The sequence below is a fragment of the Streptomyces sp. NPDC050448 genome, from assembly GCF_040655295.1.
In the GTDB taxonomy this organism is placed as follows: Bacteria; Actinomycetota; Actinomycetes; order Streptomycetales; family Streptomycetaceae; genus Streptomyces.
The window spans coordinates 170,552-218,150 of record NZ_JBFAJR010000011.1; the positions used below are offsets into that span (position 1 = coordinate 170,552).

Genomic DNA, 47,599 nt, shown 5'->3' on the forward strand with positions numbered 1-47,599 from the left:
GACGCCGAGGAGGCCGCCGCCCTCGGGCTCGCGGCCAAGGTCTGGCAGCAGGCCCGCCTCGCCGGAGCCGCCAGCGGGGCCCTGCAGAAGCTGCGCGCGGGCGGGATGCCGGAGGCGGGGGACCCGTACGAGGGCCAGCACAGCGCCATCGAGCCGCGCATCCCGGTCCACGAGGCGGCGTTCGAACCGCTGATGCTGGCCTGCCGCGACCGTCGGCCCGTGGTCTTCGACTACCGCAAGTCCACCGCCGCGCACCCCGAGACCCGCCAGGTCGAGCCGTGGGCGCTGGAGTGCTGGCGCGGCCACTGGTACCTGGCCGGCTACGACCGCGACCGCGGGGCGGAGCGGGTGTTCCGGCTCTCCCGGATCACCGGCAAGGTCCGCTCCCGGGCGGCCAAGTACACCGCCGAGGTCCCGGACGTGGTCACCGTACGGGAGACCGTGGCGAGCTGGGCCGGGGAGGGCGCGGACCGCTCCGCGCTGATCCGGCTGCGGGCCGGAGCCGGGTACCCGCTGCGGGCCAAGGCCACCGCCGTGCGCGAGGGCGGTGACGGCTGGGACGAGCTGGAGATCCCGTACGGGCACGGGCTGGACGCCTGGCTGGTCGAGTTCGGGCCGGACGTGGTGGTCGTGGAGCCCGCCGACCTGCGGGCGGACGTCGTGGACCGGCTGCGCGCCGTGGCCAAGGGCTGAGGCCGACCAGGCGGGCCGGGCCCGCCGCGGCCGCCGCGGCCGCCGCACGATCCGCACCGACCGCACAACCGCACCGTTCGCAAGACGTGCCCTGAGGGGGAGACGTACCAGCATGGCTGCCAACGCCATCGACCAGACCCGCCGGATGCTGTCCCTGGTGACGTACCTGCGCGAGCGCCCCGGGGCGCACGTCGCGGACGTCGCCCGCGCCTTCGGGATCACCGAGGACGAGCTGATCTCGGACCTCGACGTGCTGCCCATGTGCGGGACCAGCTTCCGCGGCGGGGACCTGCTCGACATCGACACCGACGGGGAGCGCATCTGGTGGCGCAACCCCGACGCGTCGGGGGAGTCCACCGCCGAGCCGCTGCGCCTGGCCGCCGACGAGGCGACCGCGCTGCTGGTCGCCGCCCGCGCCGTGGCCACGCTGCCGGGGCTGCGCGAGAGCGACCGCGACGCGCTGCTGCGGGCCACCGCGAAACTGGAGGCGGCCGCGGGCGAGGCGGCCGGGGCGAGCTCCCGGCTGTCGGTGACCTTCGAGGCGGAGGGCGGGGTCTTCGCGGACGTCGACCGGGCCATCGCGGAGCGCCGGCGGCTGTGGCTGCGCTACTACTCGCCGGCGCGGGACGAGCTGACCGAGCGCAAGGTCGACCCGATCCGGCTCTTCGCGGTGGGCCACACGTACATGGAGGGCTGGTGCCACCTCTCCGAGGCCCGGCGCACCTTCCGCCTCGACCGGGTCGCCGAGATCCGGCTGCTGGACGAGCGGGCCGAGCCGCCCGCCATCGAGCCGCGCGACCTGTCCGAGGGGCTCGTCCAGCCGGCCGCCGAGGACCCGGAAGTCGTGGTCGAGGTCGGGCCGGGCGGCCGCTGGGTCGCCGAGTACTACCCGCACGACAGCGCCGAGGAGCTGTCCGACGGCGGCCTGCGGATCACGCTGCGCAGCCCGGACCCGGCCTCGCTGCGCCGCCTCGCGCTGCGGCTGGGCCGCGAGGGCCGGATCGTGGCCCCCGCGGAGCTGGCGGACAGCGCGCGGCAGGCGGCCCGGGAGGCCCTCGCCGGGTACGGCGAACAGGGCTGAGCAAGGGGAAGCGGCGGGGCCGTGCGGTACGGGGCCGTGCCGTACGGAAGGAATGGGCTGAGAGGAGCGCCGAGCGATGTCGCCAATGTCCGGGCCACGGGGTGTACATGCTGGCGCAGGGCCGCCGGGGCGGTCGGCCACGGTGGGACCGGTCTCCTTCAAGGCGGCCTGTTCCGACTGCCGTGCCCGCTTCGAGCTGGACGCGGGGTCCCTGCGGCTGGTGATCGGCGGCAGCCGGCGGACCACGTTCTACTCCTTCACCTGTCCCGAGTGCGGGGCCTCCGTACGCAAACCGGCCGGCGAGCGCATCGTGGAACTGCTGACCGGCGGCGGCGTGAGCACCCTGCGCAGCATCTGAGGCGGCCGGTGGCCTAGGCTCGACCCCATGCTGTGGCCGATGCTCGCAATCGCCCTGGGTTTCCTGGGGCTCGCCGTCCTCGCCGTCCTCGCCGTGCGGGTGTACGTGGAGGTGCGGCGGCTGTCCGGCCAGGTCGCGCGGGCCGGCCGCCGGATCGCGGACGCCTCGGCGGATCTGGAGCGCGCGGCGACGGATCTGGCGCGCGCGGGCGGGGCCGCCGGGCCGTGACACCCGGGTCTGCGGCCCGCACGTATATGGCAGGTGTGAGACGGGACCCGTACCGTCGGTCGAAGCCGCACGCAAGGCGGGAGACGCCGGGGGATTGCCGGGCGTTAACCCCCGGGGGTTACGATCCTTGCCTGAGCGGTCACGGATCACGGTCCGGGGCCGCCGACACCACAACCAGCCGTTCCGGTGAGAAGGAAGTCAGACATGATCGGCAATCTGAAGCCTCTTGAGATCCTCCTGATCATCGCCGTGATCTTCCTGCTGTTCGGTGCCAAGAAGCTCCCCGACATGGCGCGCTCCCTCGGCAAGTCGGCCCGCATCCTCAAGAGCGAGGCCAAGGCCATGAAGGCCGAGAGCGCGGCGGAGGACAACGCCACCGCTGCCACGGTCGCCGACCAGGCCCCGCAGCAGGCCGCCGCCCCGCGTACCATCAAGGCCGCTCCCGGCGACGTGACCGGCTCGCGCCCCGTCAACGAGCCGAACCACACCACCCAGGGCTGATCGCCCGGCCGCCGGGCTGCCGGTCCGGGGCCGCGATCACGCCGGTCATCTGCAACGAGACAAGGGACGTGGGTTGCTCAAGTCTGCCCGCAAGCAGGAGAAGCAGAGCAAGCAGGCGAAGGACGCCGAAGGGCGGATGCCTCTTGTCGAGCACCTGCGTGAGCTGAGAAACCGCCTGCTGAAGTCGGTCCTGGCGATCCTCGTGATCACCATCGTGGCGGCCCTGTACTACAAGAACCTCATCGACTTCATGCTGAAGCCGATGCTGGACTCCGTGGGCTGCACCAACGGGGTGGTCTCACAGCGCAACGGACGGCCCTGCGCCGACATGACCGTGAACGGCCTCATCGCCCCGTTCTCGATCGCCCTCAAGGTCTCGCTCACCGCCGGTGTGGTGCTCTCGGCGCCGGTGTGGCTCTACCAGCTCTGGGCCTTCGTCGCCCCGGGCCTGCACAACCACGAGAAGCGCTACGCGGTGGGCTTCGTCGCCGTCGGCGCTCCGCTGTTCGCCACCGGTGGGGTGCTCGCCTACAAGCTGCTGCCGCAGACCGCCACGATCCTTCTCGAATTCACCCCCGACAACGCGCGCAACCTGCTCCCGGTCGACGACTACCTCGACCTGGTCACGCGCATGGTCATCGTCTTCGGTCTCGCCTTCGAGCTGCCGCTGCTGCTGATCCTGCTCAACTTCACCGGGATCCTCACCGCGAAGCGGCTGGCGAGCTGGTGGCGGGCCATGGTGCTGGGCATCACGATCTTCGCCGCGTTCGCCACGCCCACCGGCGACCCGCTGACCATGATGTCGCTGGCCGCGCCGATCATCGCCCTCTACTTCCTCGCGCTCGGGCTCTGCCTGATCAACGACCGCAGGCGGGGCCGCAACAACCCCGACGCGCTGCTCGACGACGACGAGGCCTCCGCGCTGGACCTCACGCCCGCGCCGATCGGTGAGATGGAGCCCGTGCAGGCCCCGGCCGCCCTGCCCGAGCAGGCCGACGGCGGACGCAGGCAGATCAACGGTTACGACGACGCGACCTGACAGGTACATTCTCCCCAGCTACCGCTGGGAGGTGCCCCCAGGTGACCGCTGAGATCACCCTCTTCGTCAATCCCACCGCGGGCCGCGGCCGGGGCGCGCACGCCGCGCAGCCGGCCGCTTCCGCGCTCCGGGCCGCCGGGTTCTGCGTACGGACGGTCCTCGGCGCCGATGCCGGGGACGCCCTGGCGCGGCTGCGCACCGCCGTCCGCGAGGGCACCGGGGCGGTCATCGCGGTCGGCGGCGACGGCGTGGTCTCCCTGGCCCTGCAGGCCCTGGCCGGGACGCTGGTGCCGCTCGGGGTGGTCGCGGTGGGGACCGGCAACGACTTCGCGCGGACGATGGGGCTGCCCGTACGGGAGCCCGCGCAGGCGGGGCGGCTGGCCGCCGAGGCGCTCAAGGAGGGCCGGGTCCGCGAGATCGACCTCGGGCGGGTGGCCGGCGCCGGGGCCGGGGCCGGCGGCGAGACCTGGTACGGGACCGTGCTGTGCTCCGGCTTCGATTCGCGGGTCAACGACCGCGGCAACCGGATGCGGCTGCCGGCGGGCCGGTTCAAGTACGACCTGGCGATGCTCGCGGAGCTGGCCGCCTTCAGGCCGTTCCCGTACCGGATCACCCTCGACGACGGTCCGGTGATCGAGACCGAGGCCACGCTGGTGGCCGTCGGCAACGGGTCCTCGTACGGCGGCGGCATGCGCATCTGCGCCGGTGCCGTCCCCGATGACGGGCTCTTCGACATCGTGGTCGTCGGCGACTGCAGCCGCTCCACGCTGCTCAAGGTCTTCCCGCGGGTCTACAAGGGGACGCACCTGAGCCACCCGAAGGTCACCGTCCACCGGGCCGCGAAGATCACCCTGGAGGCCGCCGGGATCACGGCCTACGCGGACGGCGAGCCCCTCGGGCCGCTGCCCGTGACCGCCGCGTGCGTACCGGCGGCCCTGCGGCTGCTGGTGTAGGGCCGTGGGGCGGCAGGGCTGCTCATAATGACCGCGACTGTTGTCAGAGGCGGCGGGTAGGCTCGAGAACAAGATGACCGAAGAACTCTCACCCGCCGAGCGGTACGCCGCTGCCCGGATCCGCGCCGCCGAAGAGGCCTCCGCCCTGGCCCCCTTCCGCGAGATGTACGAATTCGACCTGGACGCGTACCAGGTCGACGCCTGCAAGGCACTGGAGGCCGGCAAGGGCGTGCTGGTCGCCGCCCCGACCGGCTCGGGCAAGACCATCGTCGGCGAGTTCGCCGTGCACCTGGCCCTGCGGCAGGGCCGCAAGTGCTTCTACACGACGCCCATCAAGGCCCTGTCGAACCAGAAGTACGCCGACCTCGTCAAGCGCTACGGCGCCGACAAAGTGGGCCTGCTGACCGGCGACAACAGCGTCAACTCCGAGGCGCCCGTGGTCGTGATGACCACCGAGGTGCTCCGCAACATGCTGTATGCGGGCTCGCAGTCGCTGCTCGGCCTCGGCTACGTCGTGATGGACGAGGTGCACTACCTCTCCGACCGGTTCCGCGGAGCCGTCTGGGAGGAAGTGATCATCCACCTCCCCGAGTCGGTGACCCTGGTGTCCCTGTCGGCCACCGTGTCCAACGCCGAGGAGTTCGGCGACTGGCTGGACACCGTGCGCGGCGACACCGAGGTGATCGTCTCCGAGGAGCGGCCCGTTCCGCTGTGGCAGCACGTCATGGCCGGCCGCCGGATCCACGATCTCTTCGAGGAGGAGTCCGACCACGGAGGCCGCGGCTCCGCGCGCCGCGAGGTCAACCCCGACCTGCTGCGCATGGCGCGCGAGGAGAACAGCCGCACGTACAACCCGAAGGACCGGCGGCGCGGCAAGATGGTCCGCGAGGCCGACCGCGAGCGCGAGCGGCGTTCCCGCGGCCGGATCTGGACCCCCGGCCGCCCCGAGGTCATCGCCCGCCTCGACGGCGACGGGCTGCTGCCCGCGATCAACTTCATCTTCAGCCGGGCCGGGTGCGAGGCCGCCGTCCAGCAGTGCCTGTACGCGGGGCTGCGGCTCAACGACGACTCCGCCCGCCTGAGGGTCCGCGAGATCGTCGAGGAGCGGACCGCCTCCATCCCCACCGAGGACCTGCACGTCCTGGGGTACTACGAGTGGCTGGAAGGCCTGGAGCGGGGCATCGCCGCGCACCACGCCGGCATGCTGCCCACCTTCAAGGAGGTCGTGGAGGAGCTGTTCGTCCGCGGCCTGGTCAAGGCCGTCTTCGCCACCGAGACCCTGGCGCTGGGCATCAACATGCCCGCGCGCACGGTGATCCTGGAGAAGCTGGTCAAGTGGAACGGCGAGCAGCACGCCGACATCACCCCCGGCGAGTACACGCAGCTCACCGGCCGGGCCGGGCGGCGCGGCATCGATGTCGAGGGCCACGCCGTGGTGCTCTGGCAGCGGGGCATGGACCCGGCGGCGCTCGCCGGGCTCGCCGGCACCCGTACGTATCCGCTGCGCTCCAGCTTCAAGCCGTCGTACAACATGGCCGTGAACCTGGTCCAGCAGTTCGGGCGGCACCGCTCGCGCGAGCTGCTGGAGACCTCCTTCGCCCAGTTCCAGGCCGACCGCTCGGTCGTCGGGATCTCCCGGCAGGTGCAGCGCAACGAGGAGGGCCTGGAGGGCTACCAGGAGGGCATGACCTGCCACTTGGGCGACTTCGAGGAGTACGCGCAGCTGCGCCGCGACCTCAAGGACCGCGAGACGGACCTGGCGAAGCGGGGTGCGGCCCAGCGCCGGGCCCAGGCGGCCGGTTCCCTGGAGAAGCTCAAGCCGGGCGACATCATCCACGTGCCGACCGGCAAGTTCGCCGGGCTCGCGCTGGTCCTGGACCCGGGCGTGCCGGCCGGGCGGGTCAACGGGCACCGCGGGTACGAGTACGCCGAGGGCCCGCGCCCGCTGGTGCTGACCGCGGAGCGGCAGGTCAAGCGGCTCGCCGCGATCGACTTCCCGGTCCCGGTCGAGGCCATCGAGCGGATGCGGATCCCCAAGACCTTCAACGCGCGCTCGCCGCAGTCCCGTCGGGACCTGGCGTCCCAACTGCGGTCCAAGGCAGGGCACATCGCGCCGGAGCGGCGCGGACGCGGCCGGGCCGAGGCAGCCGACGACCGCGAGATCGCCCGGCTGCGCGCCGCACTGCGGGCACACCCCTGCCACGGCTGCGACGAGCGCGAGGACCACGCCCGCTGGGCGGAGCGCTACCACCGGCTCAAGCGGGACACCCAGCAGCTGGAGCGGCGCATCGAGGGCCGGACGAACACGATCGCCCGCACCTTCGACCGGATCCACGCGCTGCTCACCGAGCTGGACTACCTGCGCGAGGACGAGGTCACCGTGCACGGCAAGCGGCTCGCCCGGCTGTACGGGGAGCTCGACCTGCTGGCGTCCGAGTGCCTGCGCGCCGGGGTCTGGGAGGGTCTGTCCCCGGCCGAACTGGCCGCCTGCGTCTCGGCGTTGGTGTTCGAGGCGCGGCAGTCCGACGACGCGGTGGCGCCGAAGGTGCCGGGCGGCGCGGCGAAGGCGGCGCTGGGCGAGATGGTCCGGATCTGGGGCCGGCTCGACGCGCTGGAGGAGGAGCACCGCATCAACCAGGCGGAGGGCGTGGGCCAGCGCGAGCCGGACCTGGGCTTCGCGTGGGCGGCGTACCAGTGGGCCTCCGACAAGAGCCTGGACGAGGTGCTGCGCGAGGCGGAGATGCCGGCCGGCGACTTCGTGCGCTGGTGCAAGCAGGTCATCGACGTGCTGGGGCAGATCGCGGCCGCGGCTCCGTCGTCCTCCGCTCCGCCGTCCTCGCAGGGCGGGAGCACCGTGGCGCGAAATGCCCGTAAAGCCGTGGACGCACTGCTTCGGGGTGTAGTGGCCTACAGCTCGGTCGGCTAGGCGCTTTTGGGGTTTCCTCCGAACGCGGTCATGGCCGGATCTCATCTCTTGCCATGATCGCTTCGGTGGTGTCCTGTGCGACGATCGCCCCATGACCGGGGGAACGGCCGAAGGGCCGAGACGGGTCGGCCGGCCGCGCGCCGATCAGCTGCGGCCGGCGGGCGGCCGGCCGCCGCGCGAGGAACTCCTGTGCGCGGCGGCCGAGCTGTTCACCGTCCGGGGGTACGCGGCCACCACCACGCGGACGGTGGCCGAGCGGGCCGGAATGCGCCAGGCCACGATGTGCCACTAGTTCCGCGGCAAGGAGGAACTCCTCGCCGAACTCCTGGAGTCCACGGTCGCGTCCTCGCTGGTGCTCTCCCGCCGGCTGCTCGCCGACGCCGGGAGGCCCGCGGCGCAGCGGCTGTGGGAGCTGTGCCGTTCGGACGTGATGCTGCTGTGCGGGCCGGTGGCGGCCTTCGCGGAGGCCACCGCCGACGCGGCACTGCGGGTCGCGGGGGCCGCGCCCTAGGTTCCGGCTTCCCAGCCCGCGAGGTCCTCCCAGGCCCGCAGGGACAGAGCGCTCTCGAAGCGGCGCGGGGTTCCGGTCACCGGGTCGGTGAACGACACGGTGCGGGCCAGGAGCTGGAGCGGTCGCCGGTAGTCGTCCGGGGCCGGGTCGGTGACCTGCGGGTACACCGGGTCGCCGAGGATCGGCAGGCCCAGGCTGTTCATGTGCACCCGCAGCTGGTGGGTGCGGCCGGTGTGCGGGGTCAGCCGGTAGCGGCCCAGTTCCCCCTTGGTGCCGAGGAGTTCGACCAGGCTCTCGGCATTCGGCTCGGCGCCCGGGATCTCGGCCGCGGCGATGACCCCGCGGGTCTTCTCGATGTGGCTGCGGACCGTGCGGGGGAGGCCCACCGCCGGGTCGTGGCGGGAGAGGGCCTCGTACTCCTTGTGGACCTGCCGCTCCTGGAACAGCAGCTGGTACGCGCCGCGGTCCTCGGGACGGACGCTGAACATCACCAGTCCGGCGGTCAGCCGGTCCAGCCGGTGCGCCGGGCTCAGCTCGGGCAGGTCGAGCTCGGTGCGGAGCCGGGCCAGCGCGGTCTGCGTGATATGGCTGCCGCGCGGGGTGGTCGCCAGGAAGTGCGGCTTGTCCACGACCAGGAGGTGCGCGTCCCGGTGGACGACGCGGATCGGGAAGGGCACGGCCGGCTCCGGCTCCAGGTCCCGGTGGAACCAGACGTAGGCGCCGGGCTCGTACGGGTCCTCGGGACGCAGGACCCGCCCGCCGGGGCCGAACACCCGCCCGGTGCGCAGCAGGTGCGCGATGAACACGGCGCCGCGGGTGCCGGCGTAGCGCGCGGCGAGGTAGCCGCCGAGGTCGGGCCACCGCCCGTCGGGGTCGGCGGGCAGCCGCAGCCGGACCGGGTCGATGCCGGCGACCTGGGGGAGGGGCGAGGGGGGTGGCTGGGCTCTGCGTCTCATCGGGTCCAGGCTATGCGGCGGCTACTGCCTGGTGAACGTGCCCAGGTGGTTGCCGTCCAGGTACTCGATGCGGACCGTGCCGTCCTTGAAGATCACCCCGGTGCGGCCGGCCGCGTTCTCGCCGGCGGTCACGTAGCTGAAGGTGTCGCCGTCGTAGTGGGTGAGCGGGAAACGCATCGGCTTCGGGCCGAGGGAGAGGGTGAGTCCGCCGGTGCCGGTGCCGGTGCCGGTGCCGTTCGCCGTCACGGTCAGCTTGCCGTAGTACGGGTTGTCGTAGGTCCCGCTGTAGGCGCTGTCGGCGCGGGCCGGCGTCGCGTTCGCGGGCGGATGGGCGTAGTCGGTGGTGGAGCGGTCCGTGTCGTCCAGCCGGGCGTAGGCCGCGGCGAAGAAGGCCAGCCAGTCGGTGGTGGGCTTGCCGTGCTCGGCGGTGTCGAAGAAGTCGAGCGCGATGGCGTCGGCTACGCCGACCGGGGCGCCGTTGGTGAGGACGATGATGCCGAGCTGCTCCAGCGGGAGCATGGTGACGTTGGTGTTGGCGCCGAGGCCGAAGGCGCCGGAGTGGCTGAGGCGGAGCCGGCCCGCGTCGTCGTACGAGACGTTCCAGCCGAGCCCGTAGAAGCCGGTGTGGTTCAGGGGCGGGGTCGGCGGCTGCGCCAGGATCTGGGGCAGGTGCGTGACGGCGAGGGTGTCGGCGGGGATGATCCGCTTCCCGTCGAGGGTGCCGCCGGCCAGCTGGAGCCGCAGCCAGCGGGCCATGTCCGTGGCGGTGGAACTGACCCCGCCGGCCGGGGCCTGGGCGTCCGGGTCGCGCACGTAGCGGGGCGACCAGGTGGTGTCGGGGTTCTTGACGTGGGTGGCGGCGTGGTCGGGGGCGTTCGCGAAGGCGGAGAACTCGGTGCTGGTGTGCGTCATGCCGGCGGGCTTGAAGAGGGTGTCCTCGGCGAGCTTCTGCCAGCTCGTACCGTGCTGACGGGCGATGGCCTCGGCGGCCGCGGTGAAGCCGAAGTTGGTGTAGGCGTAGCTCACGCGGAAGGGGGCGAGGGGCTCCAGGCGGAGGTGGTCGAGGATGTACGACTGGTCGTAGCCGAGGTCTTCGAGGAGGTCGCCGGCGTGGTCGGGGAGGCCGCTGCGGTGGGAGAAGAGGTCGGCGGTGGTGACGTGGCCGGTGACCCAGGGGTCCTTGAGGGCGAACCCGGGGAGATCGGCGCGCTGGTCCCAGTCGGCGGGGTTCTTGAGGGTGCCGGCCACGACGGTGGACGAGATCGGCTTGGAGAGGGACGCGATCTGGAAGACCGTGTCGGGGCCGACCTTGCCGGTCTCGCCGGTGCGGCGGACACCGAAGCCCTTGAGGTAGACGACCTTGTCGCGGTGGACGACGGCGACGGAGATCCCGGGGACGCCGGTGCTGCGCATGCTGTCGGTGACGAACCCGGTGAGACGTGCCAGCGCGGTGTCCACTTCCGCTTCCGTGATCTGGGGCTTCGGCGCGGGGGGCGGGCTGGGGGCGGCGGTCGCGGCCGTCGCGGCGAACACGACGGCGGCTCCGGCCACGCTGAGTATGCGGAGCGTACGCATGCGCACATTGTCCCGCCGAACGGGTGACCCCGCCCTTTCACCGCCTCCCGGGGATTCGCCCCGGCCCCGGGTGCTCGGTCGTGTTCCGGCGCGGCGCGGCGCGTGCGCGGGGCCGGGACATCGCGTGCCGGGCGGGGGCCGGTGTGCGCCGGCGGGCTCCCGGGCGGGGTCAGGCCGCGGATTCCTGTTCGGCCAGGACGCTGGCGTTCCAGCCGCGCTTGATGGCCCGCCAGCCCTCGTCCGTCTCGCCGAGGCGCCAGTAGCCGGAGATCGACAGGCGTTCCTTCGGGATTCCCCGCTCCAGGCGGAGGTGGCGGCGAAGGTCCTTCACGAAGCCCGCCTCGCCGTGGACGAAGGCGTGGACATCGCGTGAGGGGAACTCGAGGGCCCGGACCGCCTGGACCAGTGTCTCGCCGACCGGGCGGGCGCCGCGGTGGAGCCAGACCGGGACGATGCCGTCGGGGGTGGCGATCTTCTGTTCGTCGTCCGGGCCCTCGACCTCCACGAACGCGCGCACCCGTGCGCCCGCCGGCATCCTCTCCATCGCGGCCGCGATCGCCGGCAGCGCGGACTCGTCGCCGACCAGCAGGTGCCAGTCGGCCGTCGGGTCCGGCGCGTAGGCGCCGCCCGGGCCGAGGAAGCGGACGAGTTCGCCCGGCCGGACGCGGGCCGCCCAAGGACCGGCCAGCCCCTCGTCACCGTGGACGACGAAGTCGAGCGTCAGCTCCAGGTGCGCCGGGTCCCACGAACGGATCGTGTACGCCCGCTGGCGCGGCCACGCCTCTCGCGCGTACTCCGCGCGGATCCGGTCCAGGTCCCACGGCGAGGGGTAGGTGACGCCCTCGGGGGCGAACAGGACCTTGATGTAGTGGTCGGTGAACTCGCCCGCACTGAATCGGACCAGTCCGGCACCACCCAGCACCACGCGCACCATGTGCGGCGTCAGCCGCTCTGTGCGCACGACGACTGCGGTGCCGACTTTGCGGGCGCGTCCTTCTGCCACGGCGTATCCCCTTGCTCCCCTGAAACTTAGGATTACCTAAGTTAGCACCTCAGCGGTGCAGCGCGCTGCCCAGGCGCGAAACCGCTCCCCCGAGGCCCCACCGGTGCGCCAGCGCATCGACGAGTTCCGGCTGCGCGGGCACCGTCGGCAGAGCCGGATCGAATGCGGGAAGAGGGACGTCCGAGGCCACCTGGACCACCTTCGGAGCCACTGCCAGATAGGGCCGGGATTCGTCCAGCCGCTTGCGCTGGGTGGGCGTCAGCTTCGACTTCGGGTCGTCGATCGCCGCGATGATCCCGGCCAGCGTGCCGTACGCGTCCAGCAGCTTCGCCGCCGTCTTCTCGCCGATCCCCGGGACCCCCGGCAGGCCGTCGCTCGGGTCCCCGCGCAGCAGCGCCAGGTCCGCGTACCCCGGGCCGTCCACCCCGTACTTCTCGCGCAGCCACGCCTCGTCCGTCACCTGTAGCGTGCCGACCCCCTTGAGCGGGTACAGCACGCGCCGCTGCCGGGCGTCGTCCACCAGCTGGTAAAGGTCCCTGTCGCCGGTGACGATGTCCACCGGGCCGGTGGCGCGCGCCGTGAGCGTGCCGATCACGTCGTCGGCCTCGTACCCGGCGACCCCCACCCGGGCGATCCCGAACGCGTCCAGCGCCGTCTCGATGATCGGCACCTGCGGGGCCAGGGTGTCCGGGGTCTCCTCCACGTCCGGTCCGGACTCGGTCTCCTGCGCGACCCGGTGGGCCTTGTAGGACGGGATCAGCTCCACCCGCCAGTGCGGACGCCAGTCGGCGTCCATGCACGCCACCAGATCGTCGGGGCGGTGGTCCTGGACCAGCCGTCCGATGAAGTCGAGCAGCCCCCGCACCGCGTTGACCGGCGTGCCGTCCGGGGCCTTCACGGAGTCCGGCACGCCGAAGTACGCGCGGTAGTAGAGGGAGGCGGTGTCCAGCAGCATCAGGCGTCGAGTCGTCGTCACGGTGACGATGATGCCGCACGCCGCCGACGGCGAACGGTTACCGCCGAGGGCACGGAAAGTGGCCGCAAGAGTGATCGGACATGGCACGGGAGTTTCACCCGGGGCGTACCTGGTCGGCTCTTGCACGCGAAACCGGGGGCGGTTGCTGCGTAAGGTGCTTACAGCACACTCTCGTGCGACGGACGCCGACGTACGCCGACAGACCTGACAAGGGGAGGGCAGCCCCGCCATGGACGACAGGGACGGCTCGGACGACAAGGAACGGGACAAGGACGCCAAGGAACCGCTCCGGGTGGGCGTGGCCGTGCGCAAGCGGCGCAGGGCACTTCATCTCACCCTCGCCGCCGTATCGGCGCGCAGCGGTCTGTCGGTGCCCTTCCTGAGCCAGATAGAGAACGAGCGGGCCCGGCCCAGCATGCGGTCCCTCGAGCGGGTCGCGGACGCGCTGGAGACCACGGCCGTCGAGCTGTTGGCCGCGTCCGACACCGCGCGCACGGTCGACCTCGTACGGGCCGGCGACGACTCCGGGCTCACGCCGGTCCCGGGCGTGCGTCCCCTCGTACGCGGACACCACCAGCTGCACGCACTGGAGTTCACCGGGGACCAGGACGCCGGCCGTGAGTACCAGCACCGCAACGACGAGTTGATGTACGTGGTCTCGGGGGCCTGCCAGGTGGAGGCCGAGGGGCGGGCGTACCGGCTGGAGAGCGGCGACGCACTGTTCCTGTCCGGTGGCGTACGGCACCGCTGGCGGGCCGTCTCCGAGGACACCCGGCTCCTGGTCGTGGCGGTCGGGGAGCACATCCACGCGACCTCCGAGCCGCCCTCGCCCGGGCGCTGAGCCGGATGCGCGTCGTCTCGCTGGTGCCCTCGCTGACCGAGGCGGTGGCGGTGAGCGCCCCCGGGCTGCTCGTCGGGGTGACCGACTGGTGCACCCATCCCGCGGACCTCGGGGAGCGGGGCGCGGTGCGCATCGGGGGCACGAAGAACCCGGACGTCGAGCGGATCACGGCGCTGCGCCCGGACCTGGTGATCGCCAACGAGGAGGAGAACCGGGCCCCGGACCTGGCAGCGCTGCGGGCGGCCGGGGTGGAGGTGCTGGTCACCGAGATACGCGACCTGCCGCAGGCGCTGACCGAGCTGGACTGGGTGCTGGTGGGGGCCTTGGGGCTGGCGAGGCCGCAGTGGCTGGACGACGCCGAGGCCGCATGGGCGCGGGTGCATCCGTGCGGCCCCCTCCGGGCCTTCGTACCGGTGTGGCGGAGGCCCTGGATGGTGCTCGGCCGCGACACCTTCGCGGGCGATCTGCTGGCCCGCCTCGGCGTGCACAACCTCTACGCCGGCCATGCCGAGCGGTATCCGCGGGTGCCGGTGGAGGAGCTGGCCGCCGCCGAGTGCGATCTGGTGGTGCTCCCCGACGAGCCGTACCGCTTCACGCGCGGGGACGGCCCGGAAGCCTTCCCGGGCCGTCCGTCCGCCCTGGTCAGCGGCCGCCACCTCACCTGGTACGGACCCTCGCTGGCCGAGGCTCCGGCGGTGCTGGCGGCGGCGCTGGGGGCGGCCCGCTAGCGGGGGAGCAGGGTGCCCGTGAACAGGCCGCGCAGGGTGTGGGCGGCGGCCAGCAGCCATGCGGTCAGCAGGGCCAGGAAGAGGGCGGCCGCGAGCCAGGCGAACGCGGTCAGGCCGGTGTGGCGGGCCAGGCCGGCGGCGCCGGTGACGCACGTGCCGACGGGGAAGGTCAGCGCCCACCAGGTCATGGCGAAGCCCATGCCGTTACGGGCCGCCCGGACCAGCATCGCGGCCGCGAGGGCCAGCCACAGCAGGGCGAACCCCATCACGGGCACTCCGTAGACGACCGCGAAGGCGCCGAGTGCACCGGCATAGGGGGCGCCGATCGCCTGCGGGGCCATGTCGGCGAGCTGGTTGACCGCGGTGGTGGACTGGCCGAGGGGGCCCAGGACCAGGAACAGCGCGGGGGTCAGCAGCAGGGGCAGCGGGCCGCTCGTGATCAGCCGGCCGAAGACCAGGGGCAGCATCAGCAGCGTGGCCAGGAGGCTGATGCCGAACATGGCGTAGCAGGCCAGGAGCAGCGCCTCGCGGGGCTGGCCGGCGGGCAGGTGGGGTATCAGCAGGGGGCCCAGGGCGGCGGAGACCATGGGGGCGACCAGGGGCAGCAGCCACACGGGGGTGGCCTGCGCGGCCTCGACCTTGTGGCGGACCACCATCAGGTACGGCACCACCACCGCCATGAGCAGGCCGATCGCGGTGCCGGCGGTGAAGAGCACGGCGTCGACGGCGACCGCGGCGGGCTCTGCGACGAGGTCCTTGCCCACGATGAGGGTGCCGCCGCCGACGGCCAGCAGGGCCATCGCGAGGCATCCGTAGAACGGGGCGACGGCGGGGTCGAGGAGGTGGGCGCGGGCCTGGTCGCGGTGGTGGAGCCAGTGGCCGGCGCGGGCGGTGAGCAGGAGGGCGAGGGCCGCGGCGGACAGCGCCCAGACGATCTGGCAGGCCACGCGCTGGCCGGGCACCTGGTACGGGAGGGTCGCGCCGGCGTTGGCGACGATCGCCGTGCCCATGACGGACGCGTACCAGTTGGGGCCGAGGTGACGGAGCGCCGGGAAGGCCTTGTGGGCCTGGGGGTTCCGGGATGTGTGTTCGTGGGGTCGCACGAGGGTGGTGGCCATGGACCCAGCGTCGTGCCGGGGGCCGGCGGACGGCAGGGGCCATCTCTCTATAAGGCCATAAACTGACTTTATGGGTAACGAGGAGTGGGTTCCGCTGGCACACCGGGTACCGGACCTGGGAGCGCTGGAGCTGCTGCTCGCGGTCGCGCGGATCGGCAGCCTGAGCGGCGCGGCCAAGCGCATGGGCATCACCCAGCCCGCCGCGAGCAGCCGGATCCGCGCGATGGAGACACGGCTGGGCGTGGCGCTGGTGGACCGTTCGCCGCGGGGGTCGACCCTGACGGCGGAGGGGGCGCTGGTCACGGACTGGGCGCGGCGGGTGGTGGAGGCGGCGGAGGCGTTCGACGCGGGCGCGCAGGCGCTGCGCGGGCGGCGGGACTCGAGGCTGCGGGTGGCCGCCAGTATGACCATCGCGGAGTACCTGCTGCCGGGGTGGCTCATCGCGCTCCGCGGGCAGCGGCCGGGGACCGCGGTGTCGCTGCACGCGGGGAACTCGGCGGTGGTCGCGGAACGGGTGCTCGCGCACGAGGCGGACCTGGGCTTCGTGGAAGGCCTGAGCGTGCCGGAGGGGCTGGACTCGGCGGTGATCGCGCAGGACCGGCTGGTGGTGGCGGTGGCGCCGGGGCATGCGTGGGCGCGGCGGTCGCGCGGGGTGCAGGCGGCGGAGCTGGCGGCGACGCCGCTGATCCTGCGGGAGTGGGGGTCGGGGACGCGGCAGGTGCTGGACGCTGCGCTGGCCGGGTGCGGGGGGCTGGCGGCGCCGTTGCTGGAACTGGCGTCGACGACGGCGGTGAAGGCGGCGGCGGTGAGCGGGGCGGGGCCCTGCGTGCTGTCGGAGCTGGCGCTGGGGGAGGAGCTGGCGGCGCGGCGGCTGGTCGAGGTCCCGGTGTCGGGGGCGGCGCTGGGGCGGGCGCTGCGGGCGGTGTGGCCCGTGGGGGCCAGGCCGGCGGGGCCGGCCCGCGACCTGCTGTCGCTGACCCGCGCCCGCGCCTGACGCCGCGCGCCGCGTGCCCGGGCGCCGGTCGGCCCGGCTCTGCGCCGGGGTGGCCGGCCGGTTTGTGACGCCGCGCGGCGGCGTGCCCGGGGCGCCGCGTGGGGCGGCCCCGGCTGCTCCCGAGCCGCCGGGGCGTCGGGCCGGGCCCGGCCGGCCTGGCTTCGGGCCGGGCCGGAGGGGTCAGCGGCCGAGATCGGGGCGGGGCTCGGCGTCCTGGGGCCAGCCGTAGCCGGTGCGCGGCGTTTCCGGGACCGCGCCCATCGAGGCCAGGTCCCGGTCGGCGGCGCGCGACAGCTGGCCGGCGAGGTCGCGCATGGCCCGGCTCGTCGCGAGCTCGTCCCCGATGGCGGGGACCTCCACGTCCTCGGGGTTGCAGCGGGCCGTGCCGCGCCCGACCAGCTGCCCCGCGCCGGTGTCGAGCACGGCCCGTGCCCTGGTGGTGCCGCCCTCCTCGGTCAGCGAGACGCCGACCTTCCATTCCGCCTTGTGTGTCATGGCGCGCCTCGTCATTCGGCGATCTCGGTCCGTTCCCACCACTCGAACACCGGCAGCCGCCCCTGTGGGCTGTCCTGCTGCCGCGTCGTGGCCCGGAAGTGCTCGTACCCGCCGCGGTGCGCGATCTTCACGTCCTCGCCGGGAGCGGGAGCCTCGACGACCCGCTCGGGCAGGTCGGCCGGTCCGCCCTCCAGGACTGCCTTGTTCGTCATACCTCCCAGTCTTCCGACCTGCCGGACACCCCGCATGTCGGCGCCGGTGCCCAAGGGGTCCCCGGCGCCGCCGTCAGACGCGTGCGGCCGAGGTGAGGGACGCCGCTTCGATCAGGGACGCCATGACGCGGGTGTCCTTGTCGCGCTCCGGGTGCCACTGGACACCGAGGACCCAGTGCGCGGCGTCGGGGAGTTCGATGGCCTCCACCGTGCCGTCGACCGCGTGGGCCGAGGCGATCAGGCCGCGGCCCAGGCGGTCGACGGCCTGGTGGTGGTAGGTCGGGACCTCCGCCTCCTCCGGGACCAGCGCCGCGTACCGGGTCTGCGGGACCGGGCGGACCGGGTGCCAGGACATGACACCGGGGGCCACCGCATGGCCGTCGATGTGCTGGATCAGCGTGCCGCCCAGGGCCACGTTCAGCGCCTGCATGCCCCGGCAGATGCCCAGCACCGGCATGCCCGCCGCCAAGGCCGCCCCGATCAGGGCGAGTTCCCACTCGTCCCGCTTCGTCGCCGGGGCGCCGGTACGCGGGTGGCGTTCGGCCCCGTAGCGGACCGGGTCCACATCGGGGCCGCCCGCGACGACCAGGCCGTCCAGCCGGCTCAGCACCTCCGCCGCCGATCCGGGTTCGTCCGGCGGGAGCAGCACGGCCGTGCCGCCCGCCGCCTGGACGAGTTCGTAGTACCCGGTGGGCACGAGGGACGTCGGGACGTCCCACACCCCGTAGCGGGTGGATTCCTCCACGTAGGTCGTGATGCCGATGAGCGGCCTGGGCACAGTTGCCACCTCCAGGAGCAAAGGGGATGAAGAAGGACGGTCAGTCTCGGGTCAGTTCCGCCTCGGCCTCCGCCAGCGCCGCGAACTCCTCCTCCGGCGCGGAGGCCACCAGGTGGTGCCGACTGTAGAGCGCGAAGTAGGCGAGGGCGACGGCGTACACACCCAGGGCGATGAACGCCGCGTCCTTGTCCACCAGGAAGGTGGCGACCAGCGCCGACAGGGCGAGGACGAAGGCCACCGAGGAGGTGGCGATGCCGCCGGGCGTGCGGTAGGGGCGCTCCAGGCCCGGCTCCCGCTTGCGGAGCACGATGTGGGAGAGGGCCATCAGCGCGTACGAGATGGTCGCGCCGAACACCGCGATGTTGAGCATGCGCGGGCCGTTCCCGGTGGCCGCGGCGAGCGCGAAGCCGATCGCGCCGGGGATGAGCAGGCCGAGGTACGGGGCCTTGCGCTTCGAGGTGAGAGAGAGGAAGCGCGGGAGGTAGCCCGCCCGGGACAGCGCGAACAGCTGGCGCGAGCCGGCGTAGATGAGGGAGAAGAACGAGGCCACGAGCCCGGCCAGGCCGGCGTAGTTGACGAAGGTCTTCAGCCAGGACAGGCCCGGCTTGCCGTCGAGGGCGACGACCAGCGGGTTCCCGGCGTCCTTGATCGCGTCGGCGCCGCGCGCACCGGTCGAGGCCAGGAAGGTGACCAGCGCGAGCAGGACGAGGATGCCCATGGAGATCGACAGGGCCCGCGGCATGGAGCGCACCGGGTCCTTGGCCTCCTCGGCGGCCAGCGGTACGCCCTCGACGCCGAGGAAGAACCACATGCCGAACGGGAACGCGGCCCAGATGCCGAGGACGCCCAGCGGCAGCCATGAGTTCGCGCCGAAGGCGGTGGTGTCGACGGCGATGTCGTCGAGGTTCGAGGGATCGAACTCGGTGAAGGCGCCCAGCGCGAAGACGATCAGCGCGAGCACGGCGACGGCGGTGACGACGAGGGAGAAGCGCAGCGCCTCGCCGACGCCCCACAGGTGGATGCCGATGAAGATCGCGAAACAGGCGAGGTAGACCGGCCAGCCCGAAGTGAGGCCGAAGAGGTTCAGGGATTCGACGTAGTCGCCGATGAAGATGGCGATCGCGGCCGGGGCCAGGATGTACTCGATGAGGATCGCGGTGCCGGTGAGGAAGCCGCCCCAGGTGCCGAGAGCCCGGCGGGCGAAGCCGTAGCCGCCGCCGGCCGTCGGCAGGATCGCGGACAGTTCCGCGAGGGAGAAGACGAGGCAGGCGTACATCGTGCCCATCAGGGCGGTGGCGACGGCGAGACCGCCGAAGCCGCCCTGGGCGAGGCCGACGTTCCAGCCGGAGAAGTCACCGGAGACGACGTACGCGACGCCGAGGCCGGTCAGCAGCAGCCAGCCGGCGCTGCCGCGGTGGAGCGTACGGCGTTCCAGATAGCCGTCGCCGTCCTCGGGAGACGTGGTGGGCTCGGGTACGGCTGCGAGCCGTACCTCGGTGTCGTCGGCCATGTGCGCTCCTGCCTAGGGCAATGGTTGTGGGGCGTACCTTTGCCGGAGTGGAGTGGAGAGCGCAAGACCCCTGCGTTAAACAGGGGTTACGAAAAGCTCTCGGGCCGCCCCCCGCCATCCGGTCCTAGGCCAGAAACCCCCGCAGCAGCGCCGCCGTTCCGCAGCAGTGCTCGCGCATCACCTCGCGCGCCGCGTCCGCGTTCCGCTCCAGCACCGCCTCCACGAGCGCGGAGTGCTGCTGCTGCGAGTGCTCCAGGTTGCGCACCAGCAGCGGGATGCAGTCCAGCAGGTCGTTCACCGTGGCCCGGACGGCGGCGTACTGGGCCGTGAGAGTGGCGGATCCGGCGAGCTCGCACAGGGTGAGGTGGAAGAGGGTGTCCTGGCGGCGGTAATCGGGCAGGGGTGCGTCATGGGTGGCCGTCAGCGCGGCCTGCAGCCGTTCGGCGCCCTCCTCGGTCAGCCCGTGGGAGGCGCACAGCCCGGCCGCGCCCACCTCCAGGACCTCGCGGAACCGCAGCGCGTCCTCGATGTCCACGCCCACCACGCGTCGGCGCAGCTCGTCCTCGGTGCCGCCGGCCGGGGTGTCGGGGCGGGGGAGCACGAACGTTCCGCCGTACCGCCCTCGCCGGGCCTCCACCAGGCCCTGGTCCTGGAGCACCTTCAGCACCTCGCGCAGGGTGACCCGGCTGATCCCCATCCGCTCCGCCAGCTCCCGCTCGGGCGGGAGCCGTTCGCCGCCCGGCACCAGACCCAGCCGGACCACCTGGAGGATCTGTTCCAGCGCCTCCTCGAAACCGTTGCCCGCCCGCACCTGTCGCAGCACCGGATTCAGCCGCGCGATCGCGCCGCCTTCGCTCGCCGTGTCGGTCATCTCGGCTCCTCCTCTTCCCAAGCAATGGTTCTGTTCAATACCTTAGGCCTTCTCGGCTCACCGAAGGAGAGATTCCAGTGGTAGACCGCAAGCCGCCGCTCACGCCCGAGGAGCTCCGCGTCCTCGTAGCCAGCGGTGAGATCGACACCGTGGTCCTGGCCTTCCCCGACATGCAGGGACGACTCCAGGGCAAGCGGTTCGCCGCACCGTTCTTCCTCGACGAGGTCCTCGCGCACGGCACCGAGGGCTGCAACTACCTCCTCGCCGTCGACACGGACATGAACACCGTCGACGGTTACGAGATGTCCTCCTGGGACCGGGGCTACGGCGACTTCGCCATGCACCCCGACCTCGCGACCCTGCGCCGGATCCCCTGGAACCCGGGCAGCGCCTTCCTCCTCGCCGACCTCGCCTGGAACGACGGCTCGCCCGTGGTCGCCGCACCCCGGCAGATCCTGCGCCGCCAGCTCGAGCGCCTCGCCGGGCACGGGTACACGGCCATGGTCGGCACCGAGCTGGAGTTCATGGTCTTCCAGGACACCTACGAGCAGGCCTGGAACGCGGGCTACCGCGGCCTGACCCCCGCCAACCAGTACAACATCGACTACTCCGTCCTCGGGACCGGCCGCATCGAGCCCCTGCTGCGCCGGATCCGCAACGAGATGCAGGCCGCGGGCCTGACCGTGGAATCGGCGAAGGGCGAGTGCAACCTCGGCCAGCACGAGATCGCCTTCCGCTACGACGAGGCGCTGACCACCTGCGACCAGCACGCCGTCTACAAGACCGGGGCGAAGGAGATCGCCTCCCAGGAAGGCGTCTCGCTCACCTTCATGGCCAAGTTCGACGAGCGCGAGGGCAACTCCTGCCATATCCACCTCTCGCTGGGCGACGCCGACGGGCACAACGCGATGGCCGGTGACGGCCCGGGCGGAATGTCGCCGGTGATGCGGCACTTCCTGGCCGGCCAGCTGGCCGCGCTGCGCGACTTCTCCCTTCTCTACGCCCCGAACATCAATTCATACAAGCGTTTCCGGCCGGGATCCTTCGCGCCGACCGCCGTCGCCTGGGGCGTGGACAACCGGACCTGTGCGCTCCGAGTCGTCGGCCACGGCCGCTCCATGCGCTTCGAGAACCGCCTCCCCGGCGGCGACGTCAACCCGTACCTCGCCGTCGCCGGCCTGGTCGCGGCCGGGCTCTACGGCGTCGAGAACCGCCTCGAACTGCCGGAGGCCTGCGCGGGCAACGCGTACACCGCCGACTTCGCGCACGTCCCCACCACCCTGCGCGAGGCCGCGGAGCTCTGGGAGAACAGTGAGATCGCCAAGGCCGCCTTCGGCCCCGAGGTGGTCGCCCACTACCGCAACATGGCCCGCGTCGAACTGGACGCGTACGACTCCGCGGTCACCGACTGGGAGCTGCGCCGCTCCTTCGAACGCCTGTAGCCACGACCGGAAACCCTTGAACCGCACACCTGAGAGGCATCACGTGTCCGATGCGCTGGCCCCAGCCAATTTGACAGTGCTGAATCCGGCCACCGAGGAAATCGTCGCCATCGTCCCGGCCGCCACACGGGACGATGTCGACACCGCCGTCGCGCGGGCCGCCGCGGCCCAGCGCGGCTGGGCGGCAGCCGCCCCCGCCGACCGGGCCCGGCTGCTGCGCCGCTTCGCCGCGGTGGTCGACGGTCACATCGAGGAACTGGCCCAGCTGGAGGTCCGCGAGGCCGGACACACCATCGGCAACGCCCGCTGGGAAGCGGGCAACGTCCGCGACCTCCTCGAATTCGCCGCCGGGGGAGTGGAACGGCTCTCCGGCCGCCAGATCCCCGTCGCCGGCGGCATCGACGTCACCTTCCTCGAACCCCTCGGCGTCATCGGCGTGATCGCCCCGTGGAACTTCCCCATGCCGATCGCCGCCTGGGGCCTGGCCCCGGCCTTGGCCGCGGGCAACGCCGTCCTCCTCAAGCCCGCCGAGACCACCCCGCTCACCGCGCTGCGCCTCGCCGAACTCGCCCTCGAAGCCGGGATCCCCGAGCACCTCTTCCAGGTGCTCCCCGGCCACGGGACCGTCGCCGGAGACGCGCTGGTCGAGCACCCGGGCGTCGCGAAGATCGTCTTCACGGGATCCACCCCGGTCGGCAAGCAGATCATGGCCAAGTGCGCCGACCGGGTGAAGCGGGTCACCCTCGAACTCGGCGGCAAGAGCCCCAACATCGTCTTCGCCGACGCGGACCTGGAGGCCGCGGCGGCCGCCGCCCCCATGGCCTTCCTCGACAACACCGGCCAGGACTGCTGCGCCCGCACCCGCATCCTCGTCCAGCGCTCCGCCTACGACCGCTTCCTGGAGCTGCTGGCCCCGGGGATCGAGGGCGTTCTCGTCGGCGACCCCGCCGACGAGAAGACCCAGATGGGGCCACTGATCTCCCGCGTGCAACTGGACCGCGTACGGTCGTACGTCACCGACGACCTCACCGCGATCCGCGGCACCGCCCCCGAGGGCCCCGGCTTCTGGTACCCGCCGACCCTCGTCACGGACGTCGCCCCCACGGCGCCCGTGGCGGCCGAAGAGGTCTTCGGGCCGGTCGCCGTCGTCCTCCCCTTCGAAGACGAGGAGGACGCCGTACGTCTGGCCAACGCCACCGAGTACGGCCTCTCGGGCTCCCTCTGGACCCGTGACATCGGACGCGCGCTGCGCGTCTCGCGCGCCGTCGCCGCCGGCAACCTGTCCGTCAACTCCCACAGCAGCGTCCGCTACTGGACCCCCTTCGGCGGCTACAAGCAGTCCGGGCTCGGCCGCGAGCTCGGCCCCGACGCCCTCACCGCATTCACCGAGACCAAGAACGTCTTCATCAGCACGGAGGCCTGAGCGCATCATGACCACTTCTGACACCGAGATCGTCTGCCGCCGCCTGGTCGGCCGCACCGCCGTCATCACCGGAGCCGGCAGCGGCATCGGCCTCGCCACCGCCCGCCGCCTGGCCTCCGAAGGTGCCAACGTGGTCTGCGCCGACATCGACGAGGCGGCCGGCAAGGCCGCCGCCGAGGAGGTCGGCGGCACCTTCGTCAAGGTCGACGTCACCAGCCCCGAGGAGGTCGAAGCCCTCTTCAAGACCGCCTTCGACACCTACGGCTCCGTCGACATCGCCTTCAACAACGCGGGCATCTCGCCGCCGGACGACGACTCGATCCTCACCACCGGCCTGGAGGCCTGGAAGCGCGTCCAGGACGTCAACCTCACCTCCGTGTACCTGTGCTGCAAGGCCGCCCTGCCGTACATGCAGCGCCAGGGCCGCGGCTCGATCATCAACACCGCCTCGTTCGTGGCCATCATGGGCGCCGCCACCTCACAGATCTCCTACACCGCCTCCAAGGGCGGCGTGCTCGCCATGTCCCGCGAACTCGGCGTCCAGTTCGCCCGCGAGGGCATCCGCGTCAACGCCCTGTGCCCGGGACCGGTGAACACTCCGCTGCTGCAGGAGCTGTTCGCCAAGGACCCGGAGCGGGCGGCCCGCCGCCTCGTGCACATTCCGCTGGGCCGGTTCGCCGAGCCCACCGAGATCGCGGCCGCCGTCGCCTTCCTCGCCAGCGACGACTCCTCCTTCATCAACGCCACCGACTTCCTGGTCGACGGCGGCATCTCCGGCGCGTACGTCACCCCCCTGTAGGCCGCTGCCGACGGGCGGGCGCCCCGAGCGTTCACCCGTACTCCATCCCCCCGACAGCCGGGCGTCGCACGACGCCCGGCTGTCGTGTTCTACCGTCCAAACGATCTTCGTAGGAAACAGGAGCGTCCACCTCAGTGACCCGACTCGACACCGTACGACGGCTCCAGGCCGTCGGCGCCGCCGTCGCGATGGCCGCCGGCGCCCTCGTGGCCGCCGCGCCCGCCGCCCAGGCGGCCCGTCCCGGCGCCCGCTGCACCACCCCCCGGCTCGCGGCCGGCTGGTACGGGGACAACCAGGCGCGGCTCCAGCAGCTGATCGACCAGTACGGCGCGTGCAACGCGTACCGGCCCGCCCGCACCAAGCCCGTCGCCGTCTTCGACTGGGACAACACCGTCGTCAAGAACGACGTCGGCGACGCCACCATGTACTGGCTCCTGCGGAACGGCAAGATCCGCCAGCCCGCCGCCGGGGACTGGACCACCACCAGCCGCTACCTCGCCCCGGCCGCCGCCAAGGCCCTCGCCGACGCCTGCGGCCCCCTCGCCGGCCCCGGCGCCCCGCTGCCCACCGGCACCCCCGAGGGCGCGGGCTGCGCCGACGAACTCGCCGCCGTCTACGGCACCGCCGCGACTCGCTCGGGCGCCGCCGCCTTCACCGGCTGGGACCACCGCACCATCGAGCCCGTGTACGCCTGGCTGCCCCAGCTGACGCAGGGGTGGACCGCGCGCGAGATCCGCGGCTTCGCGGCCGCCGCGCAGGCCGAGAACCTGGCCGCGCCCATCGGCGCCGAGCAGCAGGTCGGCACCGGCACCGCCACCGGCTGGGTCCGCTACTACGACCAGCAGAAGGACCTCATCGGCGGTCTGCAGAAGGCCGGCTTCGACGTCTGGATCAGCTCGGCCTCGCCGCAGCCGGTCGTCGAGGTGTGGGCCAAGGGCGTCGGCGTCGACGCGGACCACGTCATCGGCATCCGCAACACGACCACGTCCGGCGGGAAGTTCACCGCGCACCTGCAGGGCTGCGGATCGGTGCAGGACGGCGCCGACACGATGATCACGTACATCGACGGCAAGCGCTGCTGGATCAACAAGGAGATCTTCGGCGTCCGCGGCGCGGCCGCCGAGAAGGTCCAGCCGGCCGCCCGCCGCCAGGTGTTCGCCGCGGGCGACTCCGACACCGACATCTCGTTCCTGCGGGACGCGACCGCGCTGCGGCTGGTCGTGAACCGGAACAAGAACGAGCTGATGTGCCGCGCGTACGACAACAGCGACGGCAAGTGGATCGTGAACCCGATGTTCATCGAGCCGAAGAAGCAGAAGAGCACGCCGTACCCGTGCTCGACCACGGGCTACGTCGAGCACGACGGCACGGCGGGACCCGTCCGCCGGGGTGACACGAGCGTCGTCCCGGACCAGACGGACTCGGTCTTCGGCTCCTAGGGGTGTCCGGCGGATCACGGCCGGGCCCGGGCTATCCGGCCCTGATCCGCCGGACACCCCCTAGAGGAACGTGCGGCCCTCGCCCCGGTACGTCGGGACGGTGGCCGTCACCCGGTCGCCCTCGACGAGGTGCAGCGCGTCGAACCGCTCGCACAGCTCCCCGGCCTTCGCGTGCCGGAACCAGACCAGGTCGCCGATCAGCAGATCGTCGGCCGGGCTGCCGAGCAGCGGGGTCTGCACCTCGCCGGCCCCCTCCTGGGGGTCGTAGCGCAGGCCCTGCGGCAGGTACGGCTCGGGAAGCCGGTCCGCACCGGCCGCGCCGGAGGCGGGATATCCGCCGCCGAGCACGGTGACCACGCCCACGCCGGGCCTGCGGACCACCGGCAGGGCGAAGAGCGCCGCCGGGCGGCCGCGGAAGGACGTGTAGTTGTCGAACAGCCGCGGTACGTACAGCCCCGAGCCGGCGGCGATCTCCGTGACGGCGTCCTCGGCGGCGGTCTGCTGGACGCTGCCGGTGCCGCCGCCGTTGACGAACTCCAGGTCCGGGACGACCGCGCGGACGGCCCGTACGGCTTCGGCGCGACGGGCCGCGAGCTCCTTGCGGGCGGCGGCCTGCATGAGCCGGATGGCGCGGGAGCGGAGCGGGCGCCCCGCGAGGGCGTCGCCGACGCCGGCGACATGGCCCTCGTACCCCATGAGCCCCACCACCCGGAACCCGGGCCGGGCGGTGACCGCGCGGGCGAGCTCGGCGAGCTGCGCCGGCTCGCGCAGCGGCGAACGCCGGGCGCCGACGCGGACCTTGCCGCCGAACAGGTGGAGCGCGGTGTCGAGTTCGAGGCAGACGCGGATCTCGTGCGTGCCGTCGGCGTCGGCGTCGGCGCCCCGGGACCGGTCGATCAGCTCCAGCTGTGCGGGATCGTCGACCATGACGGTGACGGCGGCGGCCAGCTTGGGGTCGCCCGCGAGCTCGCCGAACCCGGCGCGGTCGGCGGACGGATAGGCCAGCAGCACGTCCTCGAACCCCGACCGGGCCAGCCAGATCGACTCGGCGAGGGTGTACGACATGATCCCGGCGAACCCGGGCCGGGCGAGGACCCGTTCGAGGAGCGCACGGCAGCGGACGGACTTGCTGGCGACGCGGATCGGCTTGCCGCCGGCCCGGCGGACGAGGTCGTCGGCGTTGGCGTCGAACGCGGCGAGATCGACGACGGCCAGGGGCGCGTCGAGATGCGCGGTGGCCCGGTCGTACCGGGCCCTGTCCCCACCGGCGGGTAGATTCATGGGCGGCAGCCTGCCAGATGGCCGTACCGGTGGGTAGGGGTCTGCGGAGCCCTCCCTGCGCCCCGCTTCCGGGTACGTGCGCCCCGGCTCCCCGCCGGCCGGGAGCCGGGACGCACGTACCCGGCCGGCCGGGGCCGGTCGCCGCCGCGCGGGGTCTTCTCCCCGCCCCGCCCTTCCCCCGTTCCCCGGGCTCCGCCCGTGACCCCGCGCCTCGAACGCCGGTGGGGGGGGGCAAAGACCCCGGGCTCCGCCCCTGACCCGCGCCTCGGGCGCCGGCGGGCCCGGGCCGGAGCGCCCGGGGTCGTGCCGTCCCGTGCGGGTGGGGCGCCGTTGCGGGGGCTCCGCCCGTGACCCCGCGCCTCGAACGCCGGCGGGGCCGGGCTGGCCCGGGGGGTGGGGTGGGGGCCGCGTAGAGTACGGGGAGGCAGCCGTACGGAACGGGGGGCGGAGCCGCCGGATGACCACGTCGACACCGCAGACCGCGGTCCCGGCCGAGGCCGCGCCCGAATCCGTACCGGCCCCCCGCGGGTCCACTCGGGCCGTCGCCGCCGCGCTGTGCGCCCTGCTCGGAGTCGGTCTGGTCGGCGGAGGCGGCATCAGCGGCTGGGCCGAACAGCGCGCCGCCCACCGCCCCTTGACCGCCGACGCCGCGTACCGCAAGGCCGGCTCGCTCTGGCGGTCCACCCCCGTGGACACCCTGTTCCCGCCCGTCCTGGACGGAGCCGACGCCGGGCCCGGCGGCGCCGACCGCACCTGGACCCGGGTCGCGCTCGCCCCCGACGCCGACTGCGGGCCCTCGCTCGCCCCCGACTGGCAGGCGGCCCTCGCCGCCACCGGCTGCACCCGGGTCCTGCGCGCCACCTACACCGACGCCACCCGCAGCTCCCTCGTCACCGTCGGCATGGTCTTCACCCCCGCCGACGCCCCCGGCATGTCGGCCCTGCGGGGACACCTCCCCGCCCCGCCCGGCTACGGCTTCGCCGACAGCAAGCGCGCAGCGTGGACCGCGTCCGTGCTGTCCGAGGCCCCCGTCGTCGTCTACACCGTCTCCGCCTTCACCGACGGCCGCACGCTCGACGCCCCCCGCCCCGCGGAGGACGTGATGCGCAAGGACGCCACCGGAGCCGTCGCCCAGGCGGGCCTCGGCCACGAGGCCAAGGGCGTCGCCGACCGGGTGCAGCGAGCCGTACGCACCCTCGCCGCGCCGCCCGCCCCGCCGGGCACCGCCCGATGAGCCGGTCCGGGGCCGGCGCGGCCCTCGTACTCGGCACCCTCCTCGTCGCCGCGACCGCGCCCCCGGCGGCCGCCGACGCCATCCGCGACCGCCAGTGGGGCCTGACGGCCCTGCGCGCCGAGGAGGCCTGGGGCATCACCCAGGGCAACGGGGTCACCGTCGCCGTCCTCGACACCGGGGTCGACACCACCCACCCCGACCTGGCCGGCCAAGTCCTCGACGGCGCCGACCTGATCGGCATGGGCGCCGGCCGCGGCGACCGTGCCTGGGCCCGGCACGGCACCGCCATGGCCGGGATCATCGCCGGGCACGGCCACGGCCCCGACCGTCGCGAGGGCGTGCTCGGCATCGCCCCGCAGGCGAAGATCCTCCCCGTCCGCGTGATCCTCGAAGAGGGCGACCCCGGCCGGGCCGAGGCCCGCGAGAACAAGGGCGGCGCCCTCGCCGAGGGCATCCGCTGGGCCGCCGACCACGGCGCGAACGTGATCAACCTTTCCCTCGGCGACGACAGCGACTCCGCCCACCACGAGGCCGCCGAGGACGAGGCCGTCCAGTACGCCCTCGCCAAGGGCGTGGTCGTCGTGGCCTCGGCGGGCAACGGGGGCCGGCAGGGCGACCATGCCTCCTACCCGGCCGCCTACCCCGGGGTCATCGCCGTCACCGCCGTCGACCGGGACGACAGGAAGGCCGCCTTCTCCACCCGCAACTGGTACGCCACCGTCAGCGCTCCCGGCGTCGACGTCGTGATCGCCGACCCTGACCGCTCCTACTACGAGGGCTGGGGCACCAGCGCGGCCTCGGCCTTCGTCTCGGGCGCCGTGGCCCTCGTCAAGGCCGCGCACCCGGACCTGTCCCCGGCCCAGATCAAGAAACTGCTGGAGGACACCGCCTCCGACGCCCCGCCCGGCGGCCGCGACGACTCCCGCGGCCACGGACTGGTGGACCCCGTCGCCGCCCTCCAGGTCGCCGACACGGTGCGCGCCGAGCCGCAGCTCCCCGCACCCGTCGCGGCCGGGCACCCGTACTTCGGCCCCGGCCCCGAACCGGTCCGCACGGCCGGGCGCGGAGCCCGCTTCGGTGCCCCGGCGGCCGCGGCCGCCGGGCTGGCGCTGCTCGCGCTGGCCGCCGTACTGGCCCGGCGCCCGCGAGGCGCACGGCGGGATCGGGATAGGGTCGGGTAACTGTGGCGAACAAAAGCATTCCCGACCCAGGCTTCTCCGACGACGACGGCTCGGCCGACCCCCGGCTGAGCGCGGCCCTGGCCGCCTGGTCCGCCGACCGGGCGAAGGAGCCGGAGGTGCTGGCCGCCCTCAAGGGCGCCCGCCTGCTGGTCCCGGTCGTCGCCGTCCTCGGCGAGGTCGAGACCGACCCGGAGACCGGCCTCAAGCGCGAGAAGACCAGTGACATGGCCGTCCCGACCCTGCGGGCGGGAGACCGGCGGGCGCTGCCCGCGTTCACCTCGATCGCCTCGCTGGCGCTCTGGGACCCGGCGGCCCGGCCGGTGGCCGTCCCGCTGCACCAGGCGCTGGCGGCCGCCGCGCACGAGAAGGCCGACACCGTGGTCCTGGACCTGGCCGGCCCCGTCACCTACCAGCTGACCGGCCCCGCGCTGCTCGCGCTGGCCGAGGGCCGCACCGACGCCGGCCCGCTGGCCGACCCGGCGGTGCGGGAGGCCGTACGGGCCGCCGTATCCGCCGAGCAGGCGGTGCTCCGCGCCCATCTGGGACCGGGCGGGGCGGACTCGGACGGCACCCTGGCGATCGTCCTGGCGGCCGGTGGGCAGGACCACGCCGCGGCCCGCCGGGTCGCCGAGGCCCTGGCCGCCGACGAGACCCTGCGGGCCCGCCTGGTGCGCGGGCTGGACCTGGCCCTGCTCCCGCTGGAGGCCCCGGCCCCGCCCGGCGAGCCGCTCTTCATCCGCTGAGGGACATGTGACGACACGAGGGAGGGCCGGGGCGATGCCCCGGCCCTCCCTCTGTTCACCCTGCGTCGGCCGGCTCAGCCGAAGACCGGACCCGTGAACTTCTCGCCCGGCCCCTGGCCCGGCTCGTCCGGCACGATCGAGGCCTCGCGGAAGGCGAGCTGGAGCGACTTCAGGCCGTCGCGCAGCGGAGCCGCGTGGAAGGAGCTGATCTCGGTGGCGCTCGCCGTGACCAGGCCGGCCAGGGCCGTGATCAGCTTGCGGGCCTCGTCGAGGTCCTTGTGCTCGGAGTCCGGCTTGTCCAGGCCCAGGTTGACCGCCGCGGCGCTCAGCAGGTGCACGGCCACCGTGGTGATCACCTCGACGGCGGGCACGTCCGCGATGTCGCGGGTCATGGCGTCGTAGTCGGGGGCCTGGTCGGCCTCGGTGGCGGGGGTGGGGGTCGCGTCAGTCATGCCTCACACGATAAGCCGGGTCGCGCGGGCCGCCGACCGGGCCCCGGGCGGACACCCGGCGGACACCGGGCGGGGGCCGCCGGGTGAGCGGACCCGGCGCGGAATGCTATATTGGGCTGACGACCGGCCGGAGACGTATGTCCCCGGCCCACAAGTGGAGGCTCCGCTCTCCCACCCGACCACCCTCCGGGGCGGCGGGTCACCGGTCAGGCGGCATCCATCGTTCCGTACGGACGATGGAAAGCTGCCCGAGTCTGCGCCCCGCGATCGCATGCGGCGGTGCTCCGGTTGTATTGGAGCCCCTGCCTGTGCCCGGCGGGGCATTTTTATTGTTCCGCCGCGGTTGGTCTGACGACATAAGACGTCAGCGGCTGTCTGCCAGGCAGCCGTGTGGTGCTACCGAGGAGGATCCATCAGCACCGAGCCCCGCATCAACGATCGGATTCGTGTCCCTGAGGTGCGACTCGTCGGTCCCAGCGGCGAACAGGTGGGCATCGTCCCGCTTGCGAAGGCGCTTGAGCTCGCGCAGGAGTACGACCTGGACCTGGTCGAGGTCGCGGCGTCTGCACGCCCGCCGGTCTGCAAGCTCATGGACTACGGCAAGTTCAAGTACGAGTCGGCCATGAAGGCCCGTGAGGCGCGCAAGAACCAGGCGCACACGGTCATCAAGGAAATGAAGCTCCGGCCGAAGATCGACCCGCACGACTATGACACCAAGAAGGGTCACGTCGTTCGGTTCCTCAAGCAGGGCGACAAGGTCAAGATCACGATCATGTTCCGTGGTCGCGAGCAGTCCCGGCCGGAACTCGGCTACCGACTGCTGCAGCGTCTCGCTTCGGACGTCGAGGACCTCGGGTTCATCGAGTCGAACCCGAAGCAGGACGGCCGCAACATGATCATGGTCCTCGGTCCGCACAAGAAGAAGACCGAGGCGATGGCCGAAGCCCGCGAGGCGCAGGCCGCCCGCAAGGCCGAGCGCCAGGGTGTCGCCGCCGACGAGGCTCCTTCCGAGGAAGCCCCCGTCGAGGAAGGCACCGAGGTCGCCTCTGCCGAGGTCACCGAGGACGCCTCTCCCGAGGCACCGGCCGAGGCCTGATTCCGAGGCAGCCTGTCTCGGATCACCGACACAACATGACGCTCCCGGGCGCCGGTCCTTAGCCGGACCGGCGGGGGCGCCACCGACGAGGAGATAACGGCGCTATGCCGAAGAACAAGACGCACAGCGGTACCAAGAAGCGCTTCAAGATCACCGGCTCCGGCAAGGTGCTCCGTGAGCGCGCCGGTAAGCGCCACCTGCTCGAGCACAAGTCGTCCCGTCTGACCCGCCGCCTCACCGGCACCGCGGAGATGGCCCCCGGCGACGCCGCGAAGATCAAGAAGCTTCTCGGCAAGTGACGTTCTCCGCTCCCCTTGCGGGGAGCGGACGTCAAGACCGGGACCCCATCGAATTCGGGCCGTGTGAAGACACCCACGGCCCCGCTACAAGGAGTTAAAAAGTGGCACGCGTCAAGCGGGCAGTAAACGCCCACAAGAAGCGCCGGGCGATCCTCGAGGCGGCCTCCGGCTACCGCGGTCAGCGTTCGCGCCTGTACCGCAAGGCCAAGGAGCAGGTCACCCACTCGCTGGTCTACAACTTCAACGACCGCAAGAAGCGCAAGGGCGACTTCCGTCAGCTGTGGATCCAGCGCATCAACGCCGCTGCCCGCCAGAACGGCATGACGTACAACCGCCTCATCCAGGGTCTGAAGGCCGCCAACGTCGAGGTGGACCGCAAGATCCTCGCGGAGCTGGCCGTCAACGACGCCAACGCTTTCGCCGCGCTCGTCGAGGTTGCGCAGAAGGCGCTTCCGGCCGACGTGAACGCCCCGAAGGCCCCCGCTGCCGCCTAAGCAGTAAGCACCACGCTTCGCGCAGCAAGCCCTTCACAGGCTTCAGCCCGGACCCGCAGGCCCTGTGCCTGCGGGTCCGGTGCGTTGTAGCCGATCCACCTGTTTCGACCCGCAGTACGTACGGAAGCGAGCCGACCGCCATGGGTACCCCCGCCCCCGCCGAGCTGATCTCCCCCCGATCCCCGCGGGTGGCCGCCGCCAGGCGACTGGCACGGCGCAACTTCCGCACCAAGGAGCGCCGGTTCATCGCCGAGGGCCCGCAGGCCGTCCGCGAGGCCGTCGAGCACCGGGGCGCCGGGGGCGCGTCGACCCTGATCGAGCTGTTCGCGACCGTCGAGGCCGCCGAGCGCCACGCCGGGATCATCGATGCGGCGCTGGCCGCCGGCGCCCGCGTCCACTACGCCTGCGACGAGGTGCTCGCCGAGGTCTCGCAGACCGTCACCCCGCAGGGACTCGTCGGCGTCTGCCACTTCCTCGACTCGCCCTTCGAGGAGATCCTGCGGGCCGAGCCCAAGCTGGTCGCCGTCCTCGCCCACGTCCGCGACCCCGGGAACGCCGGCACGGTGCTGCGCTGCGCGGACGCCGCCGGAGCGGACGCGGTCGTGCTGACCGACGCCTCCGTGGACCTCTACAACCCGAAGTCCGTACGGGCCTCCGTGGGATCCCTCTTCCACCTCCCGGTGGCGGTCGGCGTCCCCGTGGAGCAGGCCGTTGCGGGGCTCCGGGCGGCCGGCGTGCGGATCCTCGCCGCCGACGGGGCCGGCGAGGACGACCTGGACGCCGAGCTCGACGCGGGCACGATGGGCGGCCCCTCGGCCTGGGTCTTCGGCAACGAGGCGTGGGGTCTGCCGGAGGAGACCCGGGCGCTCGCGGACGCCGTCGTACGGGTCCCGATCCACGGCAAGGCCGAGAGCCTGAACCTCGCCACGGCCGCCGCCGTGTGCCTCTACGCGTCCGCGCGTGCACAGCGGGCTCCCGGAGGGTGCCGCTCCGTGACCCCCAGCTAGTAATGTGGCGGCCCGGGGTGCCCACTGCGCTACTCGGAGATGTGGGGTACGGGGACATGACCGTCGGTACGAACAGCTCGCCAGGGGCCACGAAGGCGTCCGGGACGCCGTCCCTGGCGGCCGTGCCCCCGCAGGCCGCGGGCCGCGCCGGACCGGCCGCCGCAGCCGAGCCCTGCGACCCCTCCGAATTCGCCGTGATCGGGGTCGATCCCGACGACCTGCCCGACGGGCTCGTCGTCGCCGACGCCACCGGCCGGGTGATCTGCTTCAACTCCGCCGCCGCCCGGATCACCGCGCTGGCCCCCGGTGAGGCGCTCGGCGTGCGCATCGACCGGGCACTCCCGCTGGAGGACCTCGACGGCCGCCGCTGGTGGGCGCTGACCGACCCGTACGGGGGTCTCGCGACCCGGCGCGGCCAGCCCGAGCGCAACCTCCTGCTCCCCGGCGGCCGCGAGGTGCTGGTCTCCGCCCGGTACGTGCGCACCCATCCCACCGGCCCGCTGCGCCGCCTCGTGGTCACCCTGCGCGGCACCGAGGCCCGCCGCCGCACCGAACGCAGCCACGCCGAGCTGATCGCCACCGTCGCGCACGAGCTGCGCTCTCCGCTGACCTCCGTCAAGGGGTTCACCGCGACCCTGCTCGCCAAGTGGGAGCGGTTCACCGACGACCAGAAGCGCCTGATGCTGGAGACCGTCGACGCCGACGCCAACCGCGTCACCCGGCTGATCGCCGAGCTCCTCGACATCTCCCGCATCGACTCGGGCCGCCTGGAGGTGCGCCGCCAGCCGGTGGACCTCGCCACCGCCGTGGGCCGCCACGTCCAGGCGCTCACCGCGAACGGCCAGGCACCCGACCGGTTCCTCGTACGGGTCTGCCGGTCGCTCCCCGATCTGTGGGCGGACCCGGACAAGATCGACCAGATCCTCGGCAACCTCCTCGAAAATGCGGTGCGGCACGGCGACGGAACGGTCACCATCGACGTATCGCCGACCAGCCTGACGAACGCTGCGGGCAAGACCGAGAAGGGAACCGCCGTCACCGTGACCGATGAGGGCCCCGGGATCCCCGAGGAGTCGATGGGCCGCGTCTTCACCCGCTTCTGGCGGGGGAGCAAGCGCGGCGGCACCGGCCTGGGCCTGTACATCGTCAAGGGCATCGTGGAGGCCCACGGCGGCACCATCACGGTCGGCCGCGGCCCCGGCGGCGGCGCCGAATTCCGATTTATCCTGCCCGTGGGCGCGCCGGCCTACCTCACGCAGTAACCCTGCGGAGCGTCTCGCCAGGCGGCCCACGGGCTCCTTCACCCCCAGCGACCTTTAGACTCGTCCTTTGGCACCTTTGGGCCCTTGTCCGAATCGGTCGATCGAGTCGCGGGTACCCACCAGCCAGCCATCGGAAGTACGGGAAGAGATGTCGGCACCGAACAAGTCGTACGACCCTGTCGAGGTCGAGGCACTGAAACCGGAAGAGATCGAGCGCATGCGGGACGAGGCGCTCGCCGCCTTCGCGGCCGCCGGCGACCTCGACGCGCTGCGCGAGGCGAAGACCGCGCACATGGGCGACCGCTCGCCCCTGGCGCTCGCCAACCGCGAGATCGGCGCCCTGCCGCCCCAGGCCAAGGCCGAGGCGGGCAAGCGCGTGGGCCAGGCCCGCGGCGCCGTGAACAAGGCCTTCGGGGCCCGCACGGTCGCGCTCGAAGCGGAGCGCGACGAGCGGGTGCTGGTCGAGGAGGCGGTGGACGTCACGCTGCCGTACGACCGTGTCCCGGCCGGCGCCCGGCACCCCCTGACCACGCTGATGGACCGCATCGCGGACATCTTCACGGCCATGGGCTACGAGGTGGCCGAGGGCCCCGAGGTCGAGGCGGAGTGGTTCAACTTCGACGCCCTCAACTTCACGCCCGACCACCCGGCGCGCCAGATGCAGGACACCTTCTTCGTCCAGGGGCCGGAAGGCACCGAGGGCGACGAGTCCGGCGTCGTCCTGCGTACCCACACCTCCCCGGTGCAGGCGCGCTCGCTGCTCGACCGGGAGCCGCCCGTGTACGTGGTGTGCCCGGGCCGGGTGTTCCGCACCGACGAGCTCGACGCGACGCACACCCCGGTCTTCCACCAGGTCGAGCTGCTCGCCGTCGACGAGGGCCTGACCATGGCCGACCTCAAGGGCACCCTGGACCACATGGTCCAGGCGCTCTTCGGCAAGGACATGACCACCCGGCTGCGCCCGAACTTCTTCCCGTTCACCGAGCCGTCCGCCGAGATGGACATGCAGTGCTACGTGTGCCGCGGCGAGTCGGTGGGCAACCCCGACCGCCCGTGCCGCACCTGCTCCAGCGAGGGCTGGATCGAGCTCGGCGGCTGCGGAATGGTCAACCCCAAGGTGCTCATCGCCTGCGGTGTGAACCCCGAGAAGTACAGCGGGTTCGCCTTCGGGTTCGGCATCGAGCGGATGCTGATGTTCCGCCACAACGTCGAAGACATGCGAGACATGGTCGAGGGTGACGTCCGGTTCACCCGGCCGTTCGGGATGGAGATCTGATGCGGGTCCCGCTTTCTTGGCTGCGGGAGTACGTCGACCTGCCTGCCGGTGAAACCGGTCGTGACGTACAGGCCAAGCTCATCGACGCCGGTCTCGAGGTCGAGACCGTCGAGCAGCTCGGCGCGGGCCTCAAGGGCCCCCTGGCCGTCGGCCAGGTGCTGACCATCGAGGAGCTCGAGGGCTTCCGCAAGCCGATCCGTTTCTGCACGGTCGACGTCGGCCAGGCCAACGGAACCGGCGAGCCGCAGGAGATCGTCTGCGGTGCCCGGAACTTCTCCGTCGGCGACAAGGTCGTCGTGGTCCTCCCCGGCGCGGTGCTGCCCGGCGACTTCGCGATCGCCTCGCGCAAGACGTACGGCCGGACCTCGCACGGCATGATCTGCTCGGGCGACGAGCTGGGCATGGGCGACGACGGCACCCACGGCATCATCGTGCTCCCCCCGGAGCACGAGGTCGGAACCGACGCGATCGAGCTCCTCCAGCTCGTCGACGAGGTCCTCGACATCGCCGTCACCCCGGACCGCGGCTACTGCCTGTCGATGCGCGGCGTGGCCCGTGAGACGGCCACCGCGTACGGCCTGCCGCTGCGCGACCCGGCGCTGCTCGACGTGCCCGCGCCGAACTCGTACGGCTACCTGGTCAAGATCGACGACCCGGCCGGCTGCGACCGCTTCACCGCCCGTACGGTGACCGGCCTCGACCCCGAGGCGAAGTCCCCGATCTGGCTCACGCGGCGCCTGCAGAAGGCCGGCATGCGCCCGATCTCGCTCGCCGTCGACGTCACCAACTACGTGATGCTCGAGCTCGGCCAGCCGCTGCACGCCTACGACCGCACCCGCCTGGACGGCGCCATCGGCGTGCGCCGGGCCGAGCAGGGCGAGAAGTTCACCACCCTCGACGGGGTCAAGCGCACGCTCGACGCCGAGGACCTGGTGATCACCGACAACAGCGGGCCGATCGGCCTCGCCGGTGTCATGGGCGGTGCCAACACCGAGATCGCCGACTCCGTGACCGACCCCGAGACCGGCATCGTCTCGGGCACCACGGACGTCGTGATCGAGGCCGCGCACTTCGACGCCCTGACGATCTCGCGCAGCGCCCGCCGCCACAAGCTCGCCTCCGAGGCGTCCAAGCGCTTCGAGCGCGGCGTCGACCCGCAGGCGGCCTCCGCGGCCGCGCAGCGGACCGTCGACCTGCTCGTGCTGCTCGCGGGCGGCACCGCCGAGGCCGGCGTCACCGAGCTCACCGCTCCGGGCGCCCCGCGCACCATCGCGATGAGCGCGGACCACCCGGACCGGGTCGCGGGCATGGACTACGGCCGCGAGACCGTCGTCCGCCGCCTCCAGGAGGTCGGCTGCGACGTCTACGGCCAGGACGAGCTCGTCGTGACCGTCCCGTCGTGGCGGCCCGACCTCGCCGAGCCCAACGACCTCGCCGAAGAGGTCATCCGGCTCGAGGGCTACGGGAACCTCCCGTCGACCCTGCCGAAGCTGCCCTCCGGCCGCGGTCTGACCGCCCGGCAGCAGCTGCACCGCCGGGTCGGCCGCGCGCTGGCCGGCGCGGGCTACGTCGAGGCGCTCAGCTACCCGTTCGTGGGCGAGGGCGTCTTCGACCAGCTCCAGCTGCCCGCGCACGACGCCGCCCGCCAGGTCGTCAAGCTGGTCAACCCGATCTCCGACGAGGAGCCGGCGCTGCGCACCACGCTGCTGCCGGGGCTGCTGGGGGCGCTGCGCCGCAACGACAGCCGGGGCAGCCACGACCTCGCCCTCTTCGAGACGGGCTCGGTCTTCCGGGCCGGCCCGCAGCCGGGCGTCGCCGTACGGCTGCCCGTCGACCGGCGTCCCACGGCCGAGGAGATCGCCACGCTGAACGCCGCCCTGCCGGCCCAGCCGCGGTACGCCGCGGTCGTGCTGGCCGGTGCGCGCGAGCAGGCCGGCTGGTGGGGCAAGGGCCACCCGGCCGACTGGGCGGACGCGGTCCAGGCCGCGCGCTCGCTGGCCGTCGAGGCCGGCGCGGAGCTCGTCGTGCGCCAGGGCCAGTACGGGCCGTGGCACCCGGGCCGGTGCGCCGAACTGCTCGTCACCCTGAACGGGGTGGAGACGGTCATCGGTCACGCCGGTGAGCTGCACCCGCGCGTCGTGAAGGCGATGGGCCTGCCGGCCCGCACCAGCGCCATGGAGCTCGACCTGGACCGCCTCGCGGCGGCCGGCGGCGGTGCCGTGCAGGCGCCCCGGATCTCCACCTTCCCGGTGGCGACCCAGGACGTCGCGCTGATCGTGGACGCGTGGGTTCCGGCGGCCGCGGTCGAGGCCGCGCTGCGCAAGGGCGCCGGCGAACTGCTGGAGTCCCTGCGGCTGTTCGACGTGTTCACCGGTGAGCAGGTCGGCGAGGGCAAGAAGTCCCTGGCGTACGCGCTGCGCTTCCGCGCGGCGGACCGCACGCTGACGGCCGAGGAGTCCACGGCCGCGCGCGACGCAGCGGTGGCGCTCGCCGCCGAGCGCACGGGCGCGGTGCTGCGCGGCGCGTAACCGCTGCCGCGGCTGAGGGGCGTATCCGGTGGTCCGGATGCGCCCCTCACTCATTCGGGTGAGAAGCCCGGTGGCCCGTGTCCGCGGATCCGGGCGGTCGACACAATCGTTGCGGCCGAGGGGAGGCCGGAACGATGATCACGTGTGGGGAGATGCCCCAGGTACGTCGGGTGTGCGTCGTTGCATGGGGCGGCACCGCGGTGTCCTGGGAGCTGTCCACCCCCGGGCGGCTCGGCCCCGGCCTGGCCAGCTGCGCGGCGTTCCTGTTACTGGCCGCCGGGTGTGCGCTGCACATCCGGCAAGGGCTGATGGCGGAGCTGCGGCGCTCGCAGGAGATCGCGGGCGCGGCTCAGCGGGCGTTGCTGCGGCCGCTGCCGGGGTGGATCGACGGCCTCGCGCTGTCGGCGGCACAGCTGTCGGCGAGCCGGGGCGCGGCGGTGGGCGGCGACCTGTACGAAGCCGTGCCGACGGCGTACGGGGTGCGGGTGGTCATCGGGGACGTACGGGGGCACGGGCTGCCGGCGCTGGGTCCGGCGGCGGCGGTGCTCGGCTCCTTCCGGGAGGCGGCGTACGACGAGCCGACGCTGGGCGGGGTACTGGTGCGGATGGAGCGGGCGCTGGCCCGGCACGTCCGGGACCGGGCCGGGACGGAGCACCTGTCGGAGGAGTTCGTGACGGTGCTGCTGCTCCAGATCGCGGCGGACGGCTCCCTGACGGCCCTGAACTGCGGCCATCCGTGGCCCTACCTCCTGCGCCAGGTGGCGCCCCCGGAGCCCTGCGGGGCCGTCCCCCACCCCGCCCGGTCCCGCAACCGGGCCCTCCCCGGCCCCGCGCCTCATGCGCCGGCGGGGCCGGATGTGCCCGGCGCGGTGTGCTGCTCCGCGCAGCGGCGTGGGGACGTGCGCAGCCTCGACGGGGGTGAGGTCCTGCCGCCGCTCGGGGTGGTGCCCGTACCCGACGGGCCGGCCGGCCAGGACTGCGGGCAACTGGTGCCCGGCGACGTGCTGTTCCTGCACACCGACGGCGCCGAGGACGCGCGCGACCGCGACGGGCGGTTCTTCCCCCTGCGCAGCGTGCTCGCAGAGCAGCAGCCGGCGGACCCGCCCGCGCGGCTGGTCGCAGGCGTGCACACCGCACTGCTGCGCCACACCGGCGGGCAACTCGCCGACGATGTCGCCCTGCTGGTGCTGCGCAGCGACCGCAGCTCCTGAACGGGAATCGCACACCGGGCCCGGTGGGAGGGCCCGGCGCGCGTCCTTCACGGCCCCTGCCGGGGCCCGGCGACCAACCGGGCGCCGGCGGAGCCGGAGCGCGCCGCCCGCCTGCCATGGAGTGTCGGGCAGACAGCAGAGCGGGCGGCGCGGTGACGGGTCGTCGCACTGTACGAGGGGGAGCCGACGACCCGAGCCGCCTCTTGGAGAGGCTCTTAAGTGAACCGCTCCCAGGGCTCCTTGCGGCAGAGTGCGTATCGCATTTATGCGCGTACTCACTTCACACCCCGTGTGAATCAAACGCAGTACCCCCTGTGTGCATCAAACCCAGTACACCCCGTGTGAACCGCGCACCCACTAGCCTGAGACCGAAGAGCCCTTGGAGCGGCCCATGCAGCCCAATGCCCTGCTCGACGCCCTCCTCGCCGAGGCGGGCATGTCCCACGCCGGACTCGCGGCACACGTCAACCAGGCGGGCCGGTCCCGCGGACTCTCCCTGCGCTACGAACACACCGCCGTCACCCGGTGGTTGAAGGGACAGCGGCCGCGCGGCCAGGTGCCCGACCTGATCTGCGAGGTGCTCGGCGGCCGGCTCCGGCGCCCGGTGTCGCTGGACGACGTCGGGCTCGGCGTGCCGGGCCAGCCCGTGTCCGCGCACGGCTCCCCGCTCAGCGGCTTCGTCGACCGGGCCGCCGCCCTGTGGCGTTCCGACGAGCAGGGCCGGTTCCAGCTGCTCACCGCAGAGGCCGTCACCGGAACGCCCGCCGTGATCCCGGTCTGGGAGTGGGAGAACCCGCCCGAGGACGCCGACGTCTCCCGCGACGGGCCGAACCGGATCGGCCCGGAGCACATCGAGATCCTCCGGGCCGCCCGGGCGCACTACGAGCTGATGTACCGCCGGGCCGGCGGGGTGGCCACCCGGGCCCGGATCATCCGCTTCCTCGGCAGCGAGACCGCGCCCATGCTGCGCGGGAGCTACCCCGACGGCCTCGGCCGCCAGCTGCACCGGGCCACCGGGTCCCTCGTGGCGGTGGCGGGGATCTGCGCGTACGACTCCGACGCCCACGGGCTCGCCCAGCGGTACTTCCACCAGGCGCTGCGGCTCGCCAAGGCGAGCGGGGACCGGGGGCTCGGCGCCTATGTCATCGCCCTGATCGTGAACCAGTCCCTGCACCTGCGGGAGTACCGCCAGGCCGTCGCGTTCGCCGAGGCCGCGCTGCGCGCCGCCGGCCGGCACACCACCCCGGCGCTGACCGCCGACCTGTATGCCATGCAGGCCAAGGCGTACGCCCAACTCGGCGACACCACCGCCGCATTGGGCTGCATCCGGCATGCCGAGGCGGCCGCCGAGCGGATCCGGCCCGGTACGGAGCCCGACGAGACGGGATACGTACAGCCCGGGCTGGTCAACGTACAGGTGGCCGAGGCGCTGCTCAGCCTCGGTGATCTCCATGCCGCCCACGAGCAGGCGACCGCGGCCGTCGGGACGCCCGCGCACGACCGGGGGCGGGTCCACCGGCTGGCGATGCTGTGCGAGATCCAGCTGCGCCAGGGCGAGGCGGACCAAGCGGTGGCGGCAGCCGCCGAGATGGCCGAGCGGGCCAAGGGGATGGAGTCGCTCCGGCTGCGGGACCGGCTGCGGGCGGTCCGCGAACAGCTGCTGACCAGCGGATGTTCCGGCGCGGAGGAGACGGCGCAGCTCATCGACGGGGCGCTGCGCGTTCCGCTGTGACGGCCCGAACTGCTGCCATGTTGCCACCTACTCGAACGGAAGGTGGCACAACCGTGCAGTGGACGAATCTCAGTGAGCAGACCGTGTACAAGAACCGCTGGTTCGACGTGAATCTCGCCGATGTGGAACTTCCCGACGGCCGGCACCTGGACCACTTCGTGATCCGGCTGCGGCCGGTCGCCGTGGCCACGGCCGTCAACGAGGCCAACGAGGTGCTGCTGCTGTGGCGGCACCGGTTCATCACCGACAGCTGGGGCTGGGAGCTGCCCGCGGGCGTGGTCGAGGACGGCGAGGACATCGCGGACGCCGCGGCCCGGGAGATGGAGGAGGAGACGGGCTGGCGGCCCGGTCCCCTCCGCCATCTGATGACCGTCGAGCCGGCCAACGGGCTGACCGACGCCCGCCACCACCTCTACTGGGCGGACGGCGCGACGTACATCGGCCACCCCGAGGACGACTTCGAGTCCTCACGCCGCGAGTGGGTGCCGCTCAAGCTGGTGCCGGACATGATCGCGCGCGGCGAGATCCCGGCCGCGAACATGGCGGCCGGGCTGCTGCTCCTGCACCATCTGCGGCTCGGCTGACCGCGGGACGCGGGTCAGCCGTACGGGTAGAAGCCCGAGCCGGTCTTGCGCCCGAGGCGGCCCGCGTCGACCATCCGCTGGAGCAGCGGGGGAGCGGCGTACAGGGGCTCCTTGAACTCCGCGTACATCGAGTCGGCCACCGAGGCCACCGTGTCCAGGCCGATCAGGTCGGCGAGCTTCAGCGGGCCCATCGGGTGGGCGCAGCCCAGCTCCATGCCGTTGTCGATGTCCTCGCGGCTCGCGATGCCGGACTCGAACATCCGGATCGCCGACAGCAGGTACGGGATGAGCAGCGCGTTGACCACGAAGCCCGACCGGTCCTGGGCGCGGATGGCGTGCTTGCCCAGCACGTCCCGCACCAGGGCCTCGGAGCGCTTGATCGTCTCGTCGCTCGTGGTCAGCGCCGGGATCAGCTCGACGAGCTGCTGCACCGGGGCCGGGTTGAAGAAGTGGATGCCGATGACCTGGTCGGGCCGCGAGGTCGCGACGGCCAGCTTGACCAGCGGGATCGAAGAGGTGTTGGAGGCGAGGATCGCGTCCGGGCGGGTGATCACCTGGTCGAGGACCTGGAAGATCTCCGTCTTGACCTGCTCGTTCTCGACGACGGCCTCGATGATGAGGTCGCGGTCGGCGAACTCGCCGAGATCGGTGGTGAAGGTGAGGCGGGCCAGGGTGGCGTCCCGCTCCTCCTCGCTGATCTTGCCGCGTTCGGCGGCCTTCGTCAGGGAGTTGTGCAGCCGCGTGCGCCCGATCTCCAGGGCCTCGCCGGTGGTCTCGGCGACCTTCACCTCGAGGCCGCTGCGCGCGCACACCTCGGCGATGCCCGCGCCCATCTGGCCACAGCCCACTACGCCGACTCGAGTGATGTCGGAAGGGAGGTCAGTCACTTCGTGCCTTTCGCTGCTCATCCGTCGGCGGGTCCCCCGTTCTTCGCAGTGGTAACTGCATTCCGGCGCCCGCCACGCCCCACGACGTTACCCCCGACCTTCACCGTGCCCGGGCGCCGGGGCGGGCATGCTGTCAGACGCAGGGCAATGTCACGCAACGGAACGGAGTCGTCACATGACGTACATCGGACGCCGGGGGGTGTTGGCGGGAGTCGCCGGGCTGCTGGCCGCGGCGGGCGCGGCCGGCCCGGCACGGGCGGTGGAGGCGGCGCGGGGGCGCCGCGCGCGGAAGAAGGCGGCCGCCGAGTTCCGCGCCATGTGGATCGCCTCCGTGGAGAACGTCGACTGGCCCTCCGAGAGCGGGCTGGACGCCGAGGACCAGAAGAACGAGCTGACGGCCCTCCTGGACACCGCCGTCGCCCGCCGCCTCAACGCGGTGATCCTCCAGGTCCGGCCGGCCGCCGACGCGATGTGGCCCGCCGCCCGTGAGCCCTGGTCGCAGTGGCTGACCGGGGAGCAGGGCGAGGATCCCGGCTGGGATCCGCTCGGTACCGCGGTCGCCGAAGCCCATGCCCGGGGGCTGGAGCTGCACGCCTGGTTCAACCCGTACCGGGTGGCCGACCACACCGACCCCGATCGCCTGGCCGAGGACCACCCGGCCCGGCGCAACCCCGGCTGGACGGTTCCGTACAACGGGAAGCTGTACTACAACCCCGGTCTGCCCGAGGTGCGCGCCTTCGTGCAGGAGGCCATGCTCGACGCCGTCTCCCGCTACGCGGTGGACGGGGTGCACTGGGACGACTACTTCTACCCCTACCCCGCCGAGGGGGAGTCCTTCGACGACGACGACGCGTACGCGCGACACGGCGGCGCCTTCGCCTCCCGCGCGGACTGGCGACGCGACAACATCGACACCCTGGTCCGCGAGATGTCCGCGCGGCTGCGGTCGATCCGCCCGGCGGCGCGCTTCGGCATCAGCCCCTTCGCGGTCTGGCGCAACAGCGACCACGACCCGCTGGGTTCGCCCACGCAGGCGGGTGTCCAAACGTACGACGACCTGTACGCGGACACCCGCAAGTGGGTCAGGGAGGGCTGGATCGACTACATCGTGCCGCAGGCGTACTGGGAGATCGGCCACCCGGCCGCCGACTACGCGAAGATCGTCCCCTGGTGGGCGAAGACCGTCGCCGGCACCGGCGCGGCGCTGTACGTGGGTGAGGCGCTGTACCGCTGCGACGCGGGCAGCTCCACCGCCGCGTGGCGCGATCCGGCGGAGTTGTCGAAGCACCTGGCGTTCGCCCGCGGATACCCCGAGGTCCGCGGCCACGTCTACTTCTCGGCGAAGCAGGTGGTCGCGGACCCCAATGGAGCGATGGCCAGGGTCGTTGCCGACCATTATCCGACGGCCGTGCCGCCGCGTTGAGGCCGCGTCGAGTCAGTGCGTGGGCTCCGTCGGATGCTTCACGACGCAGTCGGGGCCCGGGGACATGACTGCCTCGTGGCCGTCCGCGAAACGGACCCGGTAGGGAGGGGTGCCGTTCTCGCCGAGTACCTGAGTGATTTCACCGACCTTGTCGTGCTGCCCCACGATCCTGCCGTGCTGCACCAGCTGGTCGCCCTCGGTCGCGCGCATTGCTGACCTCCTCGGAGGCGGTCTGGATCCGGTGACAGCAGTTTACGGCGGTTTGGGGTGATTAAGCCCGCTGAGTGACCGCAATGCAGACCAGAACCGCACAGGCGGCGGCCGGGGCGGCGGGCGAGAGGTGCTCGCCCAGCAGTGCCACCGACCAGACCAGGGTCAGCAGCGGCTGGGCGAGCTGGAGCTGGCTGGCCCGCGGCGCGCCGATCTCCGCCATGCCGCGGTACCAGACGTACAGGCCGAGGAAGGTGGAGCCGACGGCCGCCCACAGCAGACCGGCCAGCCCGTGGCCGGTCAGGTGCACCGGCTCGTACGCGAGCCCCAGCGCGGAGCCGGCCAGGCTGAGCGGCAGGCACAGCACCAGCGCCCAGCCGATGACCTGCCAGCCGGGCAGTACGCGCGCGAGCCGCCCGCCCTCCGTGTACCCGGCCGCACAGACCAGCAGCGCCCCGAAGAGGAAGCCGTCGCCGGCCGAGAGGGCGCCGCCGCTCTGGCCCAGGGTGAAGCCGAGCACGATGGCGGCTCCGGCGACGGCCGCGCCCCAGAACCGGCGCGAGGGGCGGGCGCCGGTGCGCAGTGCGGACAGGGTCGCCGTGGTGAGCGGGAGCAGGCCGACGACGACGGCCGCGTGCGAGGTGGTGGAGGTGGTCAGCGCCAGGGTGGTGAGCAGCGGGAAGCCGACGACCACCCCGGCGGCGACGACAGCGAGGCCCGCCCAGTGCTCGCGGGCGGGCAGCGGCACGCGCCCGGCCAGCAGGAAGACGCCCGCGATCAGGGCGGCGAGCACGCTGCGCACGGCGACGAAGGACCAGGGGCCGAAGCTCTCCAGGCCCCAGGCCGTGGCGGGGAAGGTCAGCGAGAAGGCGACGACGCCGAGCATGGCGAGCGCGGTACCGCCGGTGGCCCGGCCGCCGAGACCGCCCCGGCCGACGCCGCGGCCGCCCTGGCCGCCCCGGCCGAATCGGCGGGCCGAAGACTCGACCGCTATCGAGGTGGGGAGAGTAGCGCTATTCTGTGCTGTCATGTACGAGCGTAGCAGTGTGGCGGAACTGGCAGAATCCCTGCGGTCGGAACTCAACCGCTACTCGGTAGGTGGAAAGCTCCCATCGAGCCGGGCCCTGGTGGAGCGCTTCCGGGTCAGCCCCGTCACCGTGTCCCGCGCCCTCGCGCAGCTGGCCGCCGAGGGGCTGGTGGTCACCCGGCCCGGCGCCGGGGTGTTCCGGGCCCGGCCCCGGACGGCGGAGCCCGCTCCGAGGGACACCTCCTGGCAGGAGGTCGCCCTCAGCGCGGAGGGCGACGGAGAGATCGTGCCGCGCTCGGTGGACGCCTCGGGGGTGCTGGCGTGCCTGGCCGCACCGCCCTTCGGGGTGATCGGGCTCAACAGCGGCTACCTGCACCCCTCCATCCAGCCCGAGCGGGCCATGGCCGCCGCGCTGGCCCGGGCCGGGCGGCGCCCCGGGGCCTGGGACCGGCCGCCCATGGAGGGGCTTCCCGAGCTGCGCGACTGGTTCGCCCGGGAGATCGGCGGGGCCGTCGCGGCCGCGGACGTGCTGGTCACCGCAGGCGGGCAGAGCGCGCTGACCACGGCGCTGCGGGCGCTGGCCCCGCCCGGGGCGCCGGTCCTGGTGGAGTCCCCGACCTACCCCGGGCTGCTGGCCATCGCCCGCGCCTCCGGATGCCGCCCGGTGCCCGTCCCGGTGGATGCCGAGGGGGTCCGGCCCGAGCTGCTGGCCGCCGCCTTCGAAGCGACCGGGGCGCGGGTGTTCGTATGCCAGCCGCTGTTCCAGAACCCGACAGGAGCGGTGCTGGCTCCCGCGCGGCGGGCCGAGGTGCTGCGGATCGCGCGGGCCGCCGGGGCCTTCGTGGTGGAGGACGACTACGCCCGGGCCCTGGGCCACGACGACGCCGGTCCGCTGCCCCCGACGCTGGCCGCCGAGGACCGCGACGGGGTGGTCGTGCACGTCCGGTCCCTGACCAAGGCCACCTCGCCCAGCCTGCGGGTGGGTGCGCTCGCCGCCCGCGGCCCGGTGCTGGACCGGCTGCGTGCCATCCAGATCGTGGACAGTTTCTTCGTGTCCCGGCCGCTGCAGGAGGCGGCCCTGGAGCTCGTCGGCGCACCCGCCTGGCCCCGCCACCTGCGGACCGTCGCCGCCGAACTGCGCCACCGGCGGGACGTGCTCGCGGGCGCGCTGCGCCGGGAGCTGCCCGGGCTCACCCTGCCCCATCTGCCCTCGGGCGGATACCAGTTGTGGGCGAGGATGGCCGAGGGCGACGACGCGGCCTTCGCGGCGGCGGCCCTGCGAGCCGGGGTCGCGGTCGCGGCGGGCCGCCCGTACTTCTGTGCGGAACCGCCGGGCCCGTACGTCCGGCTCAGCTTCGCCGGCGTTTCGGGCGCGGGGGAGCTGAACGAGGCCGTCCGGCGGCTGCGCAGCGGGGCCGGGGAGCAGGCCGGCAACGCCGTCGGTCCAGGCGCTTGACCCCACGCGGCACGCGGCACACCATCGCCGCATGAATGTTCGGGTTTCGCTCGTCGCCGCAGCCCGTGGTTCCTCGCTGCTCGCCGAGCGCTTCGACGACGACCGCCCGCTGGACGGGGCGGGCTGGCGCGCGCTCGAATCCGCCGCGCGCGGGCTCGTCCCCCTGGGGGCCGCCGAGCTCCGCTACTGCTCGCCCAGCCCGCGCAGCCGGGCCACCGGGCAGGCCCTCGGGTACGCCCCGCTCGCCCAGCCGGCGCTGCGCGAGTGCGACATGGGCCGCTGGCGCGGGCTGACCCTGGCCGAGGTGGCGGAGCGCGAGCCCGGAGCGGTGGACCTCTGGCTCACCGATCCCCTCTCCGCCCCGCACGGCGGCGAATGCCTGCTCGCCTTCATCTCGCGCATCGGCGGCTGGCTGGACACCCGGCCCGCCGACGACGGGGGCGCGATCGTGGCGGTGGCGGAGCCCTCGGTGGTCCGGGCGGCCCTGGTGTACGCGCTGAAGGCGGCCCCGCTGACGTACTGGAACGTGGACGTCCGCCCGCTCTCCACGATCACCCTGACGGGCCGGTCGGGTCACTGGCACCTCTCGCTCCAGGCGTCGGCCTAGGGGGTTGCCCGGCCATGATCCGCCGGACACCCTATAAAGGGGTGGAGTCGTGCAGGCCTTCCGCCCTAGATGAATGAGTCCAAGGGGTGTGGTTGCGGTCAGTGATCGTAGGCAGTCAGTGATCGTTTGACGGGTTGTCCGGTCCTGTCGTTGAACCAG

General features: G+C 73.1%; 46 protein-coding genes and 1 pseudogene (1 of these 47 only partly in view). 32 read left to right on the forward strand and 15 right to left on the reverse strand.

Annotation, left to right across the window (positions count from 1 at the left end; translation table 11 throughout):
* The 9 genes and pseudogenes from AB0I68_RS16155 to AB0I68_RS16195 form a co-directional block, all read left to right on the forward strand.
* On the forward strand, positions 1 to 693 hold the 3' portion of the coding sequence (locus AB0I68_RS16155; RefSeq protein ID WP_363177924.1) for a WYL domain-containing protein. It extends 264 nt beyond the left edge of the window; only the last 693 of its 957 coding nucleotides appear in the window; its start codon lies off the left edge, out of view; the stop codon is at positions 691 to 693.
* Between the two features lie 112 nt (positions 694 to 805).
* The gene (locus AB0I68_RS16160) at positions 806 to 1,774 is read left to right on the forward strand and encodes a WYL domain-containing protein (protein WP_030860247.1); all 969 of its coding nucleotides are present in this window, start codon (positions 806 to 808) and stop codon (positions 1,772 to 1,774) included.
* 85 nt (positions 1,775 to 1,859) lie between these two features.
* Complete coding sequence (locus AB0I68_RS16165) at positions 1,860 to 2,132, forward strand: hypothetical protein (RefSeq protein WP_363177974.1); 273 nt, start codon at positions 1,860 to 1,862, stop codon at positions 2,130 to 2,132.
* 27 nt (positions 2,133 to 2,159) lie between these two features.
* Positions 2,160 to 2,360, forward strand: coding sequence for a hypothetical protein (locus AB0I68_RS16170; RefSeq protein WP_363177925.1), 201 nt, complete (start codon positions 2,160 to 2,162; stop codon positions 2,358 to 2,360).
* A 204-nt stretch (positions 2,361 to 2,564) separates the two neighbouring features.
* Positions 2,565 to 2,861, forward strand: a complete 297-nt coding sequence (tatA, locus tag AB0I68_RS16175; protein ID WP_266630832.1) for a Sec-independent protein translocase subunit TatA — start codon at positions 2,565 to 2,567, stop codon at positions 2,859 to 2,861.
* Between the two features lie 73 nt (positions 2,862 to 2,934).
* Complete coding sequence (gene tatC, locus AB0I68_RS16180; protein ID WP_363177926.1) at positions 2,935 to 3,900, forward strand: twin-arginine translocase subunit TatC; 966 nt, start codon at positions 2,935 to 2,937, stop codon at positions 3,898 to 3,900.
* 41 nt (positions 3,901 to 3,941) lie between these two features.
* A complete protein-coding gene (locus AB0I68_RS16185; protein WP_363177927.1) occupies positions 3,942 to 4,853 on the forward strand; it encodes a diacylglycerol kinase in 912 nt (303 codons plus the stop codon).
* 73 nt (positions 4,854 to 4,926) lie between these two features.
* The gene (locus tag AB0I68_RS16190) at positions 4,927 to 7,779 is read left to right on the forward strand and encodes a DEAD/DEAH box helicase (protein ID WP_363177928.1); all 2,853 of its coding nucleotides are present in this window, start codon (positions 4,927 to 4,929) and stop codon (positions 7,777 to 7,779) included.
* Positions 7,780 to 7,870: 91 nt separating this feature from the next.
* Positions 7,871 to 8,290, forward strand: a pseudogene (locus AB0I68_RS16195) (helix-turn-helix domain-containing protein).
* Here the strand turns inward: AB0I68_RS16195 and AB0I68_RS16200 are convergent.
* The 4 genes from AB0I68_RS16200 to AB0I68_RS16215 all read right to left on the reverse strand — a co-directional run bounded on the left by AB0I68_RS16200 (position 8,287) and on the right by AB0I68_RS16215 (position 12,779).
* Entirely contained in the window at positions 8,287 to 9,246 is a 960-nt protein-coding gene (locus AB0I68_RS16200) for an RluA family pseudouridine synthase (RefSeq protein ID WP_363177929.1), read from the reverse strand. The pseudogene AB0I68_RS16195 and the gene AB0I68_RS16200 sit on opposite strands and share 4 nt — an antisense overlap.
* A 21-nt stretch (positions 9,247 to 9,267) precedes the next feature.
* Positions 9,268 to 10,821, reverse strand: coding sequence for a serine hydrolase (locus tag AB0I68_RS16205; RefSeq protein WP_363177930.1), 1,554 nt, complete (start codon positions 10,819 to 10,821; stop codon positions 9,268 to 9,270).
* A gap of 169 nt (positions 10,822 to 10,990) precedes the next feature.
* A complete protein-coding gene (locus AB0I68_RS16210; RefSeq protein ID WP_363177931.1) occupies positions 10,991 to 11,824 on the reverse strand; it encodes a siderophore-interacting protein in 834 nt (277 codons plus the stop codon).
* A 49-nt stretch (positions 11,825 to 11,873) separates the two neighbouring features.
* Entirely contained in the window at positions 11,874 to 12,779 is a 906-nt protein-coding gene (locus tag AB0I68_RS16215) for a 5'-3' exonuclease (RefSeq protein WP_363177975.1), read from the reverse strand.
* Between the two features lie 250 nt (positions 12,780 to 13,029).
* Between AB0I68_RS16215 and AB0I68_RS16220 the strand changes: the two genes are divergently transcribed.
* Both AB0I68_RS16220 and AB0I68_RS16225 read left to right on the forward strand, forming a co-directional pair.
* Positions 13,030 to 13,641 (forward strand): XRE family transcriptional regulator, encoded by a 612-nt coding sequence (locus tag AB0I68_RS16220; RefSeq protein WP_229341211.1) that lies wholly within the window; start codon positions 13,030 to 13,032, stop codon positions 13,639 to 13,641.
* A gap of 5 nt (positions 13,642 to 13,646) precedes the next feature.
* A complete protein-coding gene (locus AB0I68_RS16225; protein ID WP_363177932.1) occupies positions 13,647 to 14,369 on the forward strand; it encodes a helical backbone metal receptor in 723 nt (240 codons plus the stop codon).
* Here AB0I68_RS16225 and AB0I68_RS16230 read toward each other — a convergent pair.
* Positions 14,366 to 15,379: a TDT family transporter gene (locus AB0I68_RS16230; protein ID WP_363177976.1), complete on the reverse strand. Its 1,014-nt coding sequence runs from the start codon at positions 15,377 to 15,379 to the stop codon at positions 14,366 to 14,368. The two genes, AB0I68_RS16225 and AB0I68_RS16230, sit on opposite strands and share 4 nt — an antisense overlap.
* A 178-nt stretch (positions 15,380 to 15,557) precedes the next feature.
* On the opposite strand from AB0I68_RS16230, the gene AB0I68_RS16235 reads away from it, so the two are divergent.
* Positions 15,558 to 16,481 carry a LysR family transcriptional regulator gene (locus tag AB0I68_RS16235; protein WP_363177933.1) on the forward strand — a complete coding sequence of 308 codons (924 nt, stop codon included), beginning with the start codon at positions 15,558 to 15,560 and terminating at the stop codon, positions 16,479 to 16,481.
* A 180-nt stretch (positions 16,482 to 16,661) separates the two neighbouring features.
* Here the strand turns inward: AB0I68_RS16235 and AB0I68_RS16240 are convergent, their stop codons facing one another.
* The 5 genes from AB0I68_RS16240 to AB0I68_RS16260 form a co-directional block, all read right to left on the reverse strand.
* A complete protein-coding gene (locus AB0I68_RS16240) occupies positions 16,662 to 16,976 on the reverse strand; it encodes a DUF1876 domain-containing protein (RefSeq protein ID WP_363177934.1) in 315 nt (104 codons plus the stop codon).
* A gap of 11 nt (positions 16,977 to 16,987) precedes the next feature.
* On the reverse strand, positions 16,988 to 17,188 hold the full coding sequence (locus AB0I68_RS16245; protein ID WP_363177935.1) for a DUF5988 family protein: 201 nt from the start codon (positions 17,186 to 17,188) through the stop codon (positions 16,988 to 16,990).
* 73 nt (positions 17,189 to 17,261) lie between these two features.
* On the reverse strand, positions 17,262 to 17,966 hold the full coding sequence (locus AB0I68_RS16250; RefSeq protein WP_363177936.1) for a gamma-glutamyl-gamma-aminobutyrate hydrolase family protein: 705 nt from the start codon (positions 17,964 to 17,966) through the stop codon (positions 17,262 to 17,264).
* Positions 17,967 to 18,006: 40 nt separating this feature from the next.
* Entirely contained in the window at positions 18,007 to 19,476 is a 1,470-nt protein-coding gene (gene eat, locus AB0I68_RS16255) for an ethanolamine permease (RefSeq protein ID WP_363177938.1), read from the reverse strand.
* Positions 19,477 to 19,600: 124 nt separating this feature from the next.
* Complete coding sequence (locus AB0I68_RS16260) at positions 19,601 to 20,347, reverse strand: FCD domain-containing protein (RefSeq protein WP_363177939.1); 747 nt, start codon at positions 20,345 to 20,347, stop codon at positions 19,601 to 19,603.
* A 77-nt stretch (positions 20,348 to 20,424) separates the two neighbouring features.
* Here AB0I68_RS16260 and AB0I68_RS16265 point away from each other — a divergent pair, with 77 nt between their 5' ends.
* The 4 genes from AB0I68_RS16265 to AB0I68_RS16280 all read left to right on the forward strand — a co-directional run bounded on the left by AB0I68_RS16265 (position 20,425) and on the right by AB0I68_RS16280 (position 25,450).
* On the forward strand, positions 20,425 to 21,789 hold the full coding sequence (locus AB0I68_RS16265) for a glutamine synthetase family protein (RefSeq protein WP_363177940.1): 1,365 nt from the start codon (positions 20,425 to 20,427) through the stop codon (positions 21,787 to 21,789).
* Positions 21,790 to 21,859: 70 nt separating this feature from the next.
* Positions 21,860 to 23,212: an aldehyde dehydrogenase family protein gene (locus AB0I68_RS16270; protein ID WP_363177941.1), complete on the forward strand. Its 1,353-nt coding sequence runs from the start codon at positions 21,860 to 21,862 to the stop codon at positions 23,210 to 23,212.
* A gap of 7 nt (positions 23,213 to 23,219) precedes the next feature.
* Positions 23,220 to 24,011 (forward strand): 3-oxoacyl-ACP reductase, encoded by a 792-nt coding sequence (locus AB0I68_RS16275; RefSeq protein WP_363177942.1) that lies wholly within the window; start codon positions 23,220 to 23,222, stop codon positions 24,009 to 24,011.
* Between the two features lie 134 nt (positions 24,012 to 24,145).
* Positions 24,146 to 25,450 (forward strand): haloacid dehalogenase-like hydrolase, encoded by a 1,305-nt coding sequence (locus tag AB0I68_RS16280; protein WP_363177943.1) that lies wholly within the window; start codon positions 24,146 to 24,148, stop codon positions 25,448 to 25,450.
* 60 nt (positions 25,451 to 25,510) lie between these two features.
* Here the strand turns inward: AB0I68_RS16280 and AB0I68_RS16285 are convergent, their stop codons facing one another.
* Positions 25,511 to 26,731: an amino acid deaminase/aldolase gene (locus AB0I68_RS16285; RefSeq protein WP_363177944.1), complete on the reverse strand. Its 1,221-nt coding sequence runs from the start codon at positions 26,729 to 26,731 to the stop codon at positions 25,511 to 25,513.
* A 457-nt stretch (positions 26,732 to 27,188) separates the two neighbouring features.
* Between AB0I68_RS16285 and AB0I68_RS16290 the strand changes: the two genes are divergently transcribed.
* From AB0I68_RS16290 to AB0I68_RS16300, 3 genes are read left to right on the forward strand one after another with little or no spacing between them, the layout of a single operon-like run.
* The gene (locus AB0I68_RS16290; protein ID WP_363177945.1) at positions 27,189 to 27,965 is read left to right on the forward strand and encodes a hypothetical protein; all 777 of its coding nucleotides are present in this window, start codon (positions 27,189 to 27,191) and stop codon (positions 27,963 to 27,965) included.
* Positions 27,962 to 29,146 carry a type VII secretion-associated serine protease mycosin gene (gene mycP / locus AB0I68_RS16295; RefSeq protein ID WP_363177946.1) on the forward strand — a complete coding sequence of 395 codons (1,185 nt, stop codon included), beginning with the start codon at positions 27,962 to 27,964 and terminating at the stop codon, positions 29,144 to 29,146. Before AB0I68_RS16290 ends, mycP begins: the two co-directional genes overlap by 4 nt.
* Before the next feature lie 2 nt (positions 29,147 to 29,148).
* Entirely contained in the window at positions 29,149 to 29,889 is a 741-nt protein-coding gene (locus AB0I68_RS16300) for an SseB family protein (protein ID WP_363177947.1), read from the forward strand.
* Positions 29,890 to 29,963: 74 nt separating this feature from the next.
* Here the strand turns inward: AB0I68_RS16300 and AB0I68_RS16305 are convergent, their stop codons facing one another.
* Positions 29,964 to 30,341 carry a DUF1844 domain-containing protein gene (locus AB0I68_RS16305; protein ID WP_356869669.1) on the reverse strand — a complete coding sequence of 126 codons (378 nt, stop codon included), beginning with the start codon at positions 30,339 to 30,341 and terminating at the stop codon, positions 29,964 to 29,966.
* Positions 30,342 to 30,729: 388 nt separating this feature from the next.
* On the opposite strand from AB0I68_RS16305, the gene infC reads away from it, so the two are divergent.
* From infC to AB0I68_RS16355, 10 genes are all read left to right on the forward strand, one after another.
* Complete coding sequence (gene infC / locus AB0I68_RS16310) at positions 30,730 to 31,437, forward strand: translation initiation factor IF-3 (RefSeq protein ID WP_078613184.1); 708 nt, start codon at positions 30,730 to 30,732, stop codon at positions 31,435 to 31,437.
* A 104-nt stretch (positions 31,438 to 31,541) separates the two neighbouring features.
* Positions 31,542 to 31,736, forward strand: coding sequence for a 50S ribosomal protein L35 (gene rpmI, locus AB0I68_RS16315; protein ID WP_030294400.1), 195 nt, complete (start codon positions 31,542 to 31,544; stop codon positions 31,734 to 31,736).
* 101 nt (positions 31,737 to 31,837) lie between these two features.
* On the forward strand, positions 31,838 to 32,230 hold the full coding sequence (gene rplT, locus AB0I68_RS16320; protein ID WP_352214554.1) for a 50S ribosomal protein L20: 393 nt from the start codon (positions 31,838 to 31,840) through the stop codon (positions 32,228 to 32,230).
* 140 nt (positions 32,231 to 32,370) lie between these two features.
* Positions 32,371 to 33,237 carry an RNA methyltransferase gene (locus AB0I68_RS16325; RefSeq protein ID WP_363177948.1) on the forward strand — a complete coding sequence of 289 codons (867 nt, stop codon included), beginning with the start codon at positions 32,371 to 32,373 and terminating at the stop codon, positions 33,235 to 33,237.
* 56 nt (positions 33,238 to 33,293) lie between these two features.
* On the forward strand, positions 33,294 to 34,499 hold the full coding sequence (locus AB0I68_RS16330) for a PAS domain-containing sensor histidine kinase (RefSeq protein ID WP_363177949.1): 1,206 nt from the start codon (positions 33,294 to 33,296) through the stop codon (positions 34,497 to 34,499).
* A 148-nt stretch (positions 34,500 to 34,647) separates the two neighbouring features.
* Complete coding sequence (pheS, locus tag AB0I68_RS16335) at positions 34,648 to 35,775, forward strand: phenylalanine--tRNA ligase subunit alpha (RefSeq protein WP_363177950.1); 1,128 nt, start codon at positions 34,648 to 34,650, stop codon at positions 35,773 to 35,775.
* The gene (gene pheT / locus AB0I68_RS16340; RefSeq protein ID WP_363177951.1) at positions 35,775 to 38,303 is read left to right on the forward strand and encodes a phenylalanine--tRNA ligase subunit beta; all 2,529 of its coding nucleotides are present in this window, start codon (positions 35,775 to 35,777) and stop codon (positions 38,301 to 38,303) included. The genes pheS and pheT overlap by 1 nt, the downstream gene beginning before the upstream one ends.
* A gap of 152 nt (positions 38,304 to 38,455) precedes the next feature.
* Positions 38,456 to 39,514 carry a PP2C family protein-serine/threonine phosphatase gene (locus AB0I68_RS16345; RefSeq protein WP_363177952.1) on the forward strand — a complete coding sequence of 353 codons (1,059 nt, stop codon included), beginning with the start codon at positions 38,456 to 38,458 and terminating at the stop codon, positions 39,512 to 39,514.
* A 391-nt stretch (positions 39,515 to 39,905) separates the two neighbouring features.
* A complete protein-coding gene (locus tag AB0I68_RS16350) occupies positions 39,906 to 41,246 on the forward strand; it encodes a transcriptional regulator (RefSeq protein ID WP_363177953.1) in 1,341 nt (446 codons plus the stop codon).
* Between the two features lie 53 nt (positions 41,247 to 41,299).
* A complete protein-coding gene (locus AB0I68_RS16355; protein WP_363177954.1) occupies positions 41,300 to 41,830 on the forward strand; it encodes an NUDIX hydrolase in 531 nt (176 codons plus the stop codon).
* Between the two features lie 14 nt (positions 41,831 to 41,844).
* Here AB0I68_RS16355 and AB0I68_RS16360 read toward each other — a convergent pair whose 3' ends face one another.
* Positions 41,845 to 42,738 (reverse strand): 3-hydroxybutyryl-CoA dehydrogenase, encoded by an 894-nt coding sequence (locus AB0I68_RS16360; RefSeq protein ID WP_363177955.1) that lies wholly within the window; start codon positions 42,736 to 42,738, stop codon positions 41,845 to 41,847.
* Positions 42,739 to 42,892: 154 nt separating this feature from the next.
* Between AB0I68_RS16360 and AB0I68_RS16365 the strand changes: the two genes are divergently transcribed.
* On the forward strand, positions 42,893 to 44,140 hold the full coding sequence (locus AB0I68_RS16365) for a family 10 glycosylhydrolase (RefSeq protein WP_363177956.1): 1,248 nt from the start codon (positions 42,893 to 42,895) through the stop codon (positions 44,138 to 44,140).
* A gap of 12 nt (positions 44,141 to 44,152) precedes the next feature.
* On the opposite strand, the gene AB0I68_RS16370 is transcribed toward AB0I68_RS16365, so the two are convergent.
* Together AB0I68_RS16370 and AB0I68_RS16375 are read right to left on the reverse strand one after the other, a co-directional pair.
* Positions 44,153 to 44,350, reverse strand: coding sequence for a DUF1918 domain-containing protein (locus tag AB0I68_RS16370; protein ID WP_214938290.1), 198 nt, complete (start codon positions 44,348 to 44,350; stop codon positions 44,153 to 44,155).
* A 61-nt stretch (positions 44,351 to 44,411) separates the two neighbouring features.
* The gene (locus AB0I68_RS16375; RefSeq protein ID WP_363177957.1) at positions 44,412 to 45,380 is read right to left on the reverse strand and encodes a DMT family transporter; all 969 of its coding nucleotides are present in this window, start codon (positions 45,378 to 45,380) and stop codon (positions 44,412 to 44,414) included.
* Between AB0I68_RS16375 and AB0I68_RS16380 the strand changes: the two genes are divergently transcribed.
* Both AB0I68_RS16380 and AB0I68_RS16385 read left to right on the forward strand, forming a co-directional pair.
* Positions 45,379 to 46,833, forward strand: a complete 1,455-nt coding sequence (locus AB0I68_RS16380) for a PLP-dependent aminotransferase family protein (RefSeq protein WP_363177958.1) — start codon at positions 45,379 to 45,381, stop codon at positions 46,831 to 46,833. The two genes, AB0I68_RS16375 and AB0I68_RS16380, sit on opposite strands and share 2 nt — an antisense overlap.
* 31 nt (positions 46,834 to 46,864) lie before the next feature.
* Positions 46,865 to 47,440, forward strand: a complete 576-nt coding sequence (locus AB0I68_RS16385; protein ID WP_363177959.1) for a histidine phosphatase family protein — start codon at positions 46,865 to 46,867, stop codon at positions 47,438 to 47,440.
* Positions 47,441 to 47,599: the final 159 nt, after the last annotated feature.

Excerpts from the sequence above, each read along its gene's own strand:
- AB0I68_RS16205 (WP_363177930.1), bottom strand. The coding sequence starts at position 10,821 with ATGCGTACGCTCCGCATACTCAGCGTGGCCGGAGCCGCCGTCGTGTTC.
- AB0I68_RS16345 (WP_363177952.1), top strand. The coding sequence starts at position 38,456 with ATGCCCCAGGTACGTCGGGTGTGCGTCGTTGCATGGGGCGGCACCGCG.
- AB0I68_RS16375 (WP_363177957.1), bottom strand. The coding sequence starts at position 45,380 with ATGACAGCACAGAATAGCGCTACTCTCCCCACCTCGATAGCGGTCGAG.
- AB0I68_RS16220 (WP_229341211.1), top strand. The coding sequence starts at position 13,030 with ATGGACGACAGGGACGGCTCGGACGACAAGGAACGGGACAAGGACGCC.
- AB0I68_RS16190 (WP_363177928.1), top strand. The coding sequence starts at position 4,927 with ATGACCGAAGAACTCTCACCCGCCGAGCGGTACGCCGCTGCCCGGATC.
- AB0I68_RS16240 (WP_363177934.1), bottom strand. The coding sequence starts at position 16,976 with ATGACACACAAGGCGGAATGGAAGGTCGGCGTCTCGCTGACCGAGGAG.
- pheS (WP_363177950.1), top strand. The coding sequence starts at position 34,648 with ATGTCGGCACCGAACAAGTCGTACGACCCTGTCGAGGTCGAGGCACTG.
- AB0I68_RS16285 (WP_363177944.1), bottom strand. The coding sequence starts at position 26,731 with ATGAATCTACCCGCCGGTGGGGACAGGGCCCGGTACGACCGGGCCACC.
- AB0I68_RS16170 (WP_363177925.1), top strand. The coding sequence starts at position 2,160 with ATGCTGTGGCCGATGCTCGCAATCGCCCTGGGTTTCCTGGGGCTCGCC.
- AB0I68_RS16260 (WP_363177939.1), bottom strand. The coding sequence starts at position 20,347 with ATGACCGACACGGCGAGCGAAGGCGGCGCGATCGCGCGGCTGAATCCG.
- AB0I68_RS16325 (WP_363177948.1), top strand. The coding sequence starts at position 32,371 with ATGGGTACCCCCGCCCCCGCCGAGCTGATCTCCCCCCGATCCCCGCGG.
- AB0I68_RS16245 (WP_363177935.1), bottom strand. The coding sequence starts at position 17,188 with ATGACGAACAAGGCAGTCCTGGAGGGCGGACCGGCCGACCTGCCCGAG.
- AB0I68_RS16290 (WP_363177945.1), top strand. The coding sequence starts at position 27,189 with ATGACCACGTCGACACCGCAGACCGCGGTCCCGGCCGAGGCCGCGCCC.
- AB0I68_RS16305 (WP_356869669.1), bottom strand. The coding sequence starts at position 30,341 with ATGACTGACGCGACCCCCACCCCCGCCACCGAGGCCGACCAGGCCCCC.
- AB0I68_RS16385 (WP_363177959.1), top strand. The coding sequence starts at position 46,865 with ATGAATGTTCGGGTTTCGCTCGTCGCCGCAGCCCGTGGTTCCTCGCTG.
- AB0I68_RS16370 (WP_214938290.1), bottom strand. The coding sequence starts at position 44,350 with ATGCGCGCGACCGAGGGCGACCAGCTGGTGCAGCACGGCAGGATCGTG.
- AB0I68_RS16225 (WP_363177932.1), top strand. The coding sequence starts at position 13,647 with ATGCGCGTCGTCTCGCTGGTGCCCTCGCTGACCGAGGCGGTGGCGGTG.
- AB0I68_RS16200 (WP_363177929.1), bottom strand. The coding sequence starts at position 9,246 with ATGAGACGCAGAGCCCAGCCACCCCCCTCGCCCCTCCCCCAGGTCGCC.
- pheT (WP_363177951.1), top strand. The coding sequence starts at position 35,775 with ATGCGGGTCCCGCTTTCTTGGCTGCGGGAGTACGTCGACCTGCCTGCC.
- AB0I68_RS16275 (WP_363177942.1), top strand. The coding sequence starts at position 23,220 with ATGACCACTTCTGACACCGAGATCGTCTGCCGCCGCCTGGTCGGCCGC.
- AB0I68_RS16230 (WP_363177976.1), bottom strand. The coding sequence starts at position 15,379 with ATGGGCACGGCGATCGTCGCCAACGCCGGCGCGACCCTCCCGTACCAG.
- AB0I68_RS16160 (WP_030860247.1), top strand. The coding sequence starts at position 806 with ATGGCTGCCAACGCCATCGACCAGACCCGCCGGATGCTGTCCCTGGTG.
- rpmI (WP_030294400.1), top strand. The coding sequence starts at position 31,542 with ATGCCGAAGAACAAGACGCACAGCGGTACCAAGAAGCGCTTCAAGATC.
- AB0I68_RS16360 (WP_363177955.1), bottom strand. The coding sequence starts at position 42,738 with ATGAGCAGCGAAAGGCACGAAGTGACTGACCTCCCTTCCGACATCACT.
- AB0I68_RS16380 (WP_363177958.1), top strand. The coding sequence starts at position 45,379 with ATGTACGAGCGTAGCAGTGTGGCGGAACTGGCAGAATCCCTGCGGTCG.
- eat (WP_363177938.1), bottom strand. The coding sequence starts at position 19,476 with ATGGCCGACGACACCGAGGTACGGCTCGCAGCCGTACCCGAGCCCACC.
- AB0I68_RS16165 (WP_363177974.1), top strand. The coding sequence starts at position 1,860 with ATGTCCGGGCCACGGGGTGTACATGCTGGCGCAGGGCCGCCGGGGCGG.
- AB0I68_RS16365 (WP_363177956.1), top strand. The coding sequence starts at position 42,893 with ATGACGTACATCGGACGCCGGGGGGTGTTGGCGGGAGTCGCCGGGCTG.
- mycP (WP_363177946.1), top strand. The coding sequence starts at position 27,962 with ATGAGCCGGTCCGGGGCCGGCGCGGCCCTCGTACTCGGCACCCTCCTC.
- AB0I68_RS16350 (WP_363177953.1), top strand. The coding sequence starts at position 39,906 with ATGCAGCCCAATGCCCTGCTCGACGCCCTCCTCGCCGAGGCGGGCATG.
- AB0I68_RS16330 (WP_363177949.1), top strand. The coding sequence starts at position 33,294 with ATGACCGTCGGTACGAACAGCTCGCCAGGGGCCACGAAGGCGTCCGGG.
- AB0I68_RS16235 (WP_363177933.1), top strand. The coding sequence starts at position 15,558 with ATGGGTAACGAGGAGTGGGTTCCGCTGGCACACCGGGTACCGGACCTG.
- tatA (WP_266630832.1), top strand. The coding sequence starts at position 2,565 with ATGATCGGCAATCTGAAGCCTCTTGAGATCCTCCTGATCATCGCCGTG.
- AB0I68_RS16215 (WP_363177975.1), bottom strand. The coding sequence starts at position 12,779 with ATGCTGCTGGACACCGCCTCCCTCTACTACCGCGCGTACTTCGGCGTG.